Here is a 44,645-nt window from a genome sequence, read left to right on the forward strand (position 1 = left end):
CTGGGGGCCGGCGGCGCCCCGGGCGCCGCCCCGGGGGGGGGGGGCGGCGGGGGGTGGCCCCCCCCCGCCCCTCGGGGCCCGTGGCTACTGCTTGTGGATGGCCCAGGCGTGCTGGATGACCAGGTCGGCCTTCAGCTCGGTCAGCTGGACCGCGACCGCCGACGGGGCGGTGCCGCCACGGCCGTTGCGCGAAGCGAGCGCGCCCTTGACGTTGAGCACGGTCCGGACCTCCGGGGTCAGGTGCTCCGAGATCTTCGCGAACTGGTCGTCGGTGAGCTGGTCGAGCTCGATGCCCTCGCCCTCGCAGACCTTGACGCACTCGCCGGCCACCTCGTGCGCCACCCGGAACGGCACGCCCTGCTTGACCAGCCACTCCGCGATGTCGGTGGCGAGCGAGAAGCCGGCCGGGGCCAGCTCCTCCATCCGCTCCCGGTTGACCGTGAGGGTGGCCATCATGCCGGTGAAGGCCGGCAGCAGGACCTCCAGGGTGTCGCAGGAGTCGAAGACCGGCTCCTTGTCCTCCTGCAGGTCCCGGTTGTACGCCAGCGGGAGCGCCTTCAGCGTGGCGAGCAATCCGGTCAGGTTGCCGATGAGCCGCCCCGACTTGCCTCGCGCCAGCTCCGCGATGTCCGGGTTCTTCTTCTGCGGCATGATCGACGACCCGGTCGAGAAGGCGTCGTGCAGGGTCACGAAGGAGAACTCCTTCGTGTTCCAGATGATGATCTCCTCCGCGATGCGGGACAGGTTGATCCCGATCATGGCGGTGATGAAGGCGAACTCGGCGACGAAGTCCCGCGAGGCCGTGCCGTCGATCGAGTTGCCGACCGATCCGCGCTCGAAGCCCAGGTCGGCGGCGACCGCCTCCGGGTCCAGGCCCAGCGAGGAGCCCGCGAGGGCGCCCGAGCCGTACGGGGACACAGCGGTCCGGGTGTCCCACTGGCGCAGCCGCTCGGCGTCCCGGGACAGGGCCTGTACGTGGGCCAGCACGTGGTGGGCGAAGAGCACCGGCTGCGCGTGCTGGAGGTGGGTCCGGCCGGGCATGGCCACGTCCGCGTGGCTCTCGGCCAGGCCGATCAGGGCGTCCTGGAGGTCGGCGATCAGACCGCCGACGATCCGCGCGTGGTCGCGCAGGTACATCCGGAAGAGGGTGGCCACCTGGTCGTTGCGGGACCGGCCCGCCCGCAGCTTGCCGCCGAGCTCGGCGCCGAGCCGCTCCAGCAGCCCCCGCTCCAGGGCCGTGTGCACGTCCTCGTCCGCGACGGTGCCGGTGAAGGAGCCGTCCGCCACGTCGGCTTCGAGCCGGTCCAGGCCGTCGGTCATGCGGTCGAGCTCTTCGGCCGTGAGCAGGCCCGCCTTGTGCAGCACGCGCGCGTGGGCCCGGGAGCCGGCGATGTCGTACGGGGCGAGGCGCCAGTCGAAGTGGACCGACGCGGACAGCTTCGCGAGGGCCTCGGCGGGGCCGTCGGCGAAGCGGCCGCCCCAGAGCCGGACGTCACCGTTGTTGCTGCTCACAGCTACTGCTCCTCAAGGGGTGGGTGTGCGACGGCCTCCCCGCCGCGGAGGGGTGCGGGGAGCCGTCGGCGTACTGCGGGTCCTGCTGGTGCCGCCGGTGCTGCCGGCCGCGCCCGCGCTGCCCAACGACTCAGGCGGGGTCCCGATGCGCGATGGCCTCCGGGGACGGGCCGGGGCCTCTCCCTACGGTGCGCCCAACGGCAGGCATAACTATGCATTACTCCGTATGTTTCGTCAATCGGGCCTCAGCGCGCCCCTGTGACCAGCTCGAATATCGGAGGCGACGCGCCCGCCCGCTCCCTAGGATCGGTACGTGACACACCCGGGGGAGGGCACATGGGCGCCGAGGGGCGACAGGCTACGGAACAGGGCCGGGCGGCGGCGCAGGCGGTCCTGAGCGGCGCGGCGGACGGAACCGGCCCGGTGCCGCCCGGTGCGGGGCCGGAGGTGTGGACCGCATTCGACCAGGGGATCCGCTCGTACGCCCCGAACCGGTACGCCGGCACCGACCGACCCGAGGCCGCGCTCTGCCACCCCGACGGACGGATCCGCCAGCAGGCGCTGCGCGCCCCGCACCCCACGCCGGAACTCGTGGTGATCCGCTGCGCCGACTGGGTTCCCGCCGTACGGCGGGATGCCCGGCGGGTCCTGGCCGGCCAACTGGCCGCCGACCCGCTGCCGGCACTGCTCCGGCTGACCCCGCTCGTGCTGCGGCTCGGCCGCCGCGAGCAGGGCGACTGGGCGCTGGAGCTGTTCGAGGAGGCGCTGCGGTCCGCGGCCGGCGGCCCCGCCCTGGCCCGGCTGCACGACAGCCCCGACCTGCCCACCCGGCGGCTCGCCGCCCGGACCGCCGTCGGGACCGGCGCGCAGGACGTGCGGGAACTCGCCCGCCGGGCCGCCGCGGAGCCCGACCCCACGACCGCCCGGATCTGGACGGACGCGGCCCTCGCCCTTGCCGCCGCCTCCCCCGGCGGACCGGACGCCGAGGCCGTCGACACCCTGCTGGGCGGGCACGGCCCGCTGGTCCGCTCCGCCGGGGTCACCCTGCTGCGGCGGGCCGGACGCGGCGCCGAGGCCGGGCGCCACCTCGGCGACCGCTCCGGGCTGGTCCGGGCCTGCGCCCGCTGGGTGGTGCGCCGGGACGGCGGCGACCCGTACGCCCTCTCTCTCGCGCGCGTCACGGGCCCGGGACCCGTCACCGCCGCCGCGGTGCTCGGCTTCGCCGAGTGCGGCGGCCGTGAGGACGCCCCGCTGCTGCGGACGCTGCTGGAACACCCCGCCGGCGCGGTGCGGGCGGGCGCCGTCGCCGGACTGCGGCTGATCGACACCCACGACAGGGCCCTGCTGGAGCGGCTGCTGGACGACCCCGCGCCCGCCGTGGCCCGCGAGGCCTCGCTGAGTCTGAGGGACTCCGCGGACCTGCTGCACCCCGGCCGGCTGCTGGAGCGCGTCGCGCCCGGGCGCCCGCCGCACACCCGCCGAGCCGCCTACCGGCTGCTGCGCGCGCGGGGCGGAACGGCCGCGCTGCGCGCCTCGGTGGACCTGCTGGCGGACGCCGACCCGGACCTGCGCCGGATCGCCGGGCAGTACGTCCAGAGCCTGTGGTCCCCCCACCGTCCCCCCGCCCTGCCGGCCGGAGACCCGGAGGTCGGCGCGCTGCTGGACCGGTGCACGGGCCTGTTCAGCGACTACGTCACGGACCGGATGCGCCGGCAGCTGGGACTCCCCCTCCGCGCATCCCCGACGAACGGATAATGATCTCCATGGGAAAACTGCACGCGCGCATAGACGACCGGCTCCGCAGGTTCATCGAGGAGCAGCCCGTCTTCTTCACCGCCACCGCCCCGCTCGCGGGTGACGGCCACGTCAACCTCTCCCCCAAGGGCCGCGCGGGAACGCTCGTCGTCATCGACGACCAGACCCTCGCCTACCTGGACTTCGGCGGCAGCGGCGCCGAGACCATCGCCCACGTCCGCGAGAACGGCCGGATCACGCTGATGTGGTGTGCGTTCAGCGGGCCGCCCAACATCGTGCGGATCCACGGTGAGGGCGAGGCGGTCTTCCGCGACGACCCCCGCTGGGCCGGGCTGGTCGCCCTCTTCGGCGACGCCGACGGGCCGGCCGCCCGGGCCGTCATCGTCGTGCGGGCGCGCCGGATCACCGACGTGTGCGGGTACGCGGTCCCCTTCATGGAGTACCAGGGCGAGCGCACCCTGCACGCGGAGTACTTCGGCCGCAAGACGGACGACGAGTTCGCCGCCTACTGCGAGAAGAAGGATTTCATCGCGACCAGCGTCGACGGCCTGCCTGCGCTGCCGCTGCCCCTTCCGCCCCGTACCGTCTGACGTGTGCTGCGTACCGCTCTCGTCACCGGCTCACTGATCGTCACCGCCCTGCTCCCCCAGGGCCCTTCGCCGCTGCCCGCCCGGCTCGCCGACACCGGAGGGGGCAGCCAGCTGATCACCGCGGTGGCCCCCGCGCCCGGGTCGACGACCGGGCGGGTCACCTGGTGGGACCGGCGGGCGGGCCGCTGGTTCGAGGCCGGGAGCGCCGAGGCCCGCTTCGGGGCGAACGGGCTCACCGACGGCGCCGGCCGCGTCCAGGGCACGAACACGACGCCGACGGGGCTGTACGCGCTGCCGTACGCCTTCGGGATCCGCAGCGCCCCGGCCGGTACGCGGTACCACTACCGCCGGGTGACGGACGACGCGTGGTGGTGCCAGGACAACGCCTCCGGCAGCTACAACCGCTGGACGCGGCCGCTGCCCGCGGACTGCGCGCCGGGCGAGGCGGAGCACCTCGCGGACTACGGGACCCAGTACGCGCACGCGCTGGTCATCGCGTTCAACTACGACCGGCCCGTCCGCGGCCGGGGCGCCGGGATCTTCCTGCACGTCAACGGCAGTGCCGCGACTGCCGGTTGCGTGTCCGTACCGGACCGGGCCATGCGGGCGCTGCTGCGCTGGGCGGACCCCCGGCGGCGTCCGCACATCGCGATCGGCACCGGGTCGGGGGCCCTGGCGGTGACCCGCTACTGACCCGCGGGGGACGCGTGGGCGACCCGCTGCGGACGCGTGGGCGACCCGCGGCCGACGGGCCCGGAGGCGACCGCGCGGGCCGGGCTCCTCCCCCGTACGGTCAGCCTTCCTTCTGCGCCAGGCGCAGCAGGTGGTCGGCGAGGGCCTGGCCGCCCAGCGGGTCCCGGCTGATCAGCATCAGGGTGTCGTCGCCGGCGATCGTGCCGAGGATCTCGCGGAGTTCGGCCTGGTCGATCGCCGACGCGAGGAACTGCGCGGCCCCCGGCGGGGTGCGCAGGACCACGAGGTTGGCGGAGGCCTCGGCCGAGATCAGCAGTTCCCCGGAGAGGCGGCGCATCCGCTCCTCCTTCGCCGACTCCCCGAGGGGGGCCTGCGGGGTGCGGAATCCGCCCTCGCTGGGTACCGCGTAGATCAGCTCGCCGTTGGTGTTGCGGATCTTCACGGCCCCGAGTTCGTCGAGGTCGCGCGAGAGCGTCGCCTGGGTGACGCTCAGCCCGTCGTCCGCGAGCAGCTTGGCCAGCTGGCTCTGGGAGCGCACGGGCTGCCGGTTGAGGATGTCCACGATCCGCCGGTGCCGTGCGGTGCGGGTCTGCGGGACGGCCTGCCCGACGTGGTCGTTCTCCTGCGCCTGGGTCATCGTCGTCTCATTCTCCGGATCCGTCCCCGTGGGCTGTGTCGAGGATGCCGGGCAGGGCCCGGAGGAACGCGTCCACCTCGGCCTCGGTGAGTACGTACGGGGGCATCAGCCGTACGACGTCGGGGGCGGGCGCGTTGACCAGGAAGCCGGCGTCCTGAGCCGCCTGCTGCACCTGGGGCGCGAGGGGCTCGGTCAGCACGATACCCAGCAGCAGCCCGGCGCCGCGGACGTGGGAGACGAGCGGGTGGCCGGTTCCCTCGATGCCGGAACGCAGCCGCTCGCCCCGCTCCTTGACGCGGTCGAGGAGCCCTTCGGACGCGATCGTGTCGATGACGGCGAGCCCGGCCGCGCACGAGACGGGGTTCCCGCCGAAGGTGGTGCCGTGCTGACCTGGCCGGAGCAGCTCGGCGGCGGGGCCGAAGGCGGCCACGGCGCCGATCGGCAGGCCGCCGCCCAGGCCCTTGGCGAGGGTGACGAGGTCGGGCTCCACGCCCTCGTGGGCCTGGTGCTCGAACCACTGGCCGCACCGGCCGATGCCGGTCTGGACCTCGTCCAGGACGAGCAGGGTGCCGGTGGCGCGGGTGATCTCGCGGGCCGCCGTGAGGTATCCGGCCGGGGGGACGACGACGCCGTTCTCGCCCTGGATCGGCTCGATGACGACGAGCGCGGTCTCCTCGGTGACGGCGGCCCGCAGGGCCTCCGCGTCGCCGTACGGGACGTGCGTGACGTCGCCGGGCAGCGGCCGGAACGGGTCCTGCTTCGTCGGCTGGCCGGTGAGGGCGAGGGCGCCCATCGTCCGGCCGTGGAACCCGCCGTCGGTGGCGACCATGTGGGCGCGCCCGGTCAGCCGGCCGATCTTGAAGGCGGCTTCGACCGCCTCGGCGCCGGAGTTGCAGAAGAAGACCCTGCCGGGGCGGCCGAAGAGCTGGAGGAGCCGCTCGCCGAGCGCCACGACGGGCTCGGAGACGTAGAGGTTGGAGACGTGGCCGAGGGTGGAGATCTGGCCGGTGACGGCCTCGACGACCGCGGGGTGGGCGTGGCCCAGCGCGTTGACCGCGATGCCGCCGACGAGGTCGGTGTACTGCCGGCCGTCCGCGTCCCAGACCTGGGCGCCGTCACCCCGTACGAGGGCCAGGGCGGGCGTCCCGTAGTTGTCGGTCAGGGCGCCCCGCCAGCGGTCGCGGAACTCCTGGTTGCCGGTCTGCGCGGTCACTTCGCTCCCCCTTGCGGCTCGTCCGGCACGACCATCGTGCCGATTCCCTCGTCCGTGAAGATCTCCAGCAGGATCGAGTGCTGGACCCGCCCGTCGATGACGCGGGCGGTGGTCACGCCGTTGCGGACGGCGTGCAGGCAGCCCTCCATCTTCGGCACCATGCCGCTGGACAGCTCGGGCAGCAGCCTGTCGAGCTCGCTGACGGTGAGCCGGCTGATCACCTCGTCGCTGTTCGGCCAGTCCGCGTAGAGGCCCTCGACGTCGGTGAGGACCATCAGCGTCTCGGCGCCGAGGGCGGCGGCGAGGGCCGCGGCCGCCGTGTCCGCGTTCACGTTGTAGACGTGGTGGTCGTCGGCGCTGCGCGCGATGGAGGAGACGACCGGGATCCGGCCGTCCGACAGGAGGGCCTCGATGGCGCCGGTGTTGATCGAGGTGATCTCGCCGACCCGCCCGATGTCGACGAGTTCGCCGTCGATCTGCGGGCTGTGCTTGGTGGCGGTGATGGTGTGGGCGTCCTCGCCGGTCAGGCCGACGGCGAGCGGCCCGTGCTGGTTCAGGAGCCCGACCAGCTCGCGCTGGACGTGGCCCGCCAGGACCATCCGTACGACGTCCATGGCCTCCGGGGTGGTGACGCGCAGGCCCGCCTTGAACTCGCTGATCAGGCCCTGCTTGTCGAGCTGGGCGTTGATCTGGGGCCCGCCGCCGTGCACCACGACCGGCTTGAGGCCGGCCTGCCGCAGGAAGACCACGTCCTGGGCGAAGGCCGCCTTCAGGTCCTCGTCGATCATGGCGTTGCCGCCGAACTTGATGACGACGACCTTGCCGTTGTGACGGGTGAGCCAGGGCAGGGCCTCGATGAGGATCTCCGCCTTGGGCAGCGCGGTGTGCTTGCGCGCCGTGCCGGGGTGGGCGCCGGTGCCGGGCTGTCCGGCCTTGTCGCCGCTCATGAGCTGTACGCGCTGTTCTCGTGGACGTACTCGGCGGTGAGGTCGTTGGCCCAGATCACGGCGGACTCGGTGCCGGCCGCCAGGTCCGCGGTGATGCGCACCTCGCGGTCCTTCATGCTCACCAGGTCGCGGTCCTCGCCGACCGATCCGTTCTTGCAGACCCAGACGCCGTTGATGGCGACGTTCAGCCGGTCCGGGTCGAAGGCGGCCGCGGTGGTGCCGATGGCGGAGAGCACCCGGCCCCAGTTGGGGTCCTCGCCGTGGATGGCGCACTTGAGGAGGTTGTTCCGGGCGATGGACCGGCCGACCTCGACGGCGTCGTCCTCGCTGAGCGCGCCGACCACCTCGATGCGGATGTCCTTGCTGGCGCCCTCGGCGTCGCCGATCAGCTGGCGGGCGAGGTCGTCGCAGACGGTCCGTACGGCCTCGGCGAACGCCTCCTGCTCCGGCACCCGGCCGGACGCGCCGGAGGCCAGCAGCAGCACGGTGTCGTTGGTGGACATGCAGCCGTCGGAGTCGACCCGGTCGAAGGTGGTGCGGGTGGCGGAGCGCAGCGCCGTGTCGAGGGCGGCGCTGTCCACGTCGGCGTCGGTGGTGAGGACGACGAGCATGGTGGCGAGGCCGGGGGCGAGCATGCCCGCGCCCTTGGCCATGCCGCCGACCGTCCAGCCGTCCTGGGAGACGGTGGCGGTCTTGTGGACGGTGTCGGTGGTCTTGATGGCGACGGCGGCGGCTTCGCCGCCGTCGGGGGTGAGGGCGGCGGCCGCGGTCTCGATGCCGGGCAACAGCTTGTCCATGGGGAGCAGGACGCCGATGAGGCCGGTGGACGCGACGGCGATCTCGCCCGCGTTGAACTCGGCGCCCGTGCCGAGCCCGTTGAGGACCTCGGCGACCTTCTCGGCGGTGGCGTGGGTGTCCTGGAAGCCCCTGGGGCCGGTGCAGGCGTTGGCGCCGCCGGAGTTCAGGACGACCGCGCTGACGGCGGCGCCGCGCAGGACCTGTTCGGACCAGTGCACGGGCGCGGCCTTGACGCGGTTGGAGGTGAACACGCCCGCGGCGGCCAGACGCGGCCCGTGGTTGACCACGAGGGCCAGGTCCGGGTTGCCGTTCGCCTTGATTCCGGCCGCGATGCCCGCCGCCGTGAATCCCTGTGCTGCCGTGACGCTCACGGTGCTACTCCGATCGTGGAAAGGCCGAGCTGTTCGGGGAGCCCGAGGGCGATGTTCATGCTCTGCACCGCGCCGCCGGCGGTGCCCTTGGTCAGGTTGTCGATCGCGCTGACGGCGATGATCCGCCGGACGGACGCGTCGTAGGCGACCTGGACCTGGACGGCGTTGGAGCCGGTCACGGACTGGGTGGCGGGCCACTGGCCCTCGGGGAGCAGCCGGACGAAGGGCTCGTCGGCGTACGCCTTCTCGTAGGCCGCGCGGAGCTGCTCGGCGGTGGTGCCGGGGAGCGCCTTGGCGGAGCAGGTGGCGAGGATTCCGCGCGCCATGGGGACGAGGGTCGGCGTGAAGGACACCGAGACGCGCTGTCCGGCCACCGGGGAGAGGTTCTGCACCATCTCGGGCGTGTGGCGGTGTCCGCCGCCGACGCCGTACGGGCTGACGGAGCCCATGACATCGGAGCCGAGCAGGTGGGGCTTGAGGGCCTTGCCCGCGCCGGAGGTGCCGGTGGCGGCGACGACCACGGCCTCGGGCTCGGCGAGCTGCTCGGCGTACGCGGGGAACAGCGCGAGCGAGACGGCGGTGGGAAAGCAGCCCGGGACGGCGACCCGCTTGGCCCCGGCGAGGGCGGCACGGGCGCCGGGCAGTTCGGGGAGGCCGTAGGGCCAGGTGCCGGCGTGCGGGGCGCCGTAGAAGGCGTCCCAGTCGGCGGCGTCCTTCAGCCGGTGGTCGGCGCCCATGTCGACCACGAGCACGTCGTCGCCGAGCCGGGCGGCGACGGCGGCGGACTGGCCGTGCGGAAGCGCGAGGAACACGACATCATGTCCCCCGAGGACCTCGGGGGTGGTCGCCTCCAGGGTTCGCCCGGCGAGCGGTCCCAGGTGCGGTTGCAGGGAGCCGAGCAGCTGTCCGGCGTTGGAGTGCCCGGTCAGCGCTCCGATCTCCACCTCGGGGTGCGAGAGCAGCAGGCGCAGGAGTTCCCCGCCCGCGTACCCGCTCGCTCCGGCCACCGCTACACGTACTGCCATCGGACCCTCCTCGTCGATGGCATGACTATACGTATCACCGCAGTTTTATGCAAAGACACCGCTTCGGCCCGCTTCCGCGGGAGGGGGGCGTCGTGACCACGGGGGCCGCCCGCCGGGGCTGGGGTAGGCCCGCCCTGACCCCCCGTCGCGGCAGTCCCGGGCTTCGTCAGAGCGCCGTGCCCGCATTGCACGGATATCGTGGGACATGTGATCGAGTCTGGACGGCCGCGGCTCCGCAGACGCCCCGGCCCGGGAAGACTTGTGCGGCTGTCGCCGGTGATCCTGACCGTCGTCATCGCCAGCCTGGCCTACGCCACTCCGCCGGAAATGGCCTTCAGCCGCCTCCTGCCCGCGGCGCCGGCCCTCGCGGCGGCCATGTGGCCGGTGCTCCCCACCGTCCTGCTCGGAACCGTCTGCCTCCTCCTGATGATCGGCCTCGGCCTCGTCTTCCCCGACCTGGGGACGTGGTGGACCGCCGCCGGCATCATCGCGGTGACCGTGGCCGCCGCCTACGGAAGCCACGTCCGGCTCCAGCGGGAGCGCACCCTCTTCCAGGTGCGGCTCGTCGCCGACGCGGCGCAGCAGGTCGTGCTGAGCCCCATGCCCCGGCGCTTCGGCCGCCTCGCGATCGAGTCGCTGTACCTCGCGGCCGCGGCGGAGGCCCGGATCGGCGGGGACTTCTACGAGGTGGTCGACACGCCGTTCGGGGTCCGGCTGCTCATCGGCGACGTGCGGGGCAAGGGCCTGCCGGCGGTCGGGGCGGCCGCGGCCATCGTCAACGCCTTCCGGGAGGCGGCCTACGACGAGGCCGACATGGTCGACGTCGCGCGCAGGCTCGACGCCAGCAGCACCCGGTACAACGCCGCCTTCCCGCCCGAGGGGCCGATGGAGCGCTTCGCCACCGCCCTCCTCGTCGAGATCCCGCACGGGGGCGGCCGGATCGACGTCCTCAACTGCGGACACCCCCCACCGCTGCTCGTGCACCGCGGGAAGGTCCGCGTCCTCGAATCGGTCACCCCCTCGCCGCTGCTGAGCCTCGCGGAACTGATCGGCGAGCGGTACACCGTCGACACCTTCGCCTTCGCCCCCGACGACCTGCTGCTCCTCTACACCGACGGGATCGCCGAGGCCCGCGCCCGCGACGGCGAGTTCTTCCCGCTGACGGCCTGGATGCGCCGGCAGCCCCCGACGCCGCCCCGCGAACTGCTCGCGGCGCTCCACCGCGACCTCCTGCGCTACAGCAGGGGTCGCCTCGACGACGACATCGCCGCCCTCGCCGTACGGCTGTACGAGTCCTGACGGCGGGGAGCGGCCGGCCGCCCCGCGGGTCAGGAGGCGGTGGGGAGGGAGAGGTACCAGCGGCCCGGACCGCCCGTGAGGGTGAGCGTGGACAGGGGGCGGACGTCGACGTTCCAGTAGGTCAGCGGGGGCGCCTTCAGCACGAAGACCAGGGCCGCCCGCACCACCGCGGGCTCCGTCACCGCCACGATCGCGCTCCCGTCGTCCGCGGGCCGGGTGTCCAGCCAGCCGCCGACGCGGGAGATGAAGGCGCGCAGCGACTCGCCGCCGTGCGGGGCGGCCTCGGGGTCGGTCAGCCACGCGTCGACCGCGTCGGGTTCGTGGGCGGCCGCCTCGGCCAGGGTCAGCCCGCGCCAGCGGCCCATGTCGCACGCGCGCAGCGCGGGCTGGACGAGGGGCGCGTACCCGAGGGCCTCGCCCGTGGCCCGGCAGCGCGGCGTCGGGGAGCAGTAGCGCAGGTCGGCGGCGCCCAGCGGCACCAGTCCCCGGGCGGCGGACTCCACCGCGAGCCGGCCGGTGGCGTCCAGCGGGCGGTCGTCGTCGAAGCGCTCGGCGAGCAGCGGGCAACCACGGGCCGCGGCAACGAGCGAAACCCGAACATGCATGCGGTGATGGTGGGGCGCGGCGTCCTCCGGGTCAAGCGTCCGGGGCGTCCGGATCAGCGAGGGCGGCCCGCAGCCGTACGGCCGCCTCCACCAGTTCGGCGGGGCCCGCGACGGCCGCGAAGCTCATCCGTACGTGGGGCGCGGGCGGCTCCGCGCAGAAGTACGGGCGCCCGGGCGTGACCGCGACCCCGGCCCGCAGCGCCGCAGCGGTCACGGCGGTGTCGTCGCCGCCGACGGCGGGCCGGACCCACAGCTGGAAGCCCCCGGACGGCGGATGGGGCACCTCCAGGCCGGGCAGTTCGCGGCGCAGGGCACCGGTGAGCACGTCCCGGCGGTGGCGCAGCTCGGCGGCGACGGTCCGCAGGTGGCGCGGCCAGGCGGGTGCGCCGACCAGCTCCAGGGCCGCCTCCTGGAGCGGACGCGGCACGAAGAAGCTGTCCACGACCTGGATGGCGCGCAGCCGGTCCAGGACCGGGCCGCGCGCAGCCAGGGCGCCCACCCGCAGGCTGGGTGAGGTGGCCTTGGTCAGCGACCGCACGTGGACCACCACCCCGTCCGCGTCCTCGGCGGCGAGGGTGGCGGGCAGCGGGCCGGCGTCCTCGTGCGCCAGGGCCCGGGCGTAGTCGTCCTCGACCACGAAGGCACCGGCGGCCCGCGCGATCCGCAGCACCTCGGCCCGCCGCCCCGGGGCCAGCACCGCGCCGGTCGGGTTCTGGAACAGCGGCTGGCACACGAACACCCGTGCCCCGGTGGCCTCGAAGGCCGCGGCGAGCAGTTCGGGCCGGACCCCCTCGGCGTCCACCGGTACGGGAACGGGCCGGCACCCCGAGGCGCGGGCGATGGCCAGGAGCCCCGGATAGGTGGGCGACTCCACCAGGATCGGCGCCCCCGGAGGGGCGAGCGCCCGCAACGCGGTCGCCAGCGCGTTCTGCCCGCCCGCGGTGACCAGGACGTCCGCGGCGCCGACCGCCCCGCCGATCTCCCGGGCGAACCAGTCCCGCAGCTCCGGCAGCCCCTCGACGGGCGGCCGCCCCCAGGCGCCGGGCCGCCGGCCGGCCCGGGCCAGGGCCGCGGCCATGGCCCGCTCGGGCTGCAGCGAGGAGTGGAGGTAGCCGCCGCTGAGCTCGATGACCCCCGGCGGCGGCGTGGCGAGCGAGGCCAGCACCCCGGCGGCGTCCACGGACCGCGGGACGACTTCACCGGCCCCTTCCGCGCTGAGGGCGACCTCCTGCCAGGAGGTGTCCCCGGGCGCGGCGGCCTGCGTGCGCGGCAGGGCGCGGAACACGCCTGCGCCGGGGCGGGTGACGACGAGCCCCTCGGCGGCGAGCTGCGCGAGGGCCCGGGAGACCGTCACGGGACTGACGCGGTAACGGTCGACGAGCGACCGGCTCGACGGGAGCTTTCCACCGATCGAGTAGCGGTTCAGCTCTGCTCGCAGGGACTCGGCCAGTTCCACCACACTGCTACGCTCGTGCATGACAGCACAGAATAGCGCTATCCTCCCGGCCCCGATAGCGGTCGACGACTCCGTGAGCCGCCGGGGCACCCTCCTGGCCTCGCTGGGCGTCGTCGCCTTCTCGCTGACCTTCCCCGCCACCGCCTGGGGGCTGGAGAGCTTCGGCCCCTGGTCCCTCGTCTCGCTGCGCAGCGTCCTCGCGGCGGTCCTCGCCGGAGGCTTCCTGCTGGCCCTGCGGGTCGCCCCGCCCGCACGGGCGCACTGGGGCGGGCTGGCGGTGGTCGCCGCCGGAGTGGTCGTCGGCTTCCCGCTGCTCACCACCCTCGCACTGCGGACGTCGACCACCTCGCACGCCGCCGTGGTCGTCGGCCTGCTCCCGCTGACCACGGCCGCGCTCTCGGCGCTGCGCACCGGGGCCCGGCCCCCGCGCCGGTTCTGGGTGGCCGCCGTCGCCGGGGCCGCGGTCGTCCTCGCGTTCACCGTGGCGCAGAGCGGAGGCTCCCTCTCGGCCGGCGACGGCTACCTGTTCGGCGCGCTGCTGGTGTGCGCCGCCGGGTACACCGAGGGCGGGCGCCTTGCGCGGGAGCTGCCCGGGTGGCAGGTGGTCGGCTGGGCCCTGGTGCTGTGCCTGCCGCTCAGCCTGGCCGGCTCCGCGCTGGGGCTCGCGTACGAGCCGGTGCGGCTCACCGGGCACGGCCTGGCCGGCCTGGTCTGGGCGGCGGCCGGCTCCACCTTCCTCGGGCTGTACGTCTGGTACCGCGGCATGGCCGAGATCGGCGCGCCGCGGGCCAGCCAGCTCCAGCTCGCCCAGCCGCTGCTGACCCTGGTGTGGTCGGTGGCCCTGCTGGGCGAGCACCTGTCGCCCGCCGCGCCCGTGGCCGCCTGCGCGGTGCTCGTCTGCATCGCGGTCACCCAACGGGCCAGGTGACGAACGGGTCAAACCACAACGGGACGACCTAAACTGCTAACACCGGATCGGACCGCCACCGAGGAGGTCGGACATGCACGCGACCGAGGGCGACCAGCTGGTGCAGCACGGCAGGATCGTCGGCCAGAACGACAAGGTCGGCGAGATCACCCAGGTCCTGGGGGACAACGGAACCCCCCCCTACCGGGTGCGCTTCCAGGACGGACACGAGGCGCTCATGGCCCCCGGGCCGGACTGCGAGGTCCGCCACCCCCACCCCGAGGCGGACGCGCTCTGACGCCGCGCACGCCGACGCCACCCCGACCGGTGCCCGGCGGCCGGGCGCCGGGCGGCCGGGCGCCGGGCGGCCGGGCACCCGCTCAGCGCGGGCGGACCGTCGATCCGTAGTGGTCGGCGACCACCCGGGCCATCGCCCCGTTGGGGTCCGCGGCCACCTGGGTCGCCGAGAACCACAGGTGACCGCGGACCTCCGGGTACTGCCGCGCGAGGCGCACGTGCCGGGACGGCTCCGCCGGATCGCGCCAGGCGGCGGTGGGGCTGTTCGCATCGCTCCGGTACAGCGCTTCCCCGATGTAGAGGTCCACTCCCGTGCCCGAGACCGTCCGCGCCCACCACGGGACGAGGGCGGCGTAGTCGGCGGTGGGGTGGCCGATGTGCCAGTAGACCTGCGGGGCCACGTAGTCGATCCAGCCCTCGGTGACCCACTTGCGGGTGTCCGCGTACAGGTCGTCGTACGTGCCCAGGCCCGCCTGCGTCGGTGAACCGAGCGGGTCCCGGTCGGCGTTGCGCCAGACCGCGAACGGGCTGATGCCGAAGCGCGCCGCCGGCCGGAGCGTCCGCAGCCGCCCGGACATCTCGCGGACCAGGGTGTCGGTGTTGTGGCGGCGCCAGTCCGCGCGGGAGCCGAAGGAGGAGCCGTACCGCTCGTAGGCCTCGTCGTCGTCGAAGGACCGGCCGTCCACCGGGTACGGGTAGAAGTAGTCGTCCCAGTGCACCCCGTCGACGGGGTACCGCGCGACGGCGTCGAGCATCGCGTCCTGGACGAAGCGCCGCACCTCGGGCAGGCCGGGGTTGTAGTAGAGCTTTCCGCCGTACGGGACCGTCCAGCCGGGGTTGCGCCGGGCCGGGTGGGAGGCCGCGAGCCGGCCCGGGTCGGTGTGGTTGGCCACCCGGTACGGGTTGAACCACGCGTGCAGTTCCAGCCCGCGGGCGTGCGCCTCGGCGACGGCGGTGCCGAGCGGGTCCCAGCCGGGGTCGACCCCCTGCGCGCCGGTCAGCCACTGCGACCAGGGCTCCAGCCGGGAGGGCCACAGGGCGTCGGCCGCCGGGCGGACCTGGAGGACCACCGCGTTCAGGCGCCGCTCGACGGCCGTGTCGAGGAGGAACAGCAGCTCCTCGCGCTGCTCCGCCGCGGACAGCCCGGACGCGGAGGGCCAGTCCACGTTCTGTACGGAGGCGATCCACATCGCCCGGAACTCGGGAGCGTCCGCCCGCCCGGCCGACCGGGCCCGTCCCGCCCGCACCGCGGTCCCCGCCGCGCCCGCCCCGCCCACCGCGCCGATCGTCCCCGCACCCGTCCCCGCACCCGCCGCCGCTGCCGGGCCCGCCGCCGCGCCGGTCGCGGCCGCGGCCAGCGCTCCCGCCGCCCCCGCCAGCAGCCCCCGCCGTCCGATGTACGCCATGTGACGACTCCGTTCCTTTGCGTGAGATCCCTCTGCGTGCGCCCAGCATGCCCGCCCCGGGCCGCCACCGGGGTCAAGGTCGGGGGTAACGTCGGGGGGCGTGGCGGGCGCCGGAACGCAGTTACCACTGCCGAACACGGGGGACCCGCGATGGATGAGCAGCGAAAGGCACGATGTGACGGACCTCTCTACCCTCCCGACCGACATCGCTCGCGTCGGCGTAGTGGGCTGCGGCCAGATGGGCGCGGGAATCGCTGAGGTGTGCGCCCGCAGCGGCCTTGAGGTGATGGTCGCCGAGACCACCGGCGAGGCCCTGGAGATCGGGCGTACCCGGCTGCACAACTCCCTGATCAAGGCCGCCGAACGCGGCAAGATCAGTGAGGAGGAGCGGGACGCCACCCTGGCCCGCCTCACCTTCACCACCGACCTCGGCGAGTTCGCCGACCGCGACCTCGTCATCGAGGCCGTGGTCGAGAACGAGCAGATCAAGACGGAGATCTTCCAGGTGCTCGACCAGGTGGTCACCCGCCCGGACGCCATCCTCGCCTCGAACACCTCCTCGATCCCGCTGGTCAAGCTGGCCGTCGCCACCTCGCGGCCCGACCAGGTCATCGGCATCCACTTCTTCAACCCGGCCCCGGTGCAGCAGCTCGTCGAGCTGATCCCCGCGCTGACCACGGGTGACGAGACGGTCAAGCGCGCCGATGCCCTGGTGCGGGACGTGCTGGGCAAGCACGCGATCCGCGCCCAGGACCGTTCGGGCTTCGTGGTCAACGCGCTGCTCATCCCGTACCTGCTGTCCGCGATCCGGATGTTCGAGTCGGGCATCGCGAGCCGCGAGGACATCGACAACGGCATGGAGCTGGGCTGTGCCCACCCGATGGGCCCGCTGAAGCTGGCGGACCTGATCGGCCTGGACACGGTGGCCTCGGTGGCGGACTCGATGTACTCGGAGTTCAAGGAGCCCCTGTACGCCGCTCCCCCGCTGCTCCAGCGGATGGTCGACGCGGGCCGCCTCGGCCGCAAGACGGGCTCGGGCTTCTACCCGTACGCGTAGGACCCCCACCCGGGGCCGGGCCCTGCCCCGGACCGGCGCCGGTCCGGGGCAGGGCCCGTACGGGACCGCCTAGCCCAGCCGCAGGTGGTGCAGCAGGAGCAGCCCGGCCGCCATGTTCGCGGCCGGGACCTCTCCGCGCGCGATCATCTCCGGTACGAGCTTCAGCGGGACCCACTCCCGGCGCGAGGACTCGAAGTCGTCCTCGGGAGGGCCGGTGTAGGTGGCCCCGTCCGCCCAGTAGAGATGGTGGCGGGCGTCCGTCAGCCCGTTGGACGGCTCCACCGTCATCAAGTGGCGGAGCGGGCCGGGCCGCCAGCCCGACTCCTCCTCCATCTCCCGCGCGGCCGCGGCCTCGACCGACTCGCCCTCCTCGACGACACCCGCGGGCAGCTCCCAGCCCCAGCTGTCGGTGATGAAGCGGTGCCGCCAGAGCAGCAGCACCTCGTCGGACGCGTTGACCGCCGTGGCCACGGCCACCGGGCGCAGCCGGATCACGAAGTGGTCCAGGTGCCGGCCGTCGGGGAGCTCCACGTCCGCGAGGTTCACGTCGAACCAGCGGTTCCTGTACACAGTCTGCTCGTTCAGGTTCATCCACTGCACGGTCATGCCACCTTCCGATCGGATTGGTGGCAACATGGCAGCAGAACAGGCCCTCACAGGGGGACGCGCAGCGCCCCGTCGATGAGCAGGGCGGTCTCCCGCGCACCCGAACATCCGCTGGTCAGCAGCTGTGCGCGGACGGTGCGCAAGCGGTCGCGCAGGCGCAGCGACTCCATCCCCTTGGCGCGCTCGGCCATCTCGGCCGCGGCCGCCACGGCCCGGTCCGCCTCCCCCTGCCGCAACTGGATCTCGCACAGCATCGCCAGCCGGTGCACCCGGCCGCGGTCGTGGGCGGGGGTCCCCACGGCGGCCGCCGCCTGTTCGTGCGCCGCAGCGAGGTCGCCCAGGCTGAGCAGCGCCTCGGCGACCTGGACGTTGACCAGTCCGGGCTGTACGTAGCCGGTCTCGTCCGGCTCGGTGCCCGGCCGGATCCGGTCGGCGGCCGACTCCGCGAGCCGGATGCACTCCAACGCGGCCCGGTCGTCTTCGAGTTGGGCGTAGGCCTTGGCCTGCATGGCGTACAGGTCGGCGGCCAGCGCCGGGGTGGTGTGCCGGCCGGCGGAGCGCAGCGCCGCCTCCGCGAAGGCCACGGCCTGGCGGTACTCCTTCAGGTGCAGGGACTGGTTGACGATCAGCGCGACGACGTACGCTCCGAGCCCCCGGTCCCCACTGGCCTTGGCCAGGCGCAGGGCCTGGTGGAAGTAGCGCTGGGCCAGGCCGTGGGCGTCCGAGTCGTACGCGCAGATGCCCGCCACCGCCACGAGGGAGCCGGTGGCGCGGTGCAGGCGGCGGCCGACCTCGTCCGAGTAGCTCCCGCGCAGCATGGGCGCGGTCTCGCTGCCGAGGAAGCGGACGACGCGGTCCCGGGTCGCCACTCCGCCGGCCCGGCGGTACATGAGCTCGTAGTGCGCGCGGGCCGCCTTGAGGACCTCGATGTGCTCGGGTCCGATGCGGTGCGGGCCCTCCCGGGACACGTCGACGTCCTCGGGCGGGTTCTCCCACTCCCAGACCGGGATGACGGCCGGCGTCCCGGTGACGGCCCCGGCGGCGAGCGCCCGGGACTTGGCCTGCCCGTCCGAACGCCACAGGGCCGCGGCCCGGTCGACGAACCCGCTGAGCGGGGAGCCGTGGGCGGACGCGGGCCGGTCCGGCAGGCCCAGCCCGATGTCGTCCAGCCCGAGGGGGCGCCGCAGCCGGCCGCCGAGCACTTCGCAGATCAGGTCGGGGACCTGACCGCGCGGCCGCTGACCCTTCAACCACCGGGCGACGGCGGTGTGTTCGTAGCGCAGGGCGAGTCCGCGGGTTCTGCCCGCCTGGTTCACGAAGGCGGCGAGTCCGGCATGGGACATTCCCGCCTCGGCGAGGAGGGCGTCGAGCAGGACATTGGGCTGCATGGGCCGCTCCAAGGGCTCTTCGCCCACAGGCTAGTGGGTGGGCGCTCCACAGGGGGTGCACTGCGCCTGATTCACCCGGGGTGTACTGCGCCCAATTCACACAGGGTGTGAAGTGAGTACGCGCATAAATGCGATCCGCACCCTGCCGCGGGAGCCCCCGCGCGCGCTTCACTTAAGGGCCTCGCCAAGAGGCAGCCCGGGTCGTCGGCTCCCCCTCGTACAGTGCGACGACCCGTCACCGCGCCGCCCGCCCTGCTGTCTGCCCGACACTCCATGGCAGGCGGGCGGCGCGTTCCGGCTCAGCCGGCGCCCGGTTGGTCGCCGGGACCCGGCGAGCCGGCCGAACGCGCGCCGGGTCCATCCACCGGCCCCGGGGCGCGGTTCGGCTCCCGCCCGGGCCCGTCCGGCCCGGCCGTCGCGGGGCACCGGCAGGGCGGTTCGTCGGCGGGCCGCCCTGCCGGTGCGCCGCGGCCCGTACGCCCCCGGCCGTTCCCGGCCGGCGCCGGCCACGCGCGAGGGGCGCGCCCGGTGGTGCCGGACGCGCCCCTCGTCTTGCCGTGCGGGTGGGCGGTTACGCGCCCCGGAGCACCGCCCCGGTCAGCTCGCCGGCCAGTGCCACCGCCGCGTCGCGCGCGGCCGTGGACTCCTCCGCGGTCAGCGTGCGGTCGGTCGCGCGGAAGCGCAGCGCGTACGCCAGGGACTTCTTGCCCCCGCCGACCTGCTCACCGGTGAACACGTCGAACAGCCGCAGGGACTCCAGCAGTTCACCGGCCCCCCGGCGCAGCGCGTCCTCCACGGACGAAGCCGGGACGGACGCGTCCACGATCAGCGCGACATCCTGGGTCGCCACCGGGAAGGTGGAGATCCGGGGCGCGTGCAGGGAATCGGCGCCGGCCGCCCCGAGGCGGTCCAGGTCGAGTTCCATCGCACTGGTGCGGGCCGGCAGACCCAGCGCCTTGACCACGCGCGGGTGCAGCTCGCCGGCGTGGCCGATCACCTGCTCGGCACCGTCGACGGTGACGACCAGCTCGGCGCAGCGGCCCGGGTGCCAGGGACCGTACTGGCCCTGGCGGACGACCAGTTCGGCACCGGCCAGGGCGGCCAGCACGCGGGCGGCCTGGACGGCGTCCGCCCAGTCGGCCGGGCGGCCCCCGCCCCACCAGCCGGCCTGCTCGCGCGCACCGGCCAGCACGACCGCGGCGTGCCGCGGCTGCGCGGGCAGGGCCGCGTCCAGGGTGGCGATCTCCTCGTCCGTGGGACGCCGGTCGACGGGCAGCCGTACGGCGACACCCGGCCGCTCGGCGGCGAGGAAGACCGAACCGGTCTCGAAGAGCGCGAGGTCGTGGCTGCCCCGGCTGTCGTTGCGGCGCAGCGCGCCGAGCAGACCCGGGAGCAGCGTGGTGCGCAGCGCCGGCTCCTCGTCGGAGATCGGGTTGACCAGCTTGACGACCCGGCGGGCGGCGTCGTCCGCGGGCAGCTGGAGCTGGTCGAAGACCCGCTCCCCCACGAACGGGTAGTTCAGCGCCTCGACGTAGCCGGCGCCGGCCAGCGCGCGGCCGACGCGGCGGTGCAGCTGCTGGCGGGCCGTGAGGCCGCGCCCGGAGGGCACCTGCGGGAGGGTGGACGGGAGGTTCCCGTAGCCCTCCAGCCGGATGACCTCCTCCGCGAGGTCGTTGGGCTCGGCGAGGTCGGGCCGCCACGACGGGACGGTGACGACGAGCTCGTCCTGGCCGTAGACGTCGCAGCCGACCTCCTGGAGGCGGCGCACGACGGTCTCGCGGCCGTAGTCCATGCCCGCGACCCGGTCCGGGTGGTCCGCGCTCATCGCGATGGAGCGCGGGGCGCCCGGGGCGAGGAACTCGGTGACGCCGGCCTCGGCGGTGCCGCCCGCGAGCAGCACGAGCAGGTCGACGGTCCGCTGCGCGGCCGCGGCGGCGGCCTGCGGGTCGACGCCCCGCTCGAAGCGCTTGGAGGCCTCCGAGGAGAGCTTCAGCCGGCGGGCGGTGCGCGAGATCGACACGGAGTCGAAGTGCGCGGCCTCGATGACGACGTCCGTGGTCCCGGTGACCTGTCCGGTCGCGCCGGAGGGGTCGAAAGGCGTGGTGACGGAGTCGGCGATCTCGGTGTTGGCGCCGCCCATGACGCCGGCGAGGCCGATCGGCCCGCGGGCGTCCGTGATCACCAGGTCCTCGGAGTCGAGCGTGCGCTTGACCCCGTCGAGGGTGGTGAGCTTCTCGCCCTGCTCCGCGCGGCGGACGCCGATCGTGCCGTCGATCCGCGAGCGGTCGTAGGCGTGCAGCGGCTGGCCGAGCTCCAGCATCACGTAGTTGGTGATGTCGACGGCGAGCGAGATCGGGCGCATGCCCGCCTTCTGCAGGCGGCGGGTCAGCCAGATCGGGGAGCGCGCCTCGGGGTCGAGGCCGGTGACCGTACGCGCGGTGAAGCGGTCGCAGCCGGCCGGGTCGTCGACCTTGACCGGGTAGCCGTACGCGTTCGGCGCGGGGACGTCGAGCAGCGCCGGGTCGCGCAGCGGCAGGCCGTACGCGGTCGCCGCCTCGCGGGCGATGCCGCGCAGGGACATGCAGTAGCCGCGGTCCGGGGTGATGTCGATGTCGAGGACCTCGTCGACGAGCTCCAGGAGCTCGATCGCGTCGGTGCCGACCTCGTGCTCGGGCGGCAGCACGATGATGCCGTGGGTGCCGTCGTCGCCCATGCCCAGCTCGTCGCCGGAGCAGATCATGCCGTGCGAGGTGCGGCCGTAGGTCTTGCGCGAGGCGATCGCGAAGTCGCCGGGCAGGACCGCACCCGGCAGGACCACGACGACCTTGTCGCCGACGGCGAAGTTCCGGGCGCCGCAGACGATCTCCTGCGGCTCGCCGGTGCCGTTGGCGGTGCCCACGTCGACCGTGCAGAAGCGGATCGGCTTGCGGAAGCCCTCGAGCTCCTCGATGGTCAGCACCCGGCCGACGACGAGCGGGCCCTTGAGCCCGCCGCCGAGCTGCTCGACGGTCTCGACCTCGAGGCCGGCGTCGACCAGTTTGGCGGCTACGTCGCGGGCGGTCTCACCCGCGGGGAGGTCGACGTACTCCCGCAGCCAGGAAAGCGGGACGCGCATCAGATCTCACTCCCGAACGGCCGGGTGAAGCGAACGTCACCCTCGACCATGTCTCGCATGTCTTCTACATTGTGACGGAACATCAGCATCCGCTCGATGCCGAACCCGAAGGCGAACCCGCTGTACTTCTCCGGGTCCACACCGCAGGCGGTGAGCACCTTGGGGTTGACCATGCCGCAGCCGCCGAGCTCGATCCAGCCCTCGCTGGAGCAGGTGCGGCACGGGCGGTCGGGGTTGCCCACCGACGCGCCGCGGCACACGTAGCACTGCATGTCCATCTCGGCGGACGGCTCGGTGAAGGGGAAGAAGTGCGGGCGCAGGCGCGTGGTCGTGCCCTCGCCGAACAGCTCCTGGACCATGTGGTCCATGGTGCCCTTGAGGTCGGCCATGGTCAGGCCCTCGTCCACGGCGAGCAGCTCGACCTGGTGGAAGACCGGGGTGTGCGTCGCGTCGAGCTCGTCGGTGCGGTACACCCGCCCCGGACACACGATGTAGACGGGGGGCTTGCGCTCCAGCAGCGAGCGCGCCTGCACCGGGGAGGTGTGGGTGCGCAGCACGACGCCGGACTCGGTGCCCGAGCCCGCGGCGGAGCCGTTGGTGGACAGGCTCTCGGGCCCCTGGACGAAGAAGGTGTCCTGCATCTGGCGGGCGGGGTGGTCGGGCGTGAAGTTGAGGGCGTCGAAGTTGAACCACTCCGCCTCGACCTCGGGTCCTTCCGCGACCTCGTACCCCATGGCCGTGAAGATGTCCGCGATGCGGTCCATCAGCGTCGTCAGGGGGTGCCGGGCGCCGGAGGGCGCGCGGTCGTAGGGCAGCGTGACGTCCACCGCCTCCTCGACGAGCACCCGCTCGTCACGCTCCGCCTCCAGCTCGACCGTGCGCGACCCGAAGGCCTTGTTCACGGCGCCGCGGGCCTGGCCCACGCGCTTGCCCGCCTCGGCCTTGGCCTGGGGTGGCAGGGCGCCGATCTCGCGGTTGGCGAGCGCCAGGGGCGAGCGGTCGCCCATGTGCGCGGTCTTCGCCTCCCGCAGCGCGTCGAGGTCGCCGGCGGACGCGAAGGCGGCGAGCGCCTCGTCCCGCATGCGCTCGATCTCTTCCGGTTTCAGTGCCTCGACCTCGACAGGGTCGTACGACTTGTTCGGTGCCGACATCTCTTCCCGTACTTCCGGTGGCTGGCTGGTGGTCCCCGACGACTTGATCGACCTGATCGACACAAGGACACAAAGGTGCCAAAGGTCGAGTCTAAAGGCCGTCGGGGGTGAAGGAGCCCGTGGGCCGCCTGCCGAGACGCTCCGCAGTGTTACTGCGTGAGGTAGGCCGGGGCACTCACGGGCAGAATAAATCGGAACTCGGCTCCGCCGCCGGGCCCGCGGCCGACCGCGATGGTGCCGCCGTGGGCCTCCACGATGCCCTTGACGATGTACAGGCCCAGGCCGGTGCCGCCGCGCTTGCTCCCCCGCCAGAAGCGGGTGAAGACGCGGCCCATCGACTCCTCCGGGATCCCGGGGCCTTCGTCGGACACGGTGACGGCTGTTCCCTTCTCGTGCGGCGCCACGTCGATGGTGACCGTTCCCTCACCGTGCCGCACCGCATTTTCGAGGAGGTTGCCGAGGATCTGGTCGATCTTGTCCGGGTCGGCCCACAGATCGGGGAGCGGACGGCAGACGCTGACGAGGAACCGCTCGGGGGCCTGCCCGTTCGCGGTCAGCGCCTGGACGTGGCGGGCGACGGCGGTGCCGATGTCGACCGGCTGTCGGCGCACCTCCAGACGGCCGGAGTCGATGCGGGAGATGTCGAGGAGCTCGGCGATGAGCCGGGTGACGCGGTTGGCGTCGGCGTCGACGGTCTCCAGCATCAGCCGCTTCTGGTCGTCGGTGAACCGCTCCCATTTGGCGAGCAGGGTCGCCGTGAAGCCCTTGACGGAGGTCAGGGGGGAGCGCAGTTCGTGCGCGACGGTGGCGATCAGCTCGGCGTGGCTGCGCTCGGTGCGGCGGCGGGCCTCGGTGCCGCGCAGGGTGATGACGAGGCGGCGCAACGGGCCGGTGGGGTGCGTGCGCACGTAGCGGGCGGAGACGAGCACCTCGCGGCCGCCGGGCAGCAGCAAGTTGCGCTCGGGCTGGCCCCGCCGGGTGGCCAGGCCTCCGTACGGGTCGGTCAGCGCCCACCAGCGGCGGCCTTCGAGGTCCTCCAGCGGCAGGGCGCTGTCGATACGGGTGCCCAGCGCCCGTGCGGGGTCGGTGGCGGTCATCCGGGCCGCGGCCAGGTTGAAGCAGATGACCCGCCCGGAGGCGTCGGCGACGACGAGCCCGTCGGGCAGGTCGTCGGGGTCGATGCCGCCCCCCAGCCGCTCGCCGGCGGCGTCGCCGGGCCCCGGACCGACGGGGACGCCCGGGCCGGGGGCCCCGGACGCGGCCCCGGCGTCGTACGGCGGTCGCGGCGCGGGCGGGCTGTCCGGGACGGGCGTACGGGCCGCCGCGCGGGACTGCCCCGCTCCGGAGCCCGGCCCGTCGGCGGCCTCGGCCTCGGCCTCGGGGGCGGGACGGGCGGGACCCGACTGGGGCGGGACTCCGGCCAGGGCGGCTCGGACGTCCGGGAGACGCTCGGCGGCGGGGCCGGTGGTCCGGCCGGCCTGCGGCGAGCTGTTCGTACCGACGGTCATGTCCCCGTACCCCACATCTCCGAGTAGCGCAGTGGGCCCCCGGGCCGCCACATTACTAGCTGGGGGTCACGGAGCGGCACCCTCCGGGCGCCCGCTGTGCACGCGCGGAGGCGTAGAGGCACACGGCGGCGGCCGTCGCGAGGTTCAGGCTCTCGGCCCTGCCGTGGATCGGGACCCGCACCACGGCGTCCGCCAGCGCCCGGGTCTCCTCCGGCAGGCCCCAGGCCTCGTTGCCGAAGACCCAGGCCGAGGGGGTGCCCATGGTGCCCGCGTCGAGCTCGGCGTCGAGGTCGTCCTCGCCGGCCCCGTCGGCCGCGAGGATCCGTACGCCGGCTGCCCGGAGCCCTTCGACGGCCTGCTCCACCGGGACACCGACGGCCACCGGCAGGTGGAAGAGGGAACCGACGGAGGCGCGTACGGACTTGGGGTTGTACAGGTCGACCGAGGCGTCGGTCAGCACCACCGCGTCCGCGCCGGCGGCGTCCGCGCAGCGCAGGACGGTACCGGCGTTGCCCGGGTCGCGGACGTGCGCGAGGACGGCGACGAGCCTCGGCCGGGCCGCCAGGATCTCCTCGAAGGGGGAGTCCAGGAAGTGGCAGACGCCGACGAGGCCCTGCGGGGTGACCGTCTGGGACACCTCGGCGAGGACCTCGTCGCCCGCGTAGTGCACCCGGGCACCGGCGGCCAGCGCGGCGTCGATGATGTCCGCGTAGCGCTCGGCGGCATCGACGGTCGCGAACAGCTCGATCAGGGTGCTCCCGCCCGTGGCCCCGCGGTGCTCGGCGGCCTCGCGGACGGCTTGCGGACCCTCGGCGATGAACCGGCGCTCCTTGGTGCGGAAGTTGCGCCGCGCCAGTCGCCTGGCGGCGGCCACCCGCGGGGATCGGGGGGAGATCAGCTCGGCGGGGGTGCCCATGGTGTCTGCGGTTCTCTCTCGGGTCCTGGTGCGGAGGGGAAAGCACACGGACCCGCAGGCGAATGCCTGCGGGTCCGTGGGGGCCGGCCCCGTGACTGCCGGGCCGGCTGGCCCCTAGGCGGCGGCCTTGGGGGCGTTGACGTCGGCCGGAAGCGCCTTCTGCGCGACCTCGACGAGCGCGGCGAACGCGTTGGCGTCGTTGACGGCCAGCTCCGCGAGGATCTTGCGGTCCACCTCGATGTTGGCGGCCTTCAGACCCTGGATGAGGCGGTTGTACGTCATGCCGTTCTGGCGGGCAGCGGCGTTGATGCGCTGGATCCACAGCTGACGGAAGTCGCCCTTGCGCTTCTTGCGGTCGTTGAAGTTGTAGACCAGCGAGTGGGTGACCTGCTCCTTGGCCTTGCGGTACAGGCGCGAACGCTGACCGCGGTAGCCGGAGGCCGCCTCGAGGATCGCCCGGCGCTTCTTGTGGGCGTTTACTGCCCGCTTGACGCGTGCCACTTTTTAACTCCTTGTAGCGGGGCCGTGGTTGTCTTCACACGACCCGAATTCGATGGGGTCCCGGTCTTGACGTCCCGCTCCCGGGAGGGGAGCGGAGGACGTCACTTGCCGAGAAGCTTCTTGATCTTCGCGGCGTCGCCGGGGGCCATCTCCGCGGTGCCGGTCAGGCGGCGGGTGACACGGGACGACTTGTGCTCGAGCAGGTGGCGCTTGCCGGCGCGCTCACGGAGCACCTTGCCGGAGCCGGTGATCTTGAAGCGCTTCTTGGAACCGCTGTGCGTCTTGTTCTTCGGCATAGCGCCGTTGTCTCCTCGTCGGTGGCGCTCCCACCGGTCCGCTGCGGACCGGCTCCGGGAGCGTCATGTCGTGTTGGTGATCCGAGACGGGCCGCCCCGGAATCAGGCCTGGGTGTTCGCCTCGTCGGCGGGCGCCTCGCCGGCACCTGCCTCGTCGGTGGCAGCCTCGGTGACCTCGGCGGCCTCGGTCTCCTGCGCCTCGGGCGCGGCGTCCTCGGAAGGAGCCTCGTCGTCGGTGTAGGACACGCCGTCTTCGGTGTAGGCGACGCCCTGGCGCTCGGCCTTGCGGGCGGCCTGCGCCTCGCGGGCCTCGGCCATGGCCTCGGTCTTCTTCTTGTGCGGACCGAGAACCATGATCATGTTTCGGCCGTCCTGCTTCGGGTTCGACTCGATGAACCCGAGGTCCTCGACGTCCGAAGCCAGACGCTGCAGCAGCCGGAAGCCGAGTTCCGGCCTGGACTGCTCGCGACCGCGGAACATGATCGTGATCTTGACCTTGTCGCCCTGCTTGAGGAACCGGACGACGTGACCCTTCTTGGTGTCATAGTCGTGCGGGTCGATCTTCGGCCGGAGCTTCATTTCCTTGATGACCGTGTGCGCCTGGTTCTTGCGCGCCTCACGGGCCTTCATGGCCGACTCGTACTTGAACTTGCCGTAGTCCATGAGCTTGCAGACCGGCGGGCGTGCGGACGCCGCGACCTCGACCAGGTCGAGGTCGTACTCCTGCGCGAGCTCAAGCGCCTTCGCAAGCGGCACGATGCCGACCTGCTCGCCGCTGGGACCGACAAGCCGTACCTCGGGAACGCGAATCCGGTCGTTGATGCGGGGCTCGGTGCTGATGGATCCTCCTCGGTAGCACCACACGGCTGCCTGGCAGACAGCCGCTGACGTGTATGTCCGTCAGACCTACCGCGGCGGGAGAATGAAAAAAGCCCCGCCGGGCACAGGCAGGGGCTCCAGAACAACCGGAGCACCGCCGCGTGCGAACCGCGGGGCGCAACATCGGGCAGCTTTCCATCGTCCGTACGGAACGATGGATACCACCTGACCGGATGACCCGACACCCCGGAGGGCTGTCAGGTGGGAGAACGGAGCCTCCACTTGTGGGCCGGGCACAGCTGTGTCCGGCCGGTCGAAGTACATACTAGCACCCGCGTGGCAAGCCCGCCGCACGGCATATCGTGGGCCACATGACTGACGCGACCCCCTCCCACGACCCCGCTGCCGACGCCTCCCCCGACTACGACGCCATGACCCGCGACATCGCGGACGTCCCCGCGGTCGAGGTGATCACCACGGTGGCCGTACACCTGCTGAGCGCCGCGGCGGTCAATCTGGGCCTGGACAAGCCGGACTCCGAGCACAAGGACCTCGACGAGGCCCGCAAGCTGATCACGGCCCTGGCCGGTCTGGTCACGGCGAGCGCCACCGAGATCAGTTCCTTCCACGCCGCTCCGCTGCGGGACGGCCTGAAGTCCCTCCAGCTCGCCTTCCGCGAGGCCTCGATCGTCCCGGACGAGCCGGGGCAGGGTCCGGGCGAGAAGTTCACCGGCCCGGTCTTCGGCTGAGCCCCGCACCACTTCGTACGGCCACGGCCGGCGCGGCCCCGAGGGGGCGCGCCGGCCGTCTTCGTACCGTCGTGCGCCGTGCGCGGGCGGGCGGCGGCGGTCAGCGGCTGAACAGCGCCTCGCCGGACGGAGCCGGGGCGTCCCCGGGGAGCAGCGCCAGGTCCAGCCCCCGCACCAGCCGGGCCCGCAGCGTCTCGTCCGCCGCGAGGGCCTCGGCGAGCCGCCGGGCCGCCGCGGGGGCCTGCCCGGTCCCACCGGCCAGGACGACGGCGAGGGTGCCGTCGGCTCCCGCCGCGGCCGGGCCCAGGTGGGCCCGCAGTACGTCGGGTTCCGCCGCGACGGCGGCCCGTACGGCCTCCCGTACGGCGGGATCGGCCAGCGGGTCCGCGTCCGTGCGGCCCTCGGCGAGCGCGAGCAGCGCGGGGCCGGTCAGCTGGTAGGCGACCGGCCCGGCCAGGTCCAGGACCACGGTGTCGGCCTTCTCGTGCGCGGCGGCGGCGAGGGCCTGGTGCAGCGGCACGGCCACCGGCCGGGCGGCCGGGTCCCAGAGCGCCAGGGAGGCGGTCGAGGTGAAGGCGGGCAGCGCCCGGCGGTCGCCGGCCCGCAGGGTGGGGACGGCCATGTCGCTGGTCTTCTCGCGCTTCAGGCCCGTCTCGGGGTCCGTCTCCACCTCGCCGAGGACGGCGACGACGGGGACCAGCAGGCGGGCGCCCTTGAGGGCGGCCAGCACCTCGGGCTCCTTGGCCCGGTCCTCGGCCCAGGCGGCCAGGGCCGCGGTCAGCCGGGGATCGGCGGAGCCGTCGTCGTCGGAGAAGCCCGGGTCGGGAATGTTCTTGTTCGCCATGTTCGCCACAGTTACCCGACCCTACTGTGCCGCGTACCGATCCCCGCCCCGGCCCCGGCCCCGGGCGGCCCGCCGCGGGCGTCGTGCCAGCACGGCGGCCAGCGCGAGCAGCGCCGCCCCGGCGAGCGCGGCCTGCGGCGCCCCGAACCGGGCCTCGCGCTCGGGCGGGCGGGCCGGTTCGGGCCCGGAGCCGAAGTAGGGGCGCTCGGCCGGGGCGGGTGCGGGCACCGGCGCCTCCGGCAGCATCGCCTCGGCCACCTGGAGCGCGGCGACGGGATCGACCGTGCCGTGGCCACGGGCGTCGTCGCGGCCACCGGCCGGGGAGTCCGAGGCGGTGTCCTCCAGCAGCTTCTTGACCTGGGCCGGGGAGAGGTCCGGGTGGGCGGCCCGGACCAGGGCCACCGAGCCGGAGACGAAGGCCGCCGCCGCGCTGGTGCCCCAGCCCTCGTAGTACGACCGGTCGGGGTCGGCGATCACCACGTCCACGCCGGGGGCGCTGACGGTGGCGTACCAGTTCCGCGTGGAGAAGGCGGCCTTGCGGCCCCGGCGGTCGACGGCGGTCACCGCGATCACGCCGGGGTAGGCGGCGGGGTAGGAGACGCGGTCGCCGCTCTCGCCGCCGTTGCCCGCGGAGGCGACGACGACCACGCCTTTGGCGAGGGCGTACTGGACGGCCTCGTCCTCCCCCGCCTCGTGGTGCGCGGAGTCGCTGTCGTCGCCGAGCGACAGGTTGATCACGTCCGCCCCGTGGTCGGCGGCCCAGCGGATGCCTTCGGCGAGGGCGCCGCCCTTGCTCTCGCGGGCCTGGGCGCGGCCCGGGTCGCCCTCCTCCAGGATCACCCGGACCGGCAGGATCTTCGCCTGCGGGGCGATGCCGAGGACGCCCCGGCCTCGGCTGGGACCGTGGCCGTGCCCGGCGATGATGCCGGCCATGGCGGTGCCGTGGCGGGCCCAGGAGCGGTCGCCCCGGCCCGCGCCCATGCCGACGAGGTCGGTGCCGGCGAGGACCTGGCCCGCGAGGTCGGGGTGGGCGTCGTCGACCCCGGTGTCCAGGACGGCGACGGTGACGCCGTCGCCCCGGGTGGTCCCCCAGGCTTCCTCGGCGCGCAGGGCCAGCAGGCCCCACTGGCGGTCCCGGACGGTGTCGGCGGCGGCCGGGGGCGCGACGGCCGCGGAGACGAGGAGCGCCGCGGCGGTCAGGGCGGCGGCGGCCGGCGCGAGCGCCCGGGCCGGGCGGCGGCGGGTCATCGGGCGGGCTCCGGGGCGGCGGGCGGGGCGGCGAGCGCCCGCAGGGCGGCTTCGATCCGGTCCGCGACGGCCTCGGCCTCGTGGCCGAGGCCCGCTTGGGCGACGGCTCCGGTGGCGTCCTTCTCCACCGCCTCCTCCGCGGGGCGGGGCGCGTCCACGGCGCGGCCGTCGCCGAAGGCGGAGACGGTGTAGACGGCGACGGGGGCCTCGGGCAGCACGGCGACGCTCCAGGCCGCGCGCTGGGCGTCGGTGAACCCGTACGCGGGCGGGGCGGTGAGGCGCGTGGCGGCCGCGGCCATCGCGGCGGCGTCGGCGGGGGTGAACACCATGCCGACCGCGACCAGGGAGGAGCGGGTGGCGTCGGTGTAGGTGGCGCGCAGCACGCGGGTGCAGCCGGTGGCCGCCAGCCGGTCGCGCCACTCGGCGGACAGGGCGCCCGCGCAGTCGGCGTCGGGGGCGACGGCGATCCGGGTCCAGGTGCGGTCGGCGCCGCCGGGTCCGGCGTCGGGGCCGGCCAGGACGGTGGGGAAGAGGCTGTCCACGGGGGCGGTGTGCCACAGGGACCCGGCCGCCCGGTAGGCGGCGTCGGGCGGCAGCGGCCGGTGGGCGGCGCGGTGTTCGGCCCAGACGGCGGCCGCGGCGCCGCCGGTGAGGCCGGTGCCGAGGAGGCCGCACAGTGCGGCGGCGAGGACGCGTCCGGGGTGGCGGCGCGGGCGGGCTTCGGGGAGCGGGAGCGGCTCGGGCTCGCCCGGCAGCTCGGTCCGCGGTGTCGTCGTGGTCATCCGGCGGCTCCGCCCCCCGTTCCGTACGGCTGCCTGCCCGTACTCTACGGCTCCTCCCGGCGGGGCGCGGGCCCGGGTCTCCGGCGACCCGGGCGGGGCGGGGGCGGCGGGGCGGGGCCGGGCCGGGCCGGAACGATGGGGCGGGAGACGGCCCCGGGGGCCGGAACGACAGCACGGAGACGGGCCGCGAGGCCGGAAACCGCACGGGAGACGAGCCGCGAGGCCGGAACGACAGGACGGGACAGGGATCCCGAGGCCGGAACGGCGGGACGGGCTACGGGCCGGCGATGAGGCGAGGGACGGGCGGCGGGCGGGGGCGGCGGGGGCGGGTCGCCGCGGTGCGGGCGGTGGCGCGGGTACGGGTGCCCTCGACCCCTACCCACCGGTAGTGCGGTCTGGCAAGCTGCCGCCCATGAACTCCCCCGCCGCCGACCGGGCCCGGTACGACCGGGCGACCGCGCACCTCGACGCGCCGCTGGCCGTCGTGGACCTCGACGCGTTCGACGCCAACGCCGACGACCTCGTGCGCCGGGCCGGCGGGAAGCCGGTCCGGGTGGCCAGCAAGTCCGTCCGGTGCCGGGCCCTCCTCGAACGGGTGCTGGAGCGGCCCGGGTTCGCCGGGATCATGTCGTACACCCTCGCCGAGTCGGTCTGGCTGGCCCGCTCCGGGTTCGAGGACGTGCTGCTGGCCTACCCGTCCGCGGACCGGGCCGGTTTCGCCGAGCTGGCCGGCGACCCGAAGCTCGCCGCGGCGATCACCGTCATGGTCGACGACCCGGCCCAGCTGGACCTGGTCGACCGGTCCCGTGACGGCGGGACCCAGGAGGTCAGGGTCTGCCTGGAACTGGACACGGCCCTGCACCTGCTCGGCGGCCGGATCCGGGTCGGAGCCCGGCGTTCGCCGCTGCGCGAGCCGGAGCAACTGGCCGCGCTGGCCCGTACGGTCTCGGCCCGGCCCGGCTTCCGGGTGGTGGGGCTGATGGGGTACGAGGGCCACGTGGCCGGGGTCGGTGACGCGCTGGCCGGGCGTCCGCTGCGCTCCCGGGCCGTCCGGCTGATGCAGGGTGCGGCCCGCAGGGAGCTCGCCGCCCGGCGCGCGGAGACCGTACGGGCCGTCCGCGCGGTGGTCCCGGACCTGGAGTTCGTCAACGGCGGCGGGACCGGCAGCGTGCAGCAGACCGCCGCCGAGGACGCGGTGACGGAGATCGCGGCCGGGTCCGGACTGTACGTGCCGCGCCTGTTCGACAACTACACCTCGTTCCGCGGGCGTCCGGCGGCGCTGTTCGCCCAGCCCGTGGTCCGGCGGCCCGGCGTCGGCGTGGTCACGGTGCTCGGCGGAGGCTACCCGGCCTCCGGCGCGGCGGGCGCGGACCGGCTGCCCGTCCCGTACCTGCCGCAGGGGCTGCGCTACGACCCGCAGGAGGGCGCGGGCGAGGTGCAGACCCCGCTGCTCGGCAGCCCGGCCGACGACCTGCTGATCGGCGACCGGGTCTGGTTCCGGCACGCCAAGGCCGGGGAGCTGTGCGAGCGCTTCGACACGCTGCACCTGATCGAGGGCGACCGGGTGACGGCCACCGCCCCGACGTACCGCGGCGAGGGCCGCACCTTCCTCTAGCCGGGCCCCGCGGGGACGGGCGGGGGGCGGCGGTCAGTCCCGCGCGTACACGGAGTCGGTCTGGTCGGGGATGACGGTCGCGTCGTCCCGGCGGACCGGGCGCGGTGTGCCGTCGTGGTCGACGTAGCCGGTGGTGGCGCACGGGTAGGGGCCGGTCTTCTGCTTCTTGGGTTCGATGAACATCGGGTTCACGATCCACGTGCCGTCGCTGTCGTCGTACGCCCGGCACATCAGCTCGTTCTTGTTGCGGTTCACCACGAGCCGCAGGGCGGTCGCGTCGCGCAGGAACGAGATGTCGGTGTCCGAGTCTCCCGCGGCGAACACCTGGCGGCGGGCGGGCGGCTGGACCTGCTCGGCGGCCGGGCCGCGGACTCCGAAGACCTCCTGGTTGATCCAGCAGCGCTTGCCGTCGATGTACGTGATCATCGTGTCGGCGCCGTCCCGGACCGACCCGCAGCCCTTCAGGTGGGCGGTGAGCCGCCCGTCGCGCGCGGTGGTGTTGCGGATGCCGATGACGTGGCCGGCGTCGATCCCGACGCCCCGCGCCCAGACCTCGACGACCGGCTGGGGTGAGGCCGAGCTGATCCAGACGTCGAAGCCGGCCTTGTGCAGACTCGCGACCAGGTCCTTCTGCTGGTCGTAGTAGCGGACCCAGCCGGTGGCGGTGCCGCTGCCGACCCGCTGGACGGCGCCGACCGGCGCGGCGAGGTTCTCCGTACGGGCGGCCGCGGCGAACCCCCGTACCTCGCGGGCGGTCCAGCCCTGCGTCAGCTGCGCGAGCCAGGCGTAGCCGGGCTCGGTGGTGCGGCGGTCCCAGCCGGCGAAGGCGGATGCCCCGGCCCGGGTCGCGGAGGTGCCGTAGACGGCGTTGACCTCGTCGGCGCAGCGGTCGGCCGCGGGGGTGCCGGCGCCGGTGGGCAGCGGGGCGCCGGGGCGGGCGAGGCCGCCGCAGGCGTCGGCCAGGGCGCCGGCGGCGGCGGGGGTCAGGAAGCGGCTGGTCGTGGACCAGTCGCCGCGGGCGGGCTGGCGGATCTTCCCGTTGCGCAGCAGCCAGAACATGGTGGCGTCGCCGACGTCGTTCTTGACGACGGTGTTGTCCCAGTCGAAGACGGCGACGGGCTGGGCCCGGCCGGGCCGGTGCGGGGCGCAGCGGCCGTACGCGTCGATGAGCCGCTGGAGGCGGGCCTGGTTGCCGCCGTACCAGCCGGCCTTGAGCTGCGGGGTGGGGCACGGGGTGCCGGGGCGGCCCGCCGGGGCGGCCGGGCCCGCGGCGACGAGGGTGCCGGCGGCCAGCACGGCCGCGGCGACGGCTCGGAACCGCCGGGTGCTGCTGGGTCGGGTCACTGGGTGGACACTCCTGTTTCCTCTTCCTACGAAGATCGTCGCGGGTGGTGGAGCACGGCAGCCGGGCGTCGTCGCGACGCCCGGCTGCCGGGAGGGTGCGGTCCAGGTGACCGGTGGGGAGGGCCCGCCGGCCGGGCCGGCTACAGGGGGGTGACGTACGCGCCGGAGATGCCGCCGTCGACGACGAAGTCGGCGGCGTTGACGAAGGAGGAGTCGTCGCTGGCGAGGAACGCGACGGCGGCGGCGATCTCCTCGGCCTCGGCGAAACGTCCGACGGGGATGTGGACGAGGCGGCGGGCGGCGCGCTCGGGGTCGCTGGCGAACAGCTCGCGCAGGAGCGGGGTGTTGACGGGCCCCGGGCACAGGGCGTTGACGCGGATGCCCTCGCGGGCGAACTGCACGCCGAGCTCGCGGGACATGGCCAGGACGCCGCCCTTGGAGGCGGTGTAGGAGATCTGCGAGGTGGCGGCGCCCATGAGGGCCACGAAGGACGCGGTGTTGATGATGGATCCGCGCCGCTGGGCCTGCATGTAGGGGAGGGCGGCCTTGCAGCACAGGTAGACGGACGTGAGGTTGACGTCCTGGACGCGCTTCCAGGCGTCGAGCTCGGTGAGGAGGATCGAGTCGTCGTCGGCGGGTGAGATGCCCGCGTTGTTGAAGGCGATGTCGACGGAGCCGTAGGTGTCGAAGGCCGTCTTGAAGAGGGCGTCGACCTGCTCCTTGTCGGTGACGTCCACCTGGACGAAGAGGCCGGCGACCTCTTCGGCGGCGGCCTTGCCCGCGACCGGGTCGACGTCGGCGCAGACGACGTTGGCGCCTTCGGACGCGAGCCGGCGGGCCGCGGCCAGACCGATGCCGCTGCCGGCTCCGGTGATGACGGCGGTGCGGCCGACGAGGCGGCGGCAGATGATCTCTTCGGTGCGGTCGGTCATGGGGTTCAGGCCTCCGTGCTGATGAAGACGTTCTTGGTCTCGGTGAAAGCGGTGAGGGCGTCGGGGCCGAGCTCGCGGCCGAGGCCGGACTGCTTGTAGCCGCCGAAGGGGGTCGAGTAGCGGACGCTGGAGTGGGAGTTGACGGACAGGTTGCCCGCGGCGACGGCGCGCGAGACGCGCAGCGCGCGGCCGATGTCGCGGGTCCACAGGGAACCGGAGAGGCCGTACTCGGTCGCGTTCGCCAGGCGTACGGCGTCCTCCTCGTCCTCGAAGGGGAGGACGACGGCGACCGGGCCGAAGACCTCGTCGGTGGCTACGGGCGCCGTGGGGCCGGCGCCGGTGACCAGGGTCGGCGGGTACCAGAAGCCGGGGCCCTCGGGAGCCGTGCCGCGGACCGTGGTGAGGTCGTCGGTGACGTAGGACCGGACCCGCTCCAGCTGCGCCCGCGAGATGAGCGGTCCCATCTGGGTCTTCTCGTCGGCCGGGTCGCCGACGACGACGCTCTCGATGCCCGGGGCGAGCAGCTCCAGGAACCGGTCGTAGGCGGAGCGCTGGACGAGGATGCGCGTACGGGCGCAGCAGTCCTGGCCGGTGTTGTCGAGGAAGGCCATCGGGGCGGCGGCGGCCGCCGCTTCGAGGTCGGCGTCGGCGAAGACGATGTTGGGGCTCTTGCCGCCTAGTTCGAGGGTCACCCGCTTCACCCGGTCGGCGCACTTGGCCATGATCTGCTTGCCGACGCGGGTGGAGCCGGTGAAGACGATCTTCGCCACGCCGGGGTGTTCGACGAGCGCGTCGCCCGCGACCGCGCCGCGGCCGGGGAGCACCTGGAAGAGGTGCTCGGGGATCCCGGCCTCGAGGGCGAGTTCGGCGAGCCGCAGGGCCGTGAGCGGGGTGGTCTCGGCGGGCTTGAGGATGACGGCGTTGCCGGCGGCGAGCGCCGGGGCGAGGCCCCAGGCGGCGATCGGCATCGGGAAGTTCCAGGGGGCGATCACGCCGATGACGCCGAGGGGTTCGAGGAAGGTGACGTCGATGCCGCCGGCGACGGGGATCTGGCGGCCGGAGAGCCGCTCCACTCCGCCGGCGGCGAAGTCGAGGAGGTCGCGCACGTTGCCGGCTTCCCAGCGGGCGTTGCCGATGGTGTGGCCGGCCTCGCGGACCTCCAGCAGGGCCAGTTCCCCGAGGTGGCCGTCGACGACCGCGGCGAAGCGGCGCAGCAGCCGGGCCCGGTCGGCGGGGGCGGCCGCGGCCCAGTGGCGCTGGGCCGCGGCGGCCCGGGTGACGGCGGCGTCGACGTCGTCCCGTGTGGCGGCCGGGACGGTGGCGACGACTTCCTCGGTGGCCGGATTCAGGACTTCCAGCACATCGGACACGTGGTGCCTCACAGACTTTCGGTTCGGTGGCGTCGACGGGGCGGCGTCGGGGGGCGCCGTCGGCGGGGCGCCGTCGGCGGGACGGGCGGCGGGCCGGGCTGGCGGGCGGGGCGGCGACCGACGGGCTACAGGCGCTCGAAGGAGCGGCGCAGTTCCCAGTCGGTCACGGCGGAGTCGAAGGCGTCGAGTTCGACCCGGGCCATGTTCCGGTAGTGGGCGACGACCTCGGGGCCGAAGGCGGCCTTGGCGATCTCGCTGTTCTCCCAGAGCTCGGCGGCTTCGCGCAGGGTCGTGGGGACGTGGGCGTAGTCGCCGGTGTAGGCGTTGCCCGCGCACGCCTCGGGGAGTTCCAGCCGGTGTTCGATGCCGTAGAGGCCGGCCGCGACCAGGCCCGCGACCGCGAGGTACGGGTTGACGTCCCCGCCGGGCAGGCGGTTCTCGAAGCGCATGGAACGGCCGTGGCCGACCACGCGCAGGGCACAGGTCCGGTTGTCCACGCCCCAGGCGACGGCGGTCGGGGCGAAGGATCCCGGCCGGAAGCGCTTGTACGAATTGATGTTGGGGGCGTAGAGAAGGGAGAAGTCGCGCAGCGCGGCCAGCTGGCCGGCCAGGAAGTGGCGCATCACCGGTGACATTCCGCCGTGGTCGTCCGGTCCGTCCCCGGCCATGGCGTTGCGTCCGTCGGAGTCGCCCAGCGAGAGGTGGATGTGACAGGAGTTGCCCTCGCGCTCGTCGTACTTGGCCATGAAGGTGAGCGAGACGCCTTCCTGGGCGGCGATCTCCTTCGCTCCGGTCTTGTAGACGGCGTGCTGGTCGCAGGTGGTGAGCGCTTCGTCGTAGCGGAAGGCGATCTCGTGCTGCCCGAGGTTGCACTCCCCCTTGGCCGACTCGACGACCAGTCCCGCGGCCTGCATCTCGTTGCGGATGCGCCGCAGCAGCGGCTCGACGCGGCCGGTTCCGAGGACGGAGTAGTCGATGTTGTACTGGTTGACGGGGGTCAGCTCCCGGTAGTTGGCGTTCCAGGCCTGCTCGTAGGTGTCCTGGAAGACCATGAACTCCAGCTCCGTGCCGACCATCGCGGTGTACCCGTGCTCGGCGAGGCGCTCCAGCTGACGGCGCAGGATCTGCCGGGGGGCGGCGACGACGGGCGAGCCGTCGCTCCAGGCCAGGTCGGCGACGAGGAAGGCACTGCCGGGGTTCCAGGGGAGGCGGCGCAGGGTGGCGAGGTCGGGGTGCATCGCGAAGTCGCCGTAGCCCCGGTCCCAGGAGGACATCTCGTAGCCGTCGACGGTGTTCATGTCGGTGTCGACGGCGAGGAGGTAGTTGCAGCCCTCCGTACCGTGTTCGAGGACCTCGTCGAGGAAGAACGGTGCGGCGAACCGCTTCCCCTGGAGGCGCCCCTGCATGTCGGGGAAGGCCATGACGACGGTGTCGATCTCGCCGCTGGCCACGAGCGAGCGGAGCTCTTCGGGCGTCAGCGGCGGCGTGCGGTCTACCACGGGAATCTCTCCTTCGGTGAGCCGAGAAGGCCTAAGGTATTGAATAGAACCATTGCTTGGGAAGGGGAGGGGCCGAGATGACCGACACGGCGAGCGAGGGCGGGGCCGTCGCCCGGCTGAATCCCGTGCTGCGGCAGGTGCGGGCCGGCAACGGCTTCGAGGAGGCGCTGGAGCAGATCCTCCAGGTCGTCCGGCTCGGCCTGGTGCCGGGCGGCGAACGGCTGCCGCCGGAACGCGAACTGGCCGAGCGGATGGGGATCAGCCGGGTCACGCTGCGCGAGGTGCTGAAGGTGCTGCAGGACCAGGGACTCGTGGAGGCCCGCAGGGGACGGTACGGCGGAACCTTCGTCCTGCCCCGTCCCGACACCCCGGCGGGCGGCACCGAGGAGGAACTGCGCCGGCGCGTCGCGGGGGTGGACATCGAGGACGCGCTGCGGTTCCGCGAGGTCCTGGAGGTGGGGGCGGCCGGACTGTGCGCCGCGCACGGCCTGACCGAGGAGGGGACCGAGCGGTTGCTCGGCGCGCTGGCCGCGACCCACGACGCCCCGCTCGCCGACTACCGGCGCCAGGACACCCTCTTCCACCTGACCCTGTGCGAACTGGCCGGGTCCGCCACCCTGACGGCCCAGTACGCGGCGGTCCGGGCGACCGTGAACGACCTGCTGGACTGCATCCCGCTGCTGGTGCGCAACCTGGAGCACTCGCAGCAGCAGCACACCGCGCTGGTGGAGTCGGTCCTGGAGCGGGACGCCGACGGGGCCCGCGCGACGATGCGCGAGCACTGCTGCGGCACCGCGGCGCTCCTGCGGGGGTTCCTGGCCTGATCCCGCCCCCGGGTGGCGCGTTGGCGGCGGATCTCCGGAGGCGCATCGGAGAGGCATTCGTTACGTCCGTTTAACGCAGAGGTCTTGCGCACTCGCCCCGACTGCGGCAAAGGTACGCCCCACAACCATTGCCCCGAGGCAGGAGCGCACGATGGCCGACGACATCGAGGCACGGCTGAGAGCCGTGCCCGCACCCACCGATTCCCCCGAGGGGGGCGACGACTACCTGGGGCGCCGCACCCTGCGCCGCGGCAGCGCCGGCTGGCTGCTGCTCACCGGTCTCGGCGTCGCCTACGTCGTGTCCGGCGACTTCTCCGGATGGAACGTCGGCCTGGACAAGGGCGGTTTCGGCGGCCTCGCCATCGCCACCGTCCTGATGGGCGCGATGTACGCCTGTCTGGTCTTCTCGCTCGCCGAGCTGTCCACCATCCTCCCCACGGCGGGCGGCGGCTACGGCTTCGCCCGGCGCGCGCTGGGCCCGTGGGGCGGCTTCCTCACCGGCACCGCCATCCTGATCGAGTACATCCTGGCCCCGGCGGCGATCGTCATCTTCATCGGCGACTACGTCGAGTCCCTCGGACTCTTCGGCCTCACGTCAGGCTGGCCGGTCTACCTCGTCTGCTTCGCGGTCTTCATCGGCGTCCACCTCTGGGGGGTCGGCGAGGCCCTGCGCTTCAGCCTCGTGGTCACCGCCATCGCCGTCGCCGCCCTGCTGATCTTCGCGGTGGGCGCCTTCACCGAGTTCGACGCGGCCGGCCTGAACGACATCCCCGTCGACGCGGAGGCCTTCGGTTCGAACTCCTGGCTGCCGATGGGCCTCCTGGGCATCTGGGCCGCGTTCCCCTTCGGCATGTGGTTCTTCCTCGGGGTGGAGGGCGTGCCGCTGGCGGCGGAGGAGGCCAAGGACCCGGTCCGCTCCATGCCGAGGGCGCTGTCCATCTCCATGGGCGTCCTCGCGCTGCTGGCGCTGATCACCTTCTTCGCGGCGACCGGCGCACAGGGCGCCGACGCGGTCCGTACGGCCGGCAACCCGCTGGTCGTGGCCCTGGAGGGGGACGGCGGCCCCACCGCGCTGAGCCGCTTCGTCAACTACGCCGGTCTCGCCGGGCTGGTGGCCTCCTTCTTCTCGCTGATCTACGCGGGCTCGCGCCAGCTCTTCGCCCTCTCCCGGGCCGGGTACCTGCCCCGGTTCCTCTCGCTCACCTCGCGGCGCAAGGCCCCCTACCTGGGTCTCGTCATCCCGGGCGTCATCGGCTTCGCCCTGGCCGCGGCCACCGGCGACGGCGCCCGCATGCTCAACATCGCGGTGTTCGGCGCGACCATCTCCTACGCCCTGATGGCCCTCTCGCACATCGTGCTGCGGCGCCGGGAGCCCGGACTGGAGCGTCCGTACCGCACCCCGGGCGGGATCGCGACCTCGTCGGTGGCCTTCGTACTGGCCCTCTCGGCCCTGGTCGCCACCTTCCTCGTGGACAAGGACGCCGCGTTCATCGCACTGGCCGTGTACGCCGTCGCCCTCGCCTACTTCGCCTTCTACAGCCGGCACCACCTGGTGGCCTCGGCTCCCGAGGAGGAGTTCGCCGCCCTCGCCGAAGCGGAGGCGGAACTCGCGCGCGACTGAAATCCTGGCCCCTGACCGACGCCACCACTCCCGTCCCGGAGGTAGAGAACGTGCCCAGGCCGCTCATCGGCATCAGCACCTACGTGGAGGAGTCCACCCGCTACGGCGTGTGGGACCTCCCGACGTCCCTGGTCCCCTCCGGGTACTACGAACTCGTCCAGGCGGCGGGCGGCGCGGCCGTGCTGCTCCCGCCGGACGAGCCCGGGAGGGCCGCGGAGGTGCTGGGCCGGGTGGACGGCCTGGTCGTCGCGGGCGGTCCGGACCTGGACCCGGTCCGTTACGGCGCCGCCCGCGACCCCCGTACGGGCCCCCCGGCGACGGTCCGCGACCGGTGGGAGCTGGCCCTGCTGGACGCCGCGCTGGCGGCGGGCCTGCCGCTGCTGGGGATCTGCCGGGGCATGCAGGCGCTGAACGTGGCACTGGGCGGCACGCTCGTCCAGCACATCGACGGGCACGTCGGCACCCCGGGGGTGATGTCCCGGCACCCGGTCCGCCCCGTGCCGGGCACCCGGTACGCGGCCGCGGTCCCGGAGGAGGCGCAGGTCCCGACGTACCACCACCAGGCCGTCGACCGGCTGGGCCGGGGCCTGGTCGTCTCGGCCGACGCGGTGGACGGCACGGTGGAGGCGATCGAGCTCCCCGGTACGGAGCACTGGGTGCTGGGCGTGCAGTGGCACCCCGAACGGGACCGGGACACCCGCGTGATGGGCGCCCTGGTCGAAGCCGCGGCGACCCGCGCCGCCCTCCGCGCACCGGACCGCGTCCCGGTGGCGTAACGGCCCCCCGGACCACGGCCGATCCGACGGCACCGCGGCTTCGTGGCTCCGGGACTCCGGGACCCCGTGGCTCCGTGGCTCCGTGGCTCCGTGGCTCCGTGGCTCCGGGACCACGGGACTCCGGGACCACGGGACTCCGGGACTCCGGGACCACGGGACTCCGGGACCACGGGACCCCGGGACTCCGGGACCACGGGACTCCATGGCTCCGGGACCCCGTAGCTCCACGGCTCCGGGACCCCGTAGCTCCATGGCTCCGGGACCCCGTGGCTCCGTGGCTCCGTGATCCCGGGACCCCCGGCCCCGGCCACCGGGCCCCGACCGCGGGGCGACGGCCCTCCGCGCCCCCGGCCACCGGAGGCGCACACGCCGGCCAGGTGGCCCCGGCGCGGCTACGGCGCCGGTCGGCGGGTCAGCGACAGGAGGTCCCGCGCCGGGCCCGCCGGTCGGGAGCCCGCGGGCCACACGGCCCGCAGCGCGCGGTCCAGCGGCGCCCCCGCCACCGGCACCTCCACCAGCCGGCGCGCCGCGAGCTCGTCGCCCACCGCCAGCTCCGACAGCACGCACGGCCCGGCCCCGCTCAGCGCCGCCGCCTTCACCGCCGTGGTCGACGCGAGCTCCAGCAGCGGCTCCGCGAGCCCCCCGCACCCGGCCAGGGCCGCGTCCAGCACCTGCCGCGTCCCCGACCCCCGCTCCCGCAGGATCAGCGGGGCCGAGGCGAGTTCGTCCGCCGTCACGCCCTTCGCGCGCCGCGCCCACGCGTGGCCCGGCGCCACCGCCACCACCAGGCGGTCCTGCGCGATCACCGCCGAGTCCAGTCCGTCGGGCACGGTCAGCCCCTCCACGAAGCCGAGGTCCGCCTCGTGCGCGAGCACCCGCTCGGCGACCACGGCCGAGTTTCCGGCGTGCAGGGACACCGCCGTGTCCGGCCGCTGCCCGCGCAGCGCGATCAGCCACCCGGGCAGCAGGTACTCCGCGATGGTCATGCTGGCCGCCACCCGGAGCCGCGAGTCCCGCCGGCCCCGCAGGGCCTGCGCTCCCGCGTCGAAGGCCTCCGCCGCCTCCACGACCCGCCGGGCCCAGTCGGTGACCAGCGCGCCCTCCGCCGTCAGCGTCGAGCCGCGCGGCGACCGGTCGACGAGGGCCACCCCCAGCCGCGTCTCCATCGCCCGGATGCGACTGCTGGCCGCGGGCTGCGTGATGCCCAGCCGCCGGGCCGCCCCGCTCAGGCTGCCGACCCGCGCCACCTCGAGCAGCAGTTCCAGCGCGCCCAGATCCGGCACCCGGTGCGCCAGCGGAACCCACTCCTCATTACCCATAACATCAGTTTATGGCCTCATAGGGAGATGCCCTCTGCCCCCCGGTCCGCGCCCGCCGGACCCTGGAGCCATGGCCACCACCCTCGCGCTCCCCCGCACCACCCGCTCCGAGGCGACCGCCCCCCGGGCCCACGGGGCCCTGCGGAACCTCGGGCCGAACTGGTACGCCTCCGTCATGGGCACGGCGATCATCGCCAACGCCGGCGCGACGCTCCCGTACCAGCTCCCCGGCCAGCGCGTGGCCTGCCAGCTCGTCTGGGCGCTGTCCGCCGCCGCCCTCGCGGTACTGCTCACGGCCCGCGCCGGGCACTGGATCCACCACCGCGACCAAGCCCGTGCCCACCTCCTCGACCCCTCCGTGGCCCCGTTCTACGGCTGTCTGTCCATGGCGCTGCTGGCCGTCGGCGGCGGCACCCTCATCGTCGGCAGGGACCTCATCGGCCTGGACGCGGCCGTCGCCGTGGACGCCGTGCTGTTCAGCGCCGGCACCGCGATCGGCCTACTGATGGCCGTGGCCGTCCCGTACCTGATGGTGGTGCGCCACCAGGTCGAGGCCGCGCAGGCCACCCCCGTCTGGCTGCTCCCCCTCGTCGCCCCCATGGTCTCGGCAGCGCTCGGGCCCCTGCTCGTCCCCCACCTGCCCGCCGGTCAGGCCCGCGAGGCGATGCTGCTGTTCTGCCACGCCCTGTTCGGCGTCAGCCTGCTGGCCACCCTGCTGATGCTCCCCCTGATCTTCGCGCGGCTGGTCTTCAGCGGCCCGCTGCCCCTGCTGCTCACCCCGACCCTGTTCCTGGTCCTGGGCCCCCTCGGCCAGTCCACCACCGCCGTGAACCAGCTCGCCGACGCGGCGCCCGGGGCGATCGGCGCCCCGTACGCGGAGGGCCTCGCCGCCTTCGCGGTCATGTACGGGGTCCCCGTGATGGGGTTCGCGCTGCTGTGGCTGGCCCTCGCCGCGGCCATGCTGGTCCGCGCGGCCCGGCGTGTAATGGGCTTCTCCATGACCTGGTGGGCGCTGACGTTCCCCGTGGGCACCTGCGTCACCGGCGCCGCCGGACTGGCCCGCCACACCGGCCTGACCGCCTTCGCCTGGCTGGCCGCCGCCCTCTTCGCCTGCCTGCTGACCGCCTGGCTGCTCGCGGCCGCCCACACCCTGCGCGCCCTGTTCACCCGCCGCCTGCCGGCCCGCTGACTCCCGCGCCTACGCGGCGCCCGTGAGCCGGTCGCGCTGGATCCGGCGGGCGAGGGCGCGCCGTACGGAGGGGGATCCGGCGGGGGGCGGTCCCTCCGGGGCCGGTCCGCCCGCGGGTGCTCCGGCGAGGGCGTCGAGGCCGCGGGCGATCCGGTCGTAGGCGGCCCGGCAGCCCGTGGGCAGCTCGTCCCGGCGCCGGTCCAGGTCCTCCTCGACGAGACGCCTCAGGTCGTCGACGTTCCGGGGGGTGAAGCGCTGCCTGCCCCGGGCGACCGCGTCGACGAAACGCGTACAGCGGGCGCCGCCGCCGAGGGACTCGGAGATCTCCTCGGCGAGGCCCCAGAGCCGCCCTTCCAGCCAGGGGCCGTCGGGCTGGTCGAGCCAGAGCCCGGCCGGGGGCGGCGGATCGCCCTCCCGGTACTTCGCGACCTGCTTGGAAACGGCGGGCTGGCTCATGTCCGTGAGCCGGGCGATCTTCTCCTGGGTCCACCCGAAGCCCACGAACAGCTGGATCATCTCGCCGCGCAGCCTGCGCATCTCCTCACCCGCGCGGATGACCTCGTTCATCTCGGCGAGCATCCGCCCGGCCTGATCCTCGGTCAGCCCGCCGGGGTTCCGGTACGCGCCCTCATCGCCTGTCATAGCACGGTTATACACCCGGGCCCCCGAACCGCCCCGCGCACCATAACCAGGTTGTACAACCTGGTTATGAATGGCATGATCCGCGCCATGCCCCTCTTCACCGCTCCCGACGGCACCCGCCTCGCCTACCGCGTGACCGGCGCCGGCGACCCCCTCCTCTGCCTCCCGGGAGGCCCCGCGGACTCCCGGTACCTCGGCGACCTCGGCGGCCTGTCCGCCCACCGCCGGCTGATCACCCCGGACCTCCGCGGCACCGGCCGGTCCTCGGTCCCCGACGACCCCGCCTCCTACCGCTGCGACCGGATGGTCGACGACGTCGAGGCGCTGCGGGCCCACCTCGGGCTCCCCCGGACGGACCTGCTGGCGCATTCCGGCGGCACCGACCTGGCGACCCTGTACGCGGCCCGGCACCCGGAGCGCGTCGGCCGGCTCGCCCTGATCACCCCCGGCGCCCGGTCGGTCGGCCTGGCCGCCACCGGGCGGGCGCGGCGGGAACTCGCGCTGCTGCGCGGGGACGAGCCGTGGTTCCCGGCGGCCTTCGCCGCGCTGGAGGCCCTGATCGCGGGTACCGGCGGGGACCGGGAGGCCGTCGCCCCCTTCCTCCACGGCCGGTGGGACGCCGCCGCCCGGCGGCAGCACGCGGCCGGACGGCCGGACAACGCGGAGGCCGTCGCCCGCTTCGCCGCCGAGGGGGCCTTCGACCCGGCCGCGACCCGGGCCGCGTGCGCCGCCTTCGGGGCGCCCGTCCTGCTGCTCGCCGGGGAGTACGACCTGAACAGCCCGCCCGGCACGGTGGCCGGCTTCGCGGAGCTCTTCCCCGACGCCACGCTCGTCGTCCAGCGCGGAGCGGGCCACTACCCGTGGCAGGACGACGCCGGCCGGTTCGTGTCGGCCGTCGCGGCCTTCCTCTCCGGCGAACGGTCCGGGACCTGACGGCCGTCCGCTCAGCGCGCCGCGCTCAGCGCCCGGGCGAACGGTCCGGGACCTGACGGCCGTCCGCTCAGCGCGCCGCGCTCAGCGCCC

General features: G+C 74.3%; 41 protein-coding genes. 14 read left to right on the forward strand and 27 right to left on the reverse strand.

Annotated elements, in window-relative coordinates:
• Positions 1–84: 84 nt before the first annotated feature.
• Entirely contained in the window at positions 85–1,512 is a 1,428-nt protein-coding gene (gene argH / locus ACFWW8_RS28770; protein WP_386532979.1) for an argininosuccinate lyase, read from the reverse strand.
• A gap of 336 nt (positions 1,513–1,848) precedes the next feature.
• Here argH and ACFWW8_RS28775 point away from each other — a divergent pair, with 336 nt between their 5' ends.
• Genes ACFWW8_RS28775 through ACFWW8_RS28785 form a run of 3 tightly spaced genes read left to right on the forward strand, consistent with a single transcriptional unit; the run spans position 1,849 to position 4,550 of the window.
• Entirely contained in the window at positions 1,849–3,267 is a 1,419-nt protein-coding gene (locus tag ACFWW8_RS28775) for a hypothetical protein (RefSeq protein ID WP_386532982.1), read from the forward strand.
• A gap of 8 nt (positions 3,268–3,275) precedes the next feature.
• Positions 3,276–3,857 carry a pyridoxamine 5'-phosphate oxidase family protein gene (locus ACFWW8_RS28780; RefSeq protein ID WP_386532985.1) on the forward strand — a complete coding sequence of 194 codons (582 nt, stop codon included), beginning with the start codon at positions 3,276–3,278 and terminating at the stop codon, positions 3,855–3,857.
• 6 nt (positions 3,858–3,863) lie between these two features.
• Complete coding sequence (locus ACFWW8_RS28785; protein WP_386533160.1) at positions 3,864–4,550, forward strand: L,D-transpeptidase; 687 nt, start codon at positions 3,864–3,866, stop codon at positions 4,548–4,550.
• 100 nt (positions 4,551–4,650) lie between these two features.
• Here the strand turns inward: ACFWW8_RS28785 and ACFWW8_RS28790 are convergent, their stop codons facing one another.
• From ACFWW8_RS28790 to argC, 5 genes are read right to left on the reverse strand one after another with little or no spacing between them, the layout of a single operon-like run.
• Positions 4,651–5,187, reverse strand: coding sequence for an arginine repressor (locus ACFWW8_RS28790; protein ID WP_383925879.1), 537 nt, complete (start codon positions 5,185–5,187; stop codon positions 4,651–4,653).
• 7 nt (positions 5,188–5,194) lie between these two features.
• Positions 5,195–6,400, reverse strand: a complete 1,206-nt coding sequence (locus tag ACFWW8_RS28795) for an acetylornithine transaminase (RefSeq protein ID WP_386532989.1) — start codon at positions 6,398–6,400, stop codon at positions 5,195–5,197.
• Positions 6,397–7,347 carry an acetylglutamate kinase gene (argB, locus tag ACFWW8_RS28800; protein WP_386532992.1) on the reverse strand — a complete coding sequence of 317 codons (951 nt, stop codon included), beginning with the start codon at positions 7,345–7,347 and terminating at the stop codon, positions 6,397–6,399. Before argB ends, ACFWW8_RS28795 begins: the two co-directional genes overlap by 4 nt.
• Entirely contained in the window at positions 7,344–8,516 is a 1,173-nt protein-coding gene (gene argJ / locus ACFWW8_RS28805) for a bifunctional glutamate N-acetyltransferase/amino-acid acetyltransferase ArgJ (protein ID WP_386532995.1), read from the reverse strand. Before argJ ends, argB begins: the two co-directional genes overlap by 4 nt.
• On the reverse strand, positions 8,513–9,541 hold the full coding sequence (gene argC, locus ACFWW8_RS28810; protein ID WP_386532997.1) for an N-acetyl-gamma-glutamyl-phosphate reductase: 1,029 nt from the start codon (positions 9,539–9,541) through the stop codon (positions 8,513–8,515). Before argC ends, argJ begins: the two co-directional genes overlap by 4 nt.
• Before the next feature lie 207 nt (positions 9,542–9,748).
• On the opposite strand from argC, the gene ACFWW8_RS28815 reads away from it, so the two are divergent.
• On the forward strand, positions 9,749–10,840 hold the full coding sequence (locus tag ACFWW8_RS28815) for a PP2C family protein-serine/threonine phosphatase (RefSeq protein WP_386533000.1): 1,092 nt from the start codon (positions 9,749–9,751) through the stop codon (positions 10,838–10,840).
• Positions 10,841–10,869: 29 nt separating this feature from the next.
• Here ACFWW8_RS28815 and ACFWW8_RS28820 read toward each other — a convergent pair whose 3' ends face one another.
• Complete coding sequence (locus tag ACFWW8_RS28820; protein WP_386533003.1) at positions 10,870–11,445, reverse strand: histidine phosphatase family protein; 576 nt, start codon at positions 11,443–11,445, stop codon at positions 10,870–10,872.
• 31 nt (positions 11,446–11,476) lie between these two features.
• Positions 11,477–12,922, reverse strand: a complete 1,446-nt coding sequence (locus ACFWW8_RS28825) for a PLP-dependent aminotransferase family protein (protein ID WP_386533006.1) — start codon at positions 12,920–12,922, stop codon at positions 11,477–11,479.
• Between ACFWW8_RS28825 and ACFWW8_RS28830 the strand changes: the two genes are divergently transcribed.
• Complete coding sequence (locus ACFWW8_RS28830) at positions 12,921–13,829, forward strand: DMT family transporter (RefSeq protein WP_386533009.1); 909 nt, start codon at positions 12,921–12,923, stop codon at positions 13,827–13,829. The two genes, ACFWW8_RS28825 and ACFWW8_RS28830, sit on opposite strands and share 2 nt — an antisense overlap.
• A gap of 73 nt (positions 13,830–13,902) precedes the next feature.
• The gene (locus ACFWW8_RS28835; protein WP_386533012.1) at positions 13,903–14,106 is read left to right on the forward strand and encodes a DUF1918 domain-containing protein; all 204 of its coding nucleotides are present in this window, start codon (positions 13,903–13,905) and stop codon (positions 14,104–14,106) included.
• 82 nt (positions 14,107–14,188) lie between these two features.
• Here the strand turns inward: ACFWW8_RS28835 and ACFWW8_RS28840 are convergent, their stop codons facing one another.
• Complete coding sequence (locus ACFWW8_RS28840) at positions 14,189–15,511, reverse strand: glycoside hydrolase family 10 protein (RefSeq protein WP_386533014.1); 1,323 nt, start codon at positions 15,509–15,511, stop codon at positions 14,189–14,191.
• A gap of 154 nt (positions 15,512–15,665) precedes the next feature.
• Between ACFWW8_RS28840 and ACFWW8_RS28845 the strand changes: the two genes are divergently transcribed.
• Positions 15,666–16,568, forward strand: a complete 903-nt coding sequence (locus ACFWW8_RS28845; RefSeq protein ID WP_386533017.1) for a 3-hydroxybutyryl-CoA dehydrogenase — start codon at positions 15,666–15,668, stop codon at positions 16,566–16,568.
• Positions 16,569–16,637: 69 nt separating this feature from the next.
• Here the strand turns inward: ACFWW8_RS28845 and ACFWW8_RS28850 are convergent, their stop codons facing one another.
• The 9 genes from ACFWW8_RS28850 to infC all read right to left on the reverse strand — a co-directional run bounded on the left by ACFWW8_RS28850 (position 16,638) and on the right by infC (position 26,913).
• The gene (locus ACFWW8_RS28850; RefSeq protein WP_386533163.1) at positions 16,638–17,168 is read right to left on the reverse strand and encodes an NUDIX hydrolase; all 531 of its coding nucleotides are present in this window, start codon (positions 17,166–17,168) and stop codon (positions 16,638–16,640) included.
• Positions 17,169–17,221: 53 nt separating this feature from the next.
• Entirely contained in the window at positions 17,222–18,562 is a 1,341-nt protein-coding gene (locus ACFWW8_RS28855) for a transcriptional regulator (RefSeq protein WP_386533020.1), read from the reverse strand.
• Positions 18,563–19,133: 571 nt separating this feature from the next.
• Positions 19,134–21,677, reverse strand: coding sequence for a phenylalanine--tRNA ligase subunit beta (gene pheT, locus ACFWW8_RS28860; RefSeq protein WP_386533023.1), 2,544 nt, complete (start codon positions 21,675–21,677; stop codon positions 19,134–19,136).
• Entirely contained in the window at positions 21,677–22,828 is a 1,152-nt protein-coding gene (gene pheS, locus ACFWW8_RS28865) for a phenylalanine--tRNA ligase subunit alpha (protein WP_386533026.1), read from the reverse strand. Before pheS ends, pheT begins: the two co-directional genes overlap by 1 nt.
• 149 nt (positions 22,829–22,977) lie before the next feature.
• Positions 22,978–24,336 (reverse strand): ATP-binding protein, encoded by a 1,359-nt coding sequence (locus ACFWW8_RS28870; RefSeq protein WP_386533028.1) that lies wholly within the window; start codon positions 24,334–24,336, stop codon positions 22,978–22,980.
• 55 nt (positions 24,337–24,391) lie between these two features.
• Entirely contained in the window at positions 24,392–25,252 is an 861-nt protein-coding gene (locus ACFWW8_RS28875) for a TrmH family RNA methyltransferase (protein ID WP_386533030.1), read from the reverse strand.
• 114 nt (positions 25,253–25,366) lie between these two features.
• Positions 25,367–25,753 carry a 50S ribosomal protein L20 gene (gene rplT, locus ACFWW8_RS28880; RefSeq protein WP_007263143.1) on the reverse strand — a complete coding sequence of 129 codons (387 nt, stop codon included), beginning with the start codon at positions 25,751–25,753 and terminating at the stop codon, positions 25,367–25,369.
• Between the two features lie 101 nt (positions 25,754–25,854).
• The gene (gene rpmI / locus ACFWW8_RS28885) at positions 25,855–26,049 is read right to left on the reverse strand and encodes a 50S ribosomal protein L35 (protein WP_030387121.1); all 195 of its coding nucleotides are present in this window, start codon (positions 26,047–26,049) and stop codon (positions 25,855–25,857) included.
• Positions 26,050–26,151: 102 nt separating this feature from the next.
• Positions 26,152–26,913 (reverse strand): translation initiation factor IF-3, encoded by a 762-nt coding sequence (infC, locus tag ACFWW8_RS28890; RefSeq protein WP_386533033.1) that lies wholly within the window; start codon positions 26,911–26,913, stop codon positions 26,152–26,154.
• Between the two features lie 326 nt (positions 26,914–27,239).
• On the opposite strand from infC, the gene ACFWW8_RS28895 reads away from it, so the two are divergent.
• A complete protein-coding gene (locus ACFWW8_RS28895) occupies positions 27,240–27,617 on the forward strand; it encodes a DUF1844 domain-containing protein (protein ID WP_386533035.1) in 378 nt (125 codons plus the stop codon).
• Positions 27,618–27,717: 100 nt separating this feature from the next.
• On the opposite strand, the gene ACFWW8_RS28900 is transcribed toward ACFWW8_RS28895, so the two are convergent.
• Genes ACFWW8_RS28900 through ACFWW8_RS28910 form a run of 3 tightly spaced genes read right to left on the reverse strand, consistent with a single transcriptional unit; the run spans position 27,718 to position 30,491 of the window.
• On the reverse strand, positions 27,718–28,461 hold the full coding sequence (locus ACFWW8_RS28900; RefSeq protein WP_386533038.1) for an SseB family protein: 744 nt from the start codon (positions 28,459–28,461) through the stop codon (positions 27,718–27,720).
• Positions 28,462–28,482: 21 nt separating this feature from the next.
• Positions 28,483–29,709 carry a type VII secretion-associated serine protease mycosin gene (gene mycP, locus ACFWW8_RS28905; RefSeq protein ID WP_386533041.1) on the reverse strand — a complete coding sequence of 409 codons (1,227 nt, stop codon included), beginning with the start codon at positions 29,707–29,709 and terminating at the stop codon, positions 28,483–28,485.
• Positions 29,706–30,491, reverse strand: coding sequence for a hypothetical protein (locus ACFWW8_RS28910; protein WP_386533044.1), 786 nt, complete (start codon positions 30,489–30,491; stop codon positions 29,706–29,708). Before ACFWW8_RS28910 ends, mycP begins: the two co-directional genes overlap by 4 nt.
• Before the next feature lie 412 nt (positions 30,492–30,903).
• Between ACFWW8_RS28910 and ACFWW8_RS28915 the strand changes: the two genes are divergently transcribed.
• Positions 30,904–32,106 (forward strand): amino acid deaminase/aldolase, encoded by a 1,203-nt coding sequence (locus tag ACFWW8_RS28915; protein ID WP_386533047.1) that lies wholly within the window; start codon positions 30,904–30,906, stop codon positions 32,104–32,106.
• Between the two features lie 33 nt (positions 32,107–32,139).
• On the opposite strand, the gene ACFWW8_RS28920 is transcribed toward ACFWW8_RS28915, so the two are convergent.
• The 4 genes from ACFWW8_RS28920 to ACFWW8_RS28935 form a co-directional block, all read right to left on the reverse strand.
• Positions 32,140–33,450, reverse strand: coding sequence for a haloacid dehalogenase-like hydrolase (locus tag ACFWW8_RS28920; protein WP_386533050.1), 1,311 nt, complete (start codon positions 33,448–33,450; stop codon positions 32,140–32,142).
• A 140-nt stretch (positions 33,451–33,590) separates the two neighbouring features.
• On the reverse strand, positions 33,591–34,382 hold the full coding sequence (locus ACFWW8_RS28925; RefSeq protein ID WP_386533053.1) for a 3-oxoacyl-ACP reductase: 792 nt from the start codon (positions 34,380–34,382) through the stop codon (positions 33,591–33,593).
• Between the two features lie 5 nt (positions 34,383–34,387).
• Complete coding sequence (locus tag ACFWW8_RS28930; protein ID WP_386533056.1) at positions 34,388–35,752, reverse strand: aldehyde dehydrogenase family protein; 1,365 nt, start codon at positions 35,750–35,752, stop codon at positions 34,388–34,390.
• Between the two features lie 125 nt (positions 35,753–35,877).
• Positions 35,878–37,251, reverse strand: coding sequence for a glutamine synthetase family protein (locus ACFWW8_RS28935; RefSeq protein WP_386533059.1), 1,374 nt, complete (start codon positions 37,249–37,251; stop codon positions 35,878–35,880).
• A 77-nt stretch (positions 37,252–37,328) separates the two neighbouring features.
• Here ACFWW8_RS28935 and ACFWW8_RS28940 point away from each other — a divergent pair, with 77 nt between their 5' ends.
• From ACFWW8_RS28940 to ACFWW8_RS28950, 3 genes are all read left to right on the forward strand, one after another.
• A complete protein-coding gene (locus ACFWW8_RS28940) occupies positions 37,329–38,075 on the forward strand; it encodes a FadR/GntR family transcriptional regulator (RefSeq protein ID WP_386533062.1) in 747 nt (248 codons plus the stop codon).
• 151 nt (positions 38,076–38,226) lie between these two features.
• Positions 38,227–39,696, forward strand: a complete 1,470-nt coding sequence (gene eat, locus ACFWW8_RS28945) for an ethanolamine permease (RefSeq protein ID WP_386533065.1) — start codon at positions 38,227–38,229, stop codon at positions 39,694–39,696.
• A gap of 50 nt (positions 39,697–39,746) precedes the next feature.
• On the forward strand, positions 39,747–40,472 hold the full coding sequence (locus ACFWW8_RS28950; RefSeq protein WP_386533068.1) for a gamma-glutamyl-gamma-aminobutyrate hydrolase family protein: 726 nt from the start codon (positions 39,747–39,749) through the stop codon (positions 40,470–40,472).
• Between the two features lie 392 nt (positions 40,473–40,864).
• On the opposite strand, the gene ACFWW8_RS28955 is transcribed toward ACFWW8_RS28950, so the two are convergent.
• Positions 40,865–41,791 carry a LysR family transcriptional regulator gene (locus ACFWW8_RS28955; protein ID WP_386533070.1) on the reverse strand — a complete coding sequence of 309 codons (927 nt, stop codon included), beginning with the start codon at positions 41,789–41,791 and terminating at the stop codon, positions 40,865–40,867.
• 70 nt (positions 41,792–41,861) lie between these two features.
• Here ACFWW8_RS28955 and ACFWW8_RS28960 point away from each other — a divergent pair, with 70 nt between their 5' ends.
• Positions 41,862–42,980, forward strand: a complete 1,119-nt coding sequence (locus ACFWW8_RS28960; RefSeq protein WP_386533072.1) for a TDT family transporter — start codon at positions 41,862–41,864, stop codon at positions 42,978–42,980.
• Between the two features lie 9 nt (positions 42,981–42,989).
• Here ACFWW8_RS28960 and ACFWW8_RS28965 read toward each other — a convergent pair whose 3' ends face one another.
• Positions 42,990–43,622 carry a sigma-70 family RNA polymerase sigma factor gene (locus tag ACFWW8_RS28965; RefSeq protein ID WP_386533075.1) on the reverse strand — a complete coding sequence of 211 codons (633 nt, stop codon included), beginning with the start codon at positions 43,620–43,622 and terminating at the stop codon, positions 42,990–42,992.
• Between the two features lie 87 nt (positions 43,623–43,709).
• Between ACFWW8_RS28965 and ACFWW8_RS28970 the strand changes: the two genes are divergently transcribed.
• Complete coding sequence (locus tag ACFWW8_RS28970) at positions 43,710–44,555, forward strand: alpha/beta fold hydrolase (protein WP_386533165.1); 846 nt, start codon at positions 43,710–43,712, stop codon at positions 44,553–44,555.
• Positions 44,556–44,645: the final 90 nt, after the last annotated feature.

Origin of the sequence: Streptomyces sp. NPDC058701, assembly GCF_042715295.1 — a bacterium.
Classification (GTDB): domain Bacteria; phylum Actinomycetota; class Actinomycetes; order Streptomycetales; family Streptomycetaceae; genus Streptomyces.

What these genes read in the sequence shown, in the direction of transcription:
- ACFWW8_RS28775 (WP_386532982.1), top strand. Translation starts at nt 1,849, where the DNA reads ATGGGCGCCGAGGGGCGACAGGCTACGGAACAGGGCCGGGCGGCGGCG.
- ACFWW8_RS28780 (WP_386532985.1), top strand. Translation starts at nt 3,276, where the DNA reads ATGGGAAAACTGCACGCGCGCATAGACGACCGGCTCCGCAGGTTCATC.
- ACFWW8_RS28790 (WP_383925879.1), bottom strand. Translation starts at nt 5,187, where the DNA reads ATGACCCAGGCGCAGGAGAACGACCACGTCGGGCAGGCCGTCCCGCAG.
- argB (WP_386532992.1), bottom strand. Translation starts at nt 7,347, where the DNA reads ATGAGCGGCGACAAGGCCGGACAGCCCGGCACCGGCGCCCACCCCGGC.
- argC (WP_386532997.1), bottom strand. Translation starts at nt 9,541, where the DNA reads ATGGCAGTACGTGTAGCGGTGGCCGGAGCGAGCGGGTACGCGGGCGGG.
- ACFWW8_RS28820 (WP_386533003.1), bottom strand. Translation starts at nt 11,445, where the DNA reads ATGCATGTTCGGGTTTCGCTCGTTGCCGCGGCCCGTGGTTGCCCGCTG.
- ACFWW8_RS28830 (WP_386533009.1), top strand. Translation starts at nt 12,921, where the DNA reads ATGACAGCACAGAATAGCGCTATCCTCCCGGCCCCGATAGCGGTCGAC.
- ACFWW8_RS28825 (WP_386533006.1), bottom strand. Translation starts at nt 12,922, where the DNA reads ATGCACGAGCGTAGCAGTGTGGTGGAACTGGCCGAGTCCCTGCGAGCA.
- ACFWW8_RS28835 (WP_386533012.1), top strand. Translation starts at nt 13,903, where the DNA reads ATGCACGCGACCGAGGGCGACCAGCTGGTGCAGCACGGCAGGATCGTC.
- ACFWW8_RS28840 (WP_386533014.1), bottom strand. Translation starts at nt 15,511, where the DNA reads ATGGCGTACATCGGACGGCGGGGGCTGCTGGCGGGGGCGGCGGGAGCG.
- ACFWW8_RS28845 (WP_386533017.1), top strand. Translation starts at nt 15,666, where the DNA reads ATGAGCAGCGAAAGGCACGATGTGACGGACCTCTCTACCCTCCCGACC.
- ACFWW8_RS28855 (WP_386533020.1), bottom strand. Translation starts at nt 18,562, where the DNA reads ATGCAGCCCAATGTCCTGCTCGACGCCCTCCTCGCCGAGGCGGGAATG.
- pheT (WP_386533023.1), bottom strand. Translation starts at nt 21,677, where the DNA reads ATGCGCGTCCCGCTTTCCTGGCTGCGGGAGTACGTCGACCTCCCCGCG.
- pheS (WP_386533026.1), bottom strand. Translation starts at nt 22,828, where the DNA reads ATGTCGGCACCGAACAAGTCGTACGACCCTGTCGAGGTCGAGGCACTG.
- ACFWW8_RS28870 (WP_386533028.1), bottom strand. Translation starts at nt 24,336, where the DNA reads ATGACCGTCGGTACGAACAGCTCGCCGCAGGCCGGCCGGACCACCGGC.
- ACFWW8_RS28875 (WP_386533030.1), bottom strand. Translation starts at nt 25,252, where the DNA reads ATGGGCACCCCCGCCGAGCTGATCTCCCCCCGATCCCCGCGGGTGGCC.
- rpmI (WP_030387121.1), bottom strand. Translation starts at nt 26,049, where the DNA reads ATGCCGAAGAACAAGACGCACAGCGGTTCCAAGAAGCGCTTCAAGATC.
- ACFWW8_RS28895 (WP_386533035.1), top strand. Translation starts at nt 27,240, where the DNA reads ATGACTGACGCGACCCCCTCCCACGACCCCGCTGCCGACGCCTCCCCC.
- ACFWW8_RS28900 (WP_386533038.1), bottom strand. Translation starts at nt 28,461, where the DNA reads ATGGCGAACAAGAACATTCCCGACCCGGGCTTCTCCGACGACGACGGC.
- mycP (WP_386533041.1), bottom strand. Translation starts at nt 29,709, where the DNA reads ATGACCCGCCGCCGCCCGGCCCGGGCGCTCGCGCCGGCCGCCGCCGCC.
- ACFWW8_RS28910 (WP_386533044.1), bottom strand. Translation starts at nt 30,491, where the DNA reads ATGACCACGACGACACCGCGGACCGAGCTGCCGGGCGAGCCCGAGCCG.
- ACFWW8_RS28915 (WP_386533047.1), top strand. Translation starts at nt 30,904, where the DNA reads ATGAACTCCCCCGCCGCCGACCGGGCCCGGTACGACCGGGCGACCGCG.
- ACFWW8_RS28925 (WP_386533053.1), bottom strand. Translation starts at nt 34,382, where the DNA reads ATGACCGACCGCACCGAAGAGATCATCTGCCGCCGCCTCGTCGGCCGC.
- ACFWW8_RS28940 (WP_386533062.1), top strand. Translation starts at nt 37,329, where the DNA reads ATGACCGACACGGCGAGCGAGGGCGGGGCCGTCGCCCGGCTGAATCCC.
- eat (WP_386533065.1), top strand. Translation starts at nt 38,227, where the DNA reads ATGGCCGACGACATCGAGGCACGGCTGAGAGCCGTGCCCGCACCCACC.
- ACFWW8_RS28955 (WP_386533070.1), bottom strand. Translation starts at nt 41,791, where the DNA reads ATGGGTAATGAGGAGTGGGTTCCGCTGGCGCACCGGGTGCCGGATCTG.
- ACFWW8_RS28960 (WP_386533072.1), top strand. Translation starts at nt 41,862, where the DNA reads ATGGCCACCACCCTCGCGCTCCCCCGCACCACCCGCTCCGAGGCGACC.
- ACFWW8_RS28965 (WP_386533075.1), bottom strand. Translation starts at nt 43,622, where the DNA reads ATGACAGGCGATGAGGGCGCGTACCGGAACCCCGGCGGGCTGACCGAG.
- ACFWW8_RS28970 (WP_386533165.1), top strand. Translation starts at nt 43,710, where the DNA reads ATGCCCCTCTTCACCGCTCCCGACGGCACCCGCCTCGCCTACCGCGTG.